A 57,671-nucleotide genomic window follows, 5' to 3' on the forward strand; every position below is an offset into this window, starting at 1 on the left:
GCGAACAACTCGGTTATAACTTATTTGTATAAAAACAGGATTGTTTCCTGTCACCTTGGTTATTGAATAACCAGGTAAATTTAGGATAATATCTTTCTTCGGCACTTTAATCCTCTTTTGACTGCAAAATCAAAGAGTTAGATTACTATAATCCGATTAAAGTGCCCCTGTATTTGGGGTAGAGCCATACTTCTTTACGTAAGCTTTCCGTGGCTCGCTGGTATTTGCCAATTCCTGGAAAACGTTGGTTGAAATAGCGTTTACAGGAATAACATTGAAATTTATGAGCCTTGATACACAAGTAGCTATAACGTAAACCTAACGACTCATGACGTATCTTCCTCTCAAAACTATCTTTCTTCCTTAACCGCTTACCATTGCAATAAATACAGCGAACAACTCGGTTATAACTTATTTGTATAAAAACAGGATTGTTTCCTGTCACCTTGGTTATTATTTGTATAAAAACAGGATTGTTTCCTGTCACCTTGGTTATTGAATAACCAGGTAAATTTAGGATAATATCTTTCTTCGGCACTTTAATCCTCTTTTGACTGCAAAATCAAAGAGTTAGATTACTATAATCCGATTAAGTGCCCCTGTATTTGGGGTAGAGCCAGAAAATATTTTAGCGCCCCATATAACCTCTACGCTTTCTCGAATGAGACACCATTCTGTTGTTCTTTTATTGCAAGATACAACCACCCTTAACTTTACAGGCCAAAAAGAACGGAAAGATATTGGCCCGATTAATCACGAAAAGCACCCAGGTTTACTTCTACATCCTATTTTAGCCGTTACACCAGAAAAACTATGCTTGGGTGTTTTAGATACTTATCATTGGGCAAGAGAAAAATACACCATCGAACCGCTCGAGAAAAAAGTCGAGATAACCATAAAATCCCTTTGGAAGAAAAAGAAAGTTATCGATGGATAAAGGCTTATCGAAAAGCAAATGAAGTTGCCTTGCAAGTTCCTGACACAATGGTAATAACCGTTGCCGATAGAGAAGCCGATATTTATGATTTATATCACGAAGCACAACATGCTTATCTTTCACAAGAAAGTAACGCAGCCTATTGGCTCATTCGTTCTTCGTCTAACCGTAAACTCTTGAATAGCGAGGGAAGACCGGATACTGAAAAGCTAATAGAAAAAACCAAAGATACTTCCCCTCTTTGTCAAATTACTTTTGAAGTATCCGCTAAAGAAAAACAAGTTAGGAGACAAGTTACACAAAATTTATATGCAGCTGAACTAACGCTTTGCCCGCCGGATAGGAAACGGAAAATCTCTACAAAATATGGAGACAAAACAGTAACTGTAACAGTTGTTCTTGCCACAGAAATTAACGCCCCAGAAGGACAGGAACCTCTTGAAGGTACATGATGCTGAAAGCGCTCACAGTATATGGAAATGGTATTTGTGTCGCTGGCAGATAAAAGTGTACTTTCGTATTTTAAAAAGCGGCTGTCGAATTGAGAAATTACAACTTACTGAGAAACAGCGCTTTGATCCATGCCTGGCGCTCTATATGATCATTGCTTGGCGGATTCTTTATTTAACCGTAAGCCGCGAATGTCCTGAGGCCAATTGTGAGCTCGTTTTTTCCACTGAAGAATGGAAAATTGCTTATATTATCCTCAAAAAAGAAGCTCCACCTAACAAACCTCCTTCATCAAGCATGATGATGAAAATGATTGCTTCCATAGGGGGATATTTAAATAGAAAAAATGACCCCGACCCAGGACCGGCGACACTCTGGATTGGGTTGCAACGACTCAAGGATTTCCTCTTGGCCCAGAAAACTATCAAGGAAATAACTTATGGGTAATGATGTGCGGATTTGGGGAAGACCCAGAAGAAGTCTATATGATGCAATATAAATCAAGGTATTACGTACTGATTTGAATATTGCGAACTGTTAAAACTCATCAATGGTACCGAGAAGAGGACTCGAACCTCCACGGGGTTGCCCCCACTAGCACCTGAAGCTAGCGTGTCTACCAATTCCACCACCTCGGCAATCGACCGCTAAGGTACTCAAGAATATAAGCAGTGTCAATCGTTATTTCCATATTGTAGCAAAAATATTGCAGCAAGTTAGTGTCGTGATTCAGGTATAAATTTTTTGCATTTTATTAGGCGACGATTAGAATGGTTTTTATTTTTGGATGGTGGCTATGGCAGTTCTTACCGGGTTGGAAAAATCTTTGGATGCGTGTTTTGCTTTATGGCCGCGGACGAAACCCTCGGTAGCACAAGCGCATGCTGCCCGCCTCATCGCGCACCGCGGTGCGTATGATGCAAGGCGGGTTGAAAATACCCATGCTGCTTTCGAACATGCCTTGCAGTTGGGCTGTTGGGGCATAGAATTGGATGTGCATGCTTGTAAGGATGAAATCCTCATTGTAAACCATGATCCAACTCTGCAGCGCCTATGGCGGCAACAGGGTGTTATTGCTGAATATACATGCACAGAGCTTCGTGCTTTGGCTCCTGATATCCCAACGTTAGAGGAAGTGGTGGTAAGATATGGCAAGCGCATGCACCTTTTTATTGAACTTAAAAACCCATTTACGGCGTTTGCAGCCTTGGCCAAAACACTGGCACCCTTAACTGCGTGCACGGATTATCACTTACTCAGCCTTGAAATGGAATTATTGCCGCAATTGACGCAATTCCCAAAAGAAAGCCTCTTGCTGGTTCCTGTGCATAACAATGTCAAACAATTTTGTGATTTAAGTTTAAGGCAAGGTTATGGCGGTGTGCTGGGGCATTATTTTTTACTTAAGGATTCCCAGATTGCCAATTTAAATAAAGCGGGGCAAATCGCCGGGGTTGGATTTGTCAATTCAAAATTTAGCTTGTACCGTGAACTTAATCGTGGTTTACGTTATTTGTTCACCAATAAGGCGGAAGAAGTCAGCCATTATCTACACGAGTTAATTTAAGCTATAAACGAAACATCACTTTTTCATTGACAAGCGGTTTAATGGTAACTGGGGGCGAAGCCATGAGCCAGTGCAAGATATTTTCCCCTTCCCATAGTAAGGCCTTATTTTTTAAAGAAAGGAAAAAGGCTATGTCGGTTTGTTCAAATTCAGTCTTTTGCCATTCCGGAATACCATACACACGCCAGTTTTTTTGTGCTCCTGCAGGTGGCGCCAGCACGATCGATTCATAATTTGGATTAAAGGGAATATAAGCAATGATTTCCTGTTGCAACAAGTTGTGCAAGTGCAGCAGCATGGGGTGGGTAAATTCATATAAATTTTTTTGTTTATTGACATCAGAGATTAAAAAAATGAGAGTGCGTGTGTTTCCGGACAAGCCATGTTTTAGTAACAATGCTGCCAATGTTTGCGGTTCGAAATAAGTTAGAAATTTATCATCAGCATCTACATCAACAAAAATCAACGGCTCGGCATCATTCAAGCTCGTTTCCGTTAACTGATCGGCCAAAATTATTTCTGTATTAATAAATTGCACAAGGCTATTCGCTGCTTGTTTATTGTCTGTACTTGGGCTTAGTAATAAAAGCATATTTACCCCTCAATTTTCTAATGAGTATAGCGCAAAACCATAATGTTTAATTGCTACTATAATAACAATATGTTCATAAATTAAACTTTGCCATGCCTAACCTACCAAGAAACATCATTTTAGCCATGGGCACGGATAAGACCTCCCTGGATGCGGCCCGCAGTCTTGCTAAACAGTTACCCAATGCAGAAATAAGGCTATTCAATGCGGACTGTTTAATCGGTTTAAGCTCAGAGGAAATTGCAAATCTGACAGCAGTCGGGCATGCGCATAGAGGAGCATATGGAGCCGAAGGTTTTTCCGCAGAAACTTTTGTCGAAGAGTTAAGCACAGCCATTGATAAGGCTAACAGGGAAAAAGATCCAGGTGATGCCTTGTTACAAAAAACGGATATCCAGCGCATGCGCTGCATTGGTTGCGAAGTCGGGTTTGTTGATGAGGATGGATTGAGTTATGCACAAAAACTGGCCAATGCTTTTGCAGCAGAAGGATATGAAAACTTAAAACTCAGTGCGCTTTCAAATAAAAATACGGCTATTCCGCTGGAGAACATGTACGTTTCTATCAACCCTGATGGAAGTGCTTGCATTAAAGCAGATAAGGAGGATTTCCACAGTTCTATCCCCAGACAACAACGAGTGGAGTTAGCCAAAGAGATTGTCGATTTACGAAAAAAACTTGATTTTGGGCAGCTAGTTCTAGGTTTCTTCGGCGCCTCCAAACTTTGTAAGGAAATTGAACAAAAAATAAAGCAATTTAAAGAGCTTGATGAGACGTTAAAAGAAAATTTTATCCAAATCGGCGAGGAAAAGTCTCCTATTACCGCTTTGGACAGCAATGAAATCTATCAATTTCCACCCAAATTTTCCCCTGAGTACATCGAGTATCTTGAAAATAAGCTTTCTCGCTTTCGAGTAGAAATCGAATATGATGAGGAACAAATAAAGCATACCACATCCGTGGGTATGAGAAGAGTTTTGGAGGAGCACTTAAGTCACTGCAGGGCGGAAGCGGCTCCTTTGGAGAACAAGTTGGCTTATGCTTACCAACATCAGAAGGTTGAAGATATAACTCACCAGGTAGGTTTTGTCGGTATTGCCGAAAAAACAAATGATTCCACCGAACAGGGTTTAGATGATTTTGAAATTAGCTTAAATAGTCGCCAAGATAAAAAAGCGGTGGGCTGGTGGCAAGCAATCAAAAATTGGTTCACTGATATGCTTACGTCGCATTCGAAAGAAGAAGAATTTGCAGTATTAAATATTCCGTCTGCTGTAGCCGCAAGAGAAAAATTTGAACGTCCCATAGAGGTTACATCCGGAGTGAATGAGGCTAATTTAACCCAAATGGAAGCTAAAAAAGAGCAGCACATCGAGCAAAAAAATTCTTCTGCAACTTTTTCCTGGAAAGACACGCCTCCTGCCAAAGGATTAAACAATATTAATGGTGAGCGCCAATCGCAAGTTGACTTGAAAGCTTCTTTAAAGGAAATGAAACAGGAAGATAGAAAAAAAGTGGCTGAACCAGAGCTTGAACAACAATCTGTGTTGCAAATGAAATAGCAGCTTGAATATCATTAATCCAAGCTGCTAGCAGTTATTATTCAGGGGCAATCATTTTTTCAGGTCGCACGTATTGCTGGAATTCTTCCGGTGTCAAGAATCCAAGTTTCACCGCCGCTTCTTGTAAAGAAGTATTTTCCTGATGCGCTGTTTTTGCGATTTTAGCCGCCTTGTCATAGCCGATGTGTTGGTTCAATGCAGTAACCAGCATCAGGGAGTTTTGCAAATAGTAATCAATTTGGTTTTGATTGACTTGCAAACCATCGATGCAAAATTCCTGAAACGAGCGGCAGGTGTCGGCCAATAGATTCAAAGAATGTAACACATTAAAAATAATAACCGGTTTAAATACGTTTAATTCGAAATTGCCCTGGCTGTCGGCGATGGCAACCGCGGCATCATTGCCAATGACTTGCGCGCATACCATAGTCATTGCTTCCGATTGGGTGGGATTCACTTTACCTGGCATGATCGAGGAACCCGGCTCATTTTCCGGCAGGATCAGCTCGCCAATGCCGCATCGTGGGCCTGAACCTAACCAGCGGATATCATTGGCAATTTTCATTAAAGCACAAGCCAGGGTTTTTAAGACGCTATGTGCCATGACCAATGGTTCGTGGGAAGCAAGCGCTGCGAATTTGTTGGGGGCTGAAACAAACGGCAAAGCGGTGAGCTTGGCAATATGGGCTGCTGCTTTTTCGGCAAACTGGGGATGAGTATTTAAGCCTGTACCCACTGCAGTACCTCCCAAAGCCAGTTCATAAAGTTCTGGCAGCACGTGTTCAATACGTGCAATGCAGGCATCCAATTGTGCTACATAACCTGAAAATTCTTGTCCTAGAGTGAGAGGCACGGCATCCTGTAAATGCGTGCGCCCGATTTTTACAATGGCATGGAATGCGTGCATTTTGGCAGCCAGCCCATCGCGCAGAAAGCGTACCGCAGGCAATAGTTTTTTCTTGAAAGCCAACGCTGCGGCGATATGCATTGCTGTTGGGAATGTGTCGTTGGATGATTGCGACATGTTGACGTGATCATTAGGATGGATTGGCGTTTTGCTTCCCATTTCGCCGCCAGCTATTTCAATGGCCCGATTGGCAATTACTTCATTGGCATTCATGTTGGATTGCGTACCGCTGCCCGTCTGCCATACATGCAAAGGAAAATGTTCGTTTAATTTACCGCTGCTCACTTCGTCTGCAGCCTGAATGATGAGTTTGGCTTTGTCAGCAGGTAATTTCCCTAATTCCAGATTGGTAAGGGCTGCTGCTTTTTTTAATATCCCGAATGCATGCATCACTTCCATGGGCATAATGTCGCTGCCGATATTAAAATGATGGAGCGAGCGTGCGGTTTGCGCGCCCCAATATTTATCGGCAGGGACTGCTATTTCACCCATGCTGTCGGTTTCAATACGCGTTTTGCTCATATTTATGCTCTCACGAAAATAAAGCTCAAATTTTAGCATAGAGTAAACAAGATTCTTGCTATAATCTTGCAAAAATGAACATCAGCACACAAGTGGCTTCTGGTACACCAGAGAGCACTATTTAAGTAATGAAGTAACTTTGGCGAAAATATAATGAGAACAGTGCGCATTTATCAGCCTGGACAATATCAGTGCGGCCAAGTTGTTGAATTATCCCCGGAAGCGGCACAACACGTAGCGGTTGTCTTGAGGATGCGTGCAGGGGAAAAGTTAACCCTTTTTTCCGGAAATAACATCGAATTCACAGCTCTTATCGCAACCATCCAAAAAAAGAAAGTTACCGTTACCATTATGGCGGCAGAGAGGCAATGTCGTGAATCACCGCGTGCTATTCATTTGGCACAGGCAATTTCCAAGGGCGAGCGCATGGAATTTGTGGTGCAAAAAGCTGTAGAGTTAGGGGTAGCGAGCATTACCCCCTTGTTGACTGCCCGTTGCGTCGTTAAATTGGATGCGGAGCGTCTGCAAAAAAAACGCCAGCAATGGCAAGCCATTGCTGTGGCCGCTTGTGAACAATGCGGGCGTAACGTTATCCCTAAAGTTTATGAAGCGGAGCCGCTGGAAAAATATGTACAGCAATGCCAAAGCGCTTTGAAGCTGGTATTGTATCCCGATTCTGCCAAATCCTGGCGGGAATATGAATTTAAGGAAGACATCGCCTTACTGATTGGTCCTGAGGGTGGTTTGGATGAACATGAAATTGCTGCAGCGCAACGCCATGGATTTTCTTCCCTGCGTCTTGGACCAAGAATCTTGCGTACTGAAACGGCCGCTATTACAGCGCTTAGCGTATTGCAAGCAGTCAGCGGTGATCTATAATGAGAACAATATTAACCACAGAGGCTTATTCATGAGTGAACATATAAAAGTAGTTACCGATGACAGTTTTGAACAGGATGTATTAAAAGCCGGCAAGCCGGTTTTGGTGGATTTTTGGGCAGAATGGTGTGGCCCCTGTCGTGCGCTCAGTCCAATTTTGGAAGAAGTGGCTGCAAATCATGGTGATAAGGTAACTTTTGCCAAGATCAATATTGATGAAAATCCGCAAGCTCCATCAAAATATGGAGTTATGAGCATTCCCACATTGATTTTATTTAAAAACGGACAAGTGGAAGCTGTAAAAATGGGACTTCTTTCCAAATCGCAATTGAGCGCGTTTGTAGACAGCAACGTTTGATGCCCAGTTAGGCCAGGTTATCCGCTGCGCTTTAACCGTGGCGGGTAATTGGCAACGGGAGCTTCAAACTTCCAAGCGCTGGATGAATTTCCAGGTATGTATAGCTTTTAGTAAAAACTTGTGATAGCCTAATAAAACTGTGGTATACTTGTACTGGTCTCGTATATGCAATACCATTAGACATCAGCTTCTTCAATAAGCTGACCTCTCGTTACAAACTATCCTGGATTATTCATTTCATTTAACCAACACACCAAGTGAGAAGTATGAATTTTAGTGAACTTAAGCAGTTACCTATCGCCGATCTTGTTAATATTGCTCAGGAGCTCGGGGTGGAAAATACCTCCCGCATGCGGACGCAAGATATTATTTTTTCCATTTTAAAGGCGCATGCCCTTAAAGGCGAGGATATTCACGGCGATGGTGTTGTCGAAGTCCTGACAGACGGTTTCGGATTTTTGCGCTCCTCAGACGGCTCATATTTGGCCGGACCCGACGACATTTATGTTTCTCCCAGTCAGATTAGACGGTTTGGGTTGCGTACAGGTGATACCGTTTCTGGGAAAATTCGTCCTCCCAAGGATAATGAGCGTTATTTCGCCTTATTGAAAGTTGATCAAATCAACTATGAAACTCCTGATAGTGCCAAGCGCAAGATTTTGTTTGAAAACCTCACACCATTATTTGCCACCGAGCGTTTGGTCATGGAGCAGGGAAATGGCAGCACCGAGGATTTGACGGCTCGTGTCATTGACTTGTGTGCACCGTTTGGTCGTGGTCAGCGTGGCTTGATTGTCTCTCCTCCAAAAGCCGGAAAAACATTGATGCTGCAAAACATTGCGCACTCAATTGAGAAAAATTACCCCGATTGTTATTTGATTGTTTTACTGATTGACGAGCGCCCGGAAGAAGTTACAGAGATGCAGCGCTCTGTAAAAGGCGAAGTCGTCGCGAGCACATTTGACGAGCCTGCCAACCGCCATGTGCAAGTGGCCGAGATGGTTATTGAAAAAGCCAAGCGTTTGGTTGAGCACAAGCGTGATGTAGTCGTATTGCTTGATTCGATTACGCGATTGGCGCGTGCTTATAACACGGTCGTACCCGCTTCCGGAAAAGTATTGACCGGCGGTGTGGATGCAAATGCGCTGCAACGTCCGAAGCGTTTGTACGGCGCTGCGCGTAATATTGAAGAAGGCGGCAGCTTGACCATTATTGCCACCGCCCTGGTGGATACCGGTTCAAAAATGGATGAAGTGATTTACGAAGAATTCAAAGGCACCGGTAACATGGAAATTCATTTAAGCCGTAATATTGCCGAACGCCGCACATTCCCGGCAATTAACATCAATCGTTCGGGCACGCGCCGTGAAGATTTGTTACTTACCCCGGAAGAGCTGCACCGTACTTGGATATTGCGTAAAATTCTGCAATCCATGGATGAATGCGACGCAATTGAATTTTTGCTGGAACGCATGAAAAACCATAAAACCAATGCTGAATTTTTTGAAGCCATGAAACGGCAGGAATAAGCAGCAATGAAATATGGCGATCTTCGCGATTTTATAGCGCAATTAGAAGCACGCGATCTTTTACGCCGAATTGATTATCCTGTATCGCCCAATTTGGAAATGACAGTCGTCAGCGATAAGGTCCTGCGAAACGCAGGACCTGCATTACTGTTTTCTAATCCCAAAGGTTATCATGTACCGGTATTGACCAATTTATTTGGTACTGTTGAGCGCGTGGCCCTGGGTATGGGCGAAGAATCCATCCAGGCATTGCGTGAAATAGGGAAATTACTTGCCGCTTTAAAAGAGCCTGAGCCTCCTAAGGGATTTAAGGATGCATTTAACAAACTTCCCTTGCTCAAACAAGCGCTTAACATGGCGCCAAAATATGTGAGCCGTGCTATTTGTCAGACGCAAGTATTTGAAAAAGACGAAGTGGATCTGACGCAACTCCCTATTCAAACGTGTTGGCCGGAAGATGCGGCACCTTTAATTACGTGGGGTCTGGTCACTACCAAAGGGCCGCAGCAAACCCGGGAAAACATGGGTATCTATCGTCAGCAATTATTGGCAAAAAACAAGCTGATTATGCGTTGGTTGTCGCATCGTGGCGGAGCCTTGGATTATCAAGCCTGGCAGCAAGCATATCCCGGCGAGCGTTTTCCCATCGCAGTGACTTTAGGTGCTGATCCGGCGACGCTATTGGCTGCGGTCACACCGGTGCCGGACTCATTATCTGAATATGCCTTCGCAGGATTATTGCGCGGGCAACGCACACAATTGGTGCGTTGTATTGGCAATGACTTACATGTCCCAGCCAATGCCGAAATTATCTTGGAAGGTTATTTAGAGCCAGGAGTGGATGCTCCTGAAGGTCCTTTTGGCGATCACACCGGTTATTACAATGAAGTGCAATCGTTTCCGGTATTTACCGTGGAACGGATGACCCAGCGGCAAGATCCAATCTACCACAGCACATATACAGGCAGGCCCCCCGATGAACCTGCCATTTTAGGCGTGGCTTTGAATGAAGTATTTATTCCTTTGCTGCAAAAACAATTCCCAGAGATTGTAGATTTTTATTTGCCGCCGGAGGGATGTTCCTATCGCTTGGCCGTTGTGACCATACAAAAACAATACCCCGGCCATGCCAAACGGATTATGATGGCAGTATGGTCATTTTTAAGACAATTCATGTACACCAAATTCGTCATTGTTTGCGATGACGATATCGATGCACGCAATTGGCAAGATGTGATTTGGGCCATCACCACGCGCATGGATCCATTGCGTGATACCGTGATGGTTGATAATACCCCTATTGATTATCTTGATTTTGCCTCTCCAATAGCAGGGCTTGGCTCCAAGATGGGTATGGATGCCACCAGCAAATGGCCAGGAGAAACGCAACGGGAATGGGGAAAATCGATTGTTATGGATGCGCACACCACTAAGCGTGTTGGTGATTACTGGCCGCAATTGGGACTTGAACATGAGTGAACAAGCCGTTCTGGCGCGAGTAGACAGTATTTCCCCCCTAACGGACAGCATCGTCCAACTCATTTTGATTCCCGAACAATACGTGGATTATCAGGCCGGTCAATATTTACAAATCCTTGTAGGCGATGAAGCTTATAGTTATTCCATTGCAAATGCCCCACTGGGTTCGCGCAAATATGAATTACACATGCGGCATAGCCGCGAAAATCCAGTAGTCGATAATTTGCTGGCACAAATCAAACGCGATGCCCGGGTTACCATCCGCTTACCTTTGGGAAAATGCCATGTGCATCGGCTGCATGCGGACAAACCTGTTATTTTCATTGCCGGCGGCACAGGTTTTGCTCCTGTAAAGGCCATGATTGAGCAATTATTAATTACCAGAGAGCAGCGGGCTTTTGAATTGTATTGGGGGGCGCGCTCCAAGAGTGATTTGTATATGGATGAACAAGTTTTGCAATGGCAAAAACACGTGCAGCATTTTCAATATTTTTCTTTATTATCCGATGTCAGCAAGGATACATTGGCTTCACGGGTTATCACGCGTCATAGGCAAGATCTTGCTCATTGGGACATTGTAATGAGCGGGCCTTTTGATATGGTTTACAGCACGCGTGATGCTCTCCTCACCCATGGAGCTCAGGCTGAAAACTTGTTCGCGGACGCTTTTGAATTTGAGGCGAACAAGTAAGTAATATTGATGGCCATTGTTCATTAGCGTGTTGCGTTGATTAGGCATGATTGTGAAAATTAAGGATAAGCTATGCAAACATTTTATCAAATATTAGCCATTGCCGCGGCCGGATTCATCATGTGGATATTATACCGCACCGTAAAAGGCCGTCCTGAGTTATTCAGCAGGGATAACTTATCCAAAAGTTTTTCCAGCATGGGATTATTAGCCTTGATCTTGATAGGGTTTATTGCTTTATTAGTGTTTATATTGCGCAATACCTAATGTGCTAACCAGGGAGCCATTTGCTTAACAGGATGATCGATGCAAGCTTTGAAAGCTTACTTAACCCATTGGCAAAATACATTAAAACCTTTCTTCCCTTTTCTGGAGTGGCTCCCGGAATTGAAATATTGGGCCACGGTTCGTGCTGATTTAATCGCAGGGCTGACTGTCGCCATGCTCCTTATCCCACAAGCAATGGCTTATGCTCATTTGGCAGGTCTTCCGGTTCATATGGGATTGTATGCAGCATTTATTCCTCCGATGGTCGCCGCATTATTTGGTTCCTCACGCAGTTTATCCACAGGGCCTGTTCCGGTAGCTTCCTTGCTAACGGCAGTGGCCTTGCAGCCTTTGGCAGCAGCTGATACGCCAGAGTATTTACAATATGTATTATTACTGGCTTTTCTAGCGGGCGCCATTCAACTGGCATTAAGTTTATTGCGTTTTGGAATCGTCGTTAATTTTATTTCCTACCCGGTGATTTTAGGGTTTATAAACGCAGTGGCCATCATTATTGCCAGCATGCAGCTTGGAAATTTATTTGGTGTTTATGCAGTTACTGCCCCACGTTACTATCAAACCGTATGGCAAGTGCTGGAAGATGCCGCAGTCAATACTCATTGGCCGACCGTAGGCATAGCGGTTTTGGCATTCATTATCATTTTGGGCGGTCGGCGTTTGTGGCCTAACTGGCCGCACACCATCATGGCCGTGGTCATAACCACCATAGTGGCTTGGTTAATTGGTTACGAAAAAGTAGAAACCGTGCGCACAAATCAAATCTTAAATTTACCCGTACAACAGATGTTGGATAATTATCACAAGTTTCCACGAGAAATAAAATTGCAACTGGAAAAAGTGGATAAAACTCAAGACGTGGTGGATACAACCATCAAGACAGCCGGAAAGGATGCAGAAGAAACAGATCGCGCTATTAATGAAGCCAGCCAGGCGCAATGGCAGTTGGAACGTTTGATAGCACGCCATAATTATGAAGTAGGAGAATTAAACCGCTTGCGCTTTCGCCGTTTGTTGACCCGGGATAAGCAAGTCGTTTTTTATGTGGAGGAGCAAATGACCCCCATTGGCGACGTTGATCCGCATGAGTGGCGCATTGCGCATTTATCTTTGGATAACAAAATCAAGCTGCAATCAGGGGGAGCTGTAATCGGTACTATTCCGCAAGGTTTGCCTTCCTTCAAACCCATCGATTTTGATTGGGATATTGTCTCGCGCTTGTTCATGTCAGCTCTGGTGATTGCGCTGGTTGGGTTTACCGAAGCCATTACTATCGCCAAACGCATCGCTACCGAGAGCCGTCAACGCATCGATATTAACCAAGAGTTATTCGGACAAGGATTGGCTAAATGCATAGGCAGTTTTTTTCAATCCATGCCTGTTTCCGGAGGGTTTACGCGCACCGCGGTTAATTTTTATTCGGGGGCACGCACCGGATTTGCTTCAATAGTGACTGGCTTGGTGGTGATGATCGTGTTGTTATGGCTCACCCCGCTTTTTTATTATCTGCCGTATGCAACGTTGGCTGCTGTGATCATGGTGGGTGCCTTGGGCTTGCTCGATATTAAAGAAATGTTGCGTATTTGGAGAGTTAGCCGTTACGAAGGTATGGTAGCAGTCGCAACGTTTCTGCTTACCCTGGTTTTAGCGCCCAGATTGGCTCATGCCGTACTGCTGGGAACTTTATTAGCTTTGGGCGCTTATTTATACGAAACCATGCGGCCTAGATTTACTGAATTGACCCGTAATGCAGAGGGTGAGTTGGTTGAAGTAGGGGAAGAGCATAGTGAAAAAACTTGTTATCTCATTAGCTTGCTGCGTTTTAACGGTTCTCTTTATTTTGCTAATGCTGCCTATTTTGAAGATAAAATTTTAAAGCTAATTTCTGAAAAACAAAAACTACGCTACATCATTTTGGATTGCGTTAGCATGAACAAACTGGATGCCAGCGGGCTGCAGACATTGCAAAGTGTGAGTGAACGGCTGGAAGAAGGTGGCATCGAACTCTGGTTTACCCGTGTCCGTCAGCCTGTATTGGCTGTTTTGAGGCGAGGTGGCTTATATCATGTTTTAGGCGCTCATCATTTTTATAAAAATAATGAACAAGCTTTGCAAAAATTAGCAGAACATTTAGGCGACAAGCATATGAAAACTTGTCCTCTAGCCTTAAACACACATAAAAGATAACGTATTAAGCAATATCCTCGCAATTTGTGCCGCTTTGGGTTATACTAAACATACTTGTTGTATTTGTTGCCCGGTTAAAACCTTGCCTTTCGTGATTTCCCTCCCTTTGAAGTTTAAAGCAGCGAAATATACCGCGTTTCCCGCATGCGTTGATGCTGTGGCTTTTGCATTTCACAAGTGTGTTTTTAATTTAATTTGGAAAAATAGACATGTCTGTTAAAGAAACTGGCCACGTTAAGTGGTTTAATGATGATAAAGGCTACGGTTTTATTAGCCGTGATAATGGTCAAGATGATGTATTCGTGCATTTCCGCTCAATTGTTGACGATAATAATGGCCGCAAAACGCTGAGAGAAGGTCAACGCGTTCAATTTCTGGTAACCAAAGGGCCAAAAGGGTTACAAGCGGAAGAAGTTACCGCGGTTTAATCGCCGTGCCGCTGTATTTTACGTGGGGTCAAGCACCCTGGTGAAATGCGGCGGATTTTAGTTAGTCATTTTTAACGAATCGTTATCATTATGCTGCGGCTCGAAGTATTGCTCACATTGGCATCTTGTTTCAGGGTGGGTGAAAAAAACTCTTAAGATATTGGCAACCGCTGTGAAAAATTTTATTCCAACATGGCTGTCATCCTTTTTCAAGTTATCTCAATGTTTCTGAAAAGTCTCGGCAAATTTATCGGGTCCTTTTTGCATATCGTTTGCATAACTTTCTAGAACACGCTCTCATTCATTGGCAATTTCTTTAACTGTCCTTGCGCACTTTCAATATAAGTTGCAACAGCTGTTTCCAGATCAGTAAATTTTTTGGCCGTATCTGCACTGAGGTTAAACTAACTTCCATGCTGCCCATATGCTCCGCTGCTTCATCAAGTTTCTGGTGGAAAGCCATAACCCTTGTATTGCTAATATTAGAGCTCAATTGTAAATGGCTAGCCCACACATGGCTTCAATAGAGCTGCTTCTTTTCATCAAATTGTAAATTACTCCGGCCCGCAATAATTGCATATTTTCCGCATACAAAAATACCATGACTAAAGTAACTTTGGTCATAGATGCCTTAAATGGAAAAATGCATTTGGATAAGATTGCACCTTTACCCCATATTTGTTCTTATAAACATGGTTGCACGTTGCATGAACTTCTAATAAGGTAGAAGCAATGTATTTTTATGCGAATAGTTAACAAAGGCTCTTCCTAGTCTTCATGACATTTGCCACAGGAACAGATATGGTCAGACAATTTTTATGTTTCAGCGTTATTTTTCTCATCGGTTGCACACGCACTGTTCCACCTGCCTCAGTAGTTAAAGTCGAAGACCGTCCCTTGCCTGCAGTTACACAGCATCGTCCTGCCGGGAAATTTACCAGTATTCGAATTAAGGGCATCATGAATGTGAGCCTGCATACGGGGTATGCCCGTCCTACGGTGATTTTGCGTGGTGATCCACGTGATTTGGCGGAAGTACATACGTTTGTTAAAAACAATACCTTATTCATAAAAGTAGGGGAAGGTTACCCACATCATGGTGGCATCAACGCTGAAATTCGTGGTCATTTCTTAAATTCATTTCGTTATCAAGGCATTGGTACTATCACCGGTACGCGATTGCACTCAAGTTTACTCGATGTGTCTATTGATAATAAGGGAAAAACCACGTTAGGCGGTGATATTTCCTTACGAACCCTGGATGTTAAAGGTTCAGGACTGGTGCAAGTTACCGGGATTCATAGTCCCGGTTTACGCCTCCATATAGCAGGCAAGCCAAAAGTGCAATTGGTAGGTGTGGCTAACCTTGCCTCCCTTAACATAGATGATGATGCCTGGATGAGTTTGTATTGGATTAAAACAAAATTATTGGTTGTCCGCGCAAGAGGTAATTCTTTCATACAGCTGGCGGGAGTTGCAGATAGACTGGATGTGGAGTTATGTGGTAAGGCACATTTTAATGGCCGCTATCTGCGTGCTAACCGTGCTTTTGTTAAAACCCATGACCAATCCATTGCTGAGATTTCCGCTGTGAAAAGGCAACACACCTTGGCTAGCGATGCCAGCGATATTCATTTTTATAATATTCCGCAAATGAAAGCTGACTTCATGGCGTTTAATGGCTCGGTCTTGGATATGCGCGACTGGAATATGCCCTTTATTCAGGAATACAATCGTTATAACAAATGAATTGGCTATTTCGTTATGATAGCTCCAGGGCTTAAAGGCGCAGTCTGTCTGTGCAGATAGAATGTGAGTGCAAGATATTTGGTAAAATAAACATGATAATGTTCTGTTCGTAGTATCCAACATATTAGCTTCCTTGAATAAGCGATCATTCTTTCCATGCCGGTCTTTTGGCTAGGAGGTGTGGCTTAGACGGTCCCAAGGCCTATTACCTGTAATTATTCTGCAAATTTCTTGCGCGTTGGAGGCGGCAGATCGAAGCAAGATGATATTTTGGGTACGTAAATTAAAGCTAAGGAGTCTAAAAACTTTAGGAACGGTAACTATTAGCTTATAGCTTTGTTTTAGAAGAGTTTAAAATCTGAGTTCATTAAATACACATTTTCAGTGTCTGCAAGGCATTGAAAAAAAGAATCAATGTAATACGGATCGAATAAATCCCCCCTATGTTTTTTTAGATAGTTAACCACATCAGCTTGTGGCAGAGCCTCTCGATAAGGCCTATGGGTTGACATGGCTTCATATACGTCTGCAATGGCAACGATGCGGGCAGGTATGCTTATTTGACTGCCCTTGAGATGATTTGGATATCCGGAACCATCCATACGCTCATGATGTTGGTAAACCACAGGTTTAATTTCCCACGGAAAATTGATATTAATAAGTATTTTATAGCCAATTTCAACATGGGCCTTAATTATTGCATATTCGTACGTAGTTAATTTTCTTGGAGTAACCAAATACTCCATAGGAATTCCAATTTTGCCAATATCGTGTATGAGGGCCCCATAATATATTGCGTATAAATACTCAGGTGCAGTTATTTTTGCCTTAATTGCGATATTTAATGAGAGCGTCGCCACACGTTTTTGGTGGCCTGATGTATATGGATCTCTTGATTCGATGAAGTTGGAAAAAGCTAGGATTGTATTTAAAAAAGATTGTTGTAACAGCTTTTTATCATTCGTTAATTGTTTGGTTAACTCAGCTTGTAAAGTAATATCTTCTAAATAGATGATGTAAATAGATCCGTTAGCCCAGACATTATTTATTGGGATAACACGAATAATAAATGTTTTATCATGGAACTTTAATTCTGCACGGGTTTCGGTGTTTTGCTCCCTGGCTTGATTAAAATAATCCGGGCTCTTCTTGTATATAGGGCACAAACGCCAAAAAATTTTATTTTCTGGCTCACTATTTGTTAATTTTTGATAGGCTTTGTTTGCAAACAAGATGGTACCGTTTTTATCACAGACAAGGTTGGGGTTTGAGAGTTCCCCAAGGATTTGAAACATAACGGTAATAATTTTTTCCTCTTCCCTATCAGAAAATTTCATATTTTTTCATAAGACAATGTGCATATTGATAATTATAGAACTGAATGAGCTTGGGTAAGCAACATGTTATCTTTAAAGTCTCAACCTATAAGTACCTTGCCCGCTTAATTCTTCCAGTTTTGCTGTACACAGGCAACAATTGTCTCTGCATCCCTATCTAAGGGGAGCACATGCGCTGAATTATTGAGCCAGTGTACACGTGCATGTGGCAAGTTGGCAAAATAGTCGGCAACCCTGGCTGAGTGGATGACTTCATCATAAAATCCAAGAAAAATATCCGTTGGGCAAGTGGGTGGTGTAAATTTAAATGTATTGATCAAGCCTAATATTTCACTGATGCTGATGATGGGCAGCTGGCGGTAGGCTAATTCATAGGATGATTCACTGCATATATTTCCCGCCCGATTGCGTAATTTTTTGAAACCCAATTTTTGTAAAACATAGGCCAGATTAAGTGCCGGGCTGATTTTAAGCCGTAATGCCAATGCCGGGGCTAGCAGATAAAGGTGGTGCAGGGAAAATTTGCTGCTTAAATGGCAGGCCAACAACCCACCTAAAGACAAGCCCATGACATCCACCATGCTGTATTCTTGTACCAGGTGGGCGCATGCATGTTCAGCTGCTGTGAGCCAATCTTTGCTCTTTACAGAAGCGAAAGCGGCAATGCTTTCCCCATGGCCAGGTAAAACAGGTGCGAGTATTGTGTCATACATGCCAAGTGCAGGGACAAGTTCACGAAAAACCGCCGGTGATGAAGAAAATCCGTGTAGGAGCAACAATGCTTTTTCTTTTTTGCCGTTGCGCTTATCAATGGGTGATAATAAAGTTGCTTGTTGTAACGGCAATGCTTTTATATGTTTGCCGCGGCGCATGTAGCGGAAATCGTCTATATTCATTTTCAATTTGCAAAATTAGTGTAAAAAATAATAAATGAAACTTATATTTTTTGAAAAATATATATGATTCATTATCGCACTTACTTGTTTATTTGAAGCCTAAATGTTTATCTACGTGACAAATTAAGCATTCACTATACTTATTAAACTATACTTATAGTGTAATATCAGAATTACTCCAGCGGGAGATGTATTTATGCCAGAACCAGAAAATTTAAACACTCAAACAGTCAACCAAGATAAAACCAAACAAAATTCTCCTATTCCCGGGCCTGAGAAAAAGCTTGATGCCGCGCCTGCGGAGGAAGATAAGGCTGCAACCCCTTCAAAAAGTAAGGAAGAAGGCAAAAATCAGGAAGCAAAAGCCAGTGTGTCTTCTCCTATACATCAAATGGCTGAAGGGATGAAAGATGAGTGGATGAAAAATATGCTTAAAGTTCTGGCTGAGATGATGGAGATGCTGGAGGCGCAAAAAAATTCCCAATTTCAAAAAGACTTTGATGAAAAAATGCAAGGGGTTTTCACTGCTTTGAAAGACAATATAAAAAATAGATTTACTAAACAAGAGAAAAAAGAAGAAGAAAAGGAGGAAAAATTAAAGGAAAATACCAGCGAGCAGGATAAAAAGCTCCAAGAAAAAGAAAAGGAAAATCAGGAAAAGATAAATAAAGTTGAAGATAAATCAGTTGATAACCAGATTAAACAAACACAAGAACAGCAGCAAATGCAGCAGAAGGTTGAAGAAATAGCCAATAACCCTGAGCTGGTAAATCAGGACACGGTTGAAGAAGAAGTCTCTGAGCAAATACAAGATTTGTCAGGAGAGCAAGACAACAAATTAAGCAATGAAGCAAAACAAGAAAGTCTGCAAAGTGATGCTAACATGCAGCAACAAATCAACGAAAATGCGGGAGTAAAAAATGCCCCGCAAATGTCAAAGGTCCCAGATTCAGAAAATGGTACAAAGCAGTTTTCAAAAGAATCGGAAGAGGAATACAACAGCCAAGTCGAGCAAAAAAATCAAGCCAATGTACAGCAACAATCCCAGCAAACGCAAACCATGGAGTCTAACGTGCAAGCTACTCCGCCAACTTGATGCCGCGTCGCCATATCTGCTTAAGGATGATGGCAGACGCTGGAGGGTTTGCTCAACGCTCCATTAGTTTATGCGGCAGACTTTCTATACGGCCTGCTTGCGTCACCAGTACATAATTTAATTTCCGCTGCAATTCGCTAATGGAATCCGCTCCTGCATAGGTTAGTCCGGAGCGTAAGCCTCCAATGATATCTGCTATGATGGCATCTTGCTGATCACGGTAAGGCACTTCCGTAGCTACGCCTTCCGCTGTTTTCCATTCATGCATTTGCCCAAGAAAATCTTCTTGTGCCTCGCGAGAAGCCATGCCGCGATAACGTTTCACTTGGATACCGTCTTCTTTGCTGATGATATCGCCAGGCGTCGGTGTGGTTCCGGCAAGCATGCCGCCAATCATGACAAAATCGGCGCCGAAAGCAAGCGCTTTCACGATATCGCCTGAAGTGCGGATACCGCCGTCTGCTACAATAGAGCGATCTGTACGAGCGCAATCCTGAATGCAAGTCAGCATGGGGACACCAAAACCAGTTTTGATGCGTGTGCTGCAAACAGAGCCCCCGCCAATTCCAGCTTTAATAATGTCAGCTCCGCATGAAGCCAGGTAATCAGCGCCTGCGTAGGTTGCGACATTGCCGGCCATGATGCAGCGTGTCCCCAGTAATTGACGTAAATTTTTTAAGGTTTTTCCAACGTATTTTGCGTGCGCATGCGCCACGTCGACACAAAAATATTCAGCACCTGCATCGCGCAAAGCCTCAGCCCGTTCCAGCTCTGCCGCGGTGCAGCCAATGGAAACAAATACAGGGCCGTTGCACGCTTTAAATTCACGGATATTGTCTTCAATACTTAAGAAACGGTGCAACGCGCCAATTGCTCCCTTGCTGTGCATGAAGTTGGCCATTTTACTTTCAGTAATGGTATCCATATTGGAGCTGATGACAGGCAACTCCAGGGTCAGCTTGCCTAATCGATCGGTCATGCTGATGTCTACGACCCGACGTGATTCGTGGTGGTTGTAAGAAGGGACGAGCAAAACGTCATCAAAAGTTATAGCTTGAATAGACATGGTTTATCCTGTGTTGCGAGTATTCGTGCTTGCCTGTGTCCGAGCAAAAACGTAAGGCGCTTATTGCTCGGACACATTGCATAATGCAAACACGATCTCTAAAAGGTGTACTATAAATGTTCTGCAGCATAATATGCAAGTCTTGAGCGTTCGCCGCGGGTCAGCGTCATATGGGCACTATGCTCCCAGTTTTTGAAGCGATCGACTGCAAAGGTCAAGCCTGAAGTGGTTTCAGACAAATACGGTGTGTCGATTTGCTTGATATCACCAAGACAGATGATTTTACTACCCGGACCGGCACGGGTGACTAACGTTTTTATTTGTTTGGATGTTAAATTTTGCGCTTCATCGATAATGATAAAACGGTTTAAAAAAGTACGCCCCCGCATATAGTTCAACGAGCGTATTTTAATTTTATTTTGCAGTAAGTCGGCTGTGGCATTGCGTCCAAAACTGCCGCCTTCTTGTGCGCTGTGCAATACCTCAAGATTATCCATTAACGCCCCCATCCAGGGTGTCATCTTTTCTTCTTCTGTGCCCGGCAGAAAACCGATGTCTTCGCCCACGGGGATGGTGACACGGGTCATAATGATTTCCGTATAGCGTTTTAAATCCAAGACTTGCGTAAGTCCTGCTGCAATTGTCAGTAAAGTTTTCCCCGTACCGGCAGGGCCTTGCAACGTGACGAAATCTATTTCCGGATCAAGCAACATGTTAAGGGCAAAATTCTGCTCGCGGTTGCGCGCTGTTATTCCCCACACGGCGTGTTTATTTTGCGTGTAATCATGTGCTACTTGCACGATAACATGCTCAGGTTGAATTTTTTTAACTAGCGCTTGGAATTGATCATCTTCCGTACTTAAACAATCATTTGAATTCCATTGGCTGACTAAAGGCCCGCTGATGCGGTAAAACGTTTCCCCACCTTCTTTCCAGGCGTTGATGTCTTTGGCATGCGTATCCCAAAAATCATTCGGCAAAACATGCAAGCCACTGTGCAATAAATTAACGTCATCCAGCACTTGATCGCTGTGATAATCTTCTGCAACTATGCCAAGGATTCCGGCTTTAATGCGCAGGTTAATGTCTTTCGACACAATGATAATTTGCTTATTGGGGTGTTTTTTTTGCAATCCCAAGGCTGTAGCCAGCAAGGTATTATCGACTTTATGCCCAGGCAGCGAAATGGGATGCAGATGTTCAAAATCATCGGTCTGAAAGAAGATCCGCCCACTGCTGCGTGTTTTATCAGAGAAAAAATTGGGGATGGGAAGTCCCTCCACGATTTGTGCATGGGACGCATTGGCCATTAATTCGACCAGGATGCGGTTGGTTTGCCGTACGTTGCGCGCAACCTCGGAAATACCCATTTTATGGTTATCCAATTCTTCTAAAACCACCATGGGCAGATAGATATCGTGTTCTTCGAAATTGAATATGGCGGCCGGGTCATGCATGAGGATATTCGTATCCAGCACGAAAAGTTTATAATTTTTGCACTTATTATCCATAATCCTAATCCTTATTACCAAATTGCTTCATTGTGAGCAGGGGCATGGTTGCCGTCAAGCGTTTAAGCTGCACCATACCAGTCATGCACCTGCGTTTGCCTCGCTTTGCAATTCTTTCAATGTATTTAAAACGTTTTCGACATGTCCTTGCACGCTGATTTTACGCCACACATGACGTAATTTGCCCTCAGGATCAATGAGGAAAGTACTGCGTTCAATGCCGCGCACTTGCTTGCCATACATCGATTTCATTTTGATAACATCAAAAGCTTGGCACAGTGTCTCATCTGCATCGCTTATCAATTCGAAAGGAAACTGCTGTTTGGCTTTAAAGTTTTCATGCGATTTTAGGCTATCGCGAGAAATTCCAAACACGATTGCGTTTAATTGCAAAAATTCTTGCTGGTGATCGCGAAATTCCTGCCCTTCCCGCGTGCAGCCTGGTGTGGAATCTTTAGGGTAAAAATAAAGGACCAGCCATTTGCCGCGGTAATTATCGAAATGAGCTGAAAGCCCATTGGTCGCCTGAAAAGAAAGGGAAGGGATTGAATCATTGATGTTCATTGAACATTCTCCTTAGGTCTGTGCATTGTATCATGATATCCTAACTGTATTTTTTTGGGTAATTGGTTGGGGGTAATTCCCATGGCGAAACAAGAAAGCAGCATTGCGATTAATAAAAAAGCGCGCTTTGATTATTTTGTAGAAGAAGAATATGAAGCTGGCATCGCGTTGGAAGGTTGGGAAGTAAAAAGTTTGCGCGCTGGAAAAATTAATCTTGCCGATGCGCATGTAATCATCAAGCATGGCGAAGCCTGGCTGCTAGGTTCGCAAATTCAGCCGTTGCCCACGGCTTCGACGCATATACATCCGGATGCCACGCGTACGCGCAAGCTGCTGCTAAACAGACGCGAATTGAATACACTGATTGGCAGTGTCGAGCGGCAGGGATATACGGTTGTCCCGTTGTCGATGTATTGGAAGAAAAACCGTGTCAAAGTGAAAATTGCCTTGGCAAAAGGTAAAAAAACTCACGATAAACGCGATACAATTAAAGAAAGGGACTGGCAACGTGATCGTGCCCGCTTGCTGAAAAAAGCAAATTGATGGAATTGGTATGAAATATTTGGTCGCAGCTTGGATTGTGGCATAATCCGTTGCTTTGTATTAAAAAGTAGCTCATATCATCGATGATGGTTACGAATGAGGAGTGGTTATGTGCGGGATAATGGGAGCAGTATCACATAGGGAAATCGGTAAAATTTTATTGGAAGGCTTGCGCCGGCTTGAATACCGCGGTTATGACTCTGCAGGAATTGCAATCATAGATAATGACCAACAGCTCAATCGTTTGCGCATCCAGGGCAAGGTACAAGCCTTGGCGGATGCCATGGCAAAGACCACCATGACGGGCAATATCGGCATCGCGCATACACGCTGGGCTACGCATGGCAGGCCGTGCGAGGAAAATGCGCATCCGCATGTGTCGCATAACGAAATAGCTGTAGTGCATAATGGCATCATCGAAAATCATGAAGAGTTGCGCCAATATTTACAAGACTTAGGTTATGCATTTACTTCGGAAACGGATACGGAAGTAGCAGCCCATTTGATTCACCATCATTACCAACAGTTTCATTCCGTGTTAAAGGCCGTACAGGCAACGGCTGTGAAGATGAAAGGGGCTTTTTCCCTAGGGGTCATCCATCAAAAACATCCAAATGAATTGGTTGCTACACGCAAAGGCAGCCCACTTGTTCTAGGCCAAGGCATTGACGAACAATTCATTGCCTCAGATGCATTGGCACTGCGTTCGTTTGCTCAATCGGTTATTTATCTGGAAGAAGGCGATTCAGCCAGGCTCGCGGCGTCTGGTATCGAGCTGTTCGACGTCGAGGGAAAAGCAGTAGAGCGGGAATCGTATCCATTAAACGATGATGCCTATGCAATTAGCAAAGGCCGATATCGCCATTTCATGCTGAAAGAAATTTTTGAGCAAGGTAAAGTATTGGCCGATACTTTGGAAGGGCGAATTGCCAGTATTGAGGTGCTGCGTGGCAGCTTCGGTGATCGTGCCGCCAAAATTTTTAGCCAGATAAAACAAATACACATTGTAGCTTGTGGGACCAGCCATCATGCAGGGATGGTGGCCAAATATTGGCTGGAATCTTTAGCCGGCCTGCCCACACAGGTGGAGATTGCCAGCGAGTATCGTTACCGGGACGTGGTTGTAAACGACGGTACTTTATTTATTGCTGTGTCGCAATCCGGAGAAACCGCAGATACCCTGGCGGCGCTTATTAAAGCTAAAAAAATGAATTACCTGGCTACATTTGCAATTTGTAATGTTGCAACCAGTACGTTAGTCCGTGAATCTGACTTCGTATTTTTAACGCGTGCCGGAGTTGAAATCGGGGTGGCTTCCACGAAAGCTTTTACCACGCAGTTGGCTGCTTTCCTGATGCTTGCTGCGGCCCTTTGTCATGATGCGCGCGGTTTGGAAGTATTGGCACAATTGCAGCAGTTGCCTCGCGATTGTGAGCGTACATTAAAGATGAATAAAGAAGTTGAATCGCTCGCTGCCATGTTTGTGAACAAGGCGCATGCTTTGTTTTTGGGACGGGGAGTGCAGTATCCTGTGGCATTGGAAGGCGCGTTAAAATTAAAAGAAATTTCTTATATTCATGCCGAAGCTTATCCGGCCGGGGAATTGAAACATGGCCCATTAGCGCTGGTTGATAAAGACATGCCAGTTGTAGCAGTGGCACCCAATGATGAATTATTGGATAAATTAAAATCCAATTTACACGAAGTGAGCGCCCGCGGCGGTCAGCTTTTTGTTTTCGTGGATGATTCACAATTATGGGCGGCAAATGGCGCCCGTTTAATCAAAGTACCGGCGTGTGGGCAATGGATCGCGCCGATTATTTATACCTTGCCATTACAACTTTTGGCATATCATGTGGCTGTTGCCAAGGGGACGGATGTGGATCAGCCGCGTAATTTGGCAAAATCCGTAACTGTGGAATAGCGTGCGAAATTTACAAGCTATCGCAAAATCCAGGCTATGAGTATAATGTCAGCCTTCATGTATTGGAAAAAAATTTTCCAATACATGAAGTGTCTGCTACCAGTTTGTTGCAGCCACTTCATGTGGCGAATTTTTTGTACGTTTTACGGGGAGAGGAATGACTCAACAGATTTTGGCGACTGCGGCGATCATCGCACAGGAACTTAAAGCCAAGGTTTCGCAAGTAGACGCAGCCATACGTTTATTGGACGAAGGCGCAACCGTGCCATTTATTGCGCGGTACCGCAAAGAAGCTACTGGCGGGCTTGATGATAAACAATTGCGCACTTTAGCTGAACGTGTTGACTATCTGCGCGAGTTGGAAGAACGCCGCAATGTGATCTTAACCTCGATTCGCGAACAAGAGAAATTGACACCGGAATTGGAACAAGCCATCAGTGCTGCGGACACCAAAACCCGTCTTGAGGATTTGTATCTGCCGTATCGGCCCAAGCGCCGCACCAAAGCAATGGCTGCGAAAGAAGCAGGTTTGGAACCCTTGGCTTTGGATTTATTAGAAAATCCTGAACTGGTTCCGGAAGTGCACGCTAGCCAATTTATTAATGTCGACGCGGCTATCCCCGATGCAGAAACTGCTTTGGAAGGTGCCCGCCAGATTTTGATGGAAAAATTTGCTGAAGATGCAAACTTATTGGCAGAGTTACGCCAATACTTATGGGAGCATGGTATTTTAAAATCCGTGGGAGCCAAAGACAAAAAAGCTGCCGGTAATAAATTTGCCGATTATTTTGACTACGTCGAACCCATTAAAAAAATTCCTTCACACCGTGCATTGGCGATATTCCGCGGGCGGCGTGAAAGTGTTTTACAAATCAGCCTGATGTTGCCCGAGGAAGTAAATTATGGTGAAAACCGCGTAGCAAGTTATTTTAAAATTGCCAACCAAGGTCGCCCAGCGGACGCATGGTTAATTGAAACTGTGCGCATGACTTGGAAGATTAAATTGTTTACCAAGCTGGAGCTGGAATTACTCACGCATCTGCGTGAGCTGGCTGACGAAGAAGCAATTAAAGTGTTTGCCAGCAACTTGCGCGATCTGCTTTTGGCAGCTCCAGCAGGTCCGCGGGTTACTATGGGGCTCGATCCTGGCATCCGTACTGGCGTTAAAGTCGTTGTGGTCGACATCACTGGCAAAATGCTTGACTATACAACTGTCTTTCCTTTCGCACCACAAAATGAATGGCATGAAGCCATTGCCGCTTTGGCAAAATTGGCAGCCAAATTCAATGTGGATTTAATCAGTATCGGCAATGGCACTGCATCACGTGAAACAGAGCGCTTGGTGAGTGATTTAATTAAAATGTATCCTGATCTCAAATTGACGAAAATCATAGTGAGTGAGGCAGGAGCTTCTGTTTATTCCGCTTCTGAATTAGCTACGCAAGAATTTCCTGATTTGGATGTTTCTATCCGCGGCGCTGTTTCCATTGCCCGCCGCCTGCAAGACCCGCTTGCCGAGTTAGTAAAAATTGAGCCTAAGTCTATCGGTGTGGGGCAATATCAACACGATGTGAACCAATCTCGATTGGCGCGCAGTTTGGAAGGGGTTGTTGAAGATTGCGTGAATGCGGTGGGTGTTGATGTCAATACCGCATCTGTTTCTCTGCTGACGCGCGTTTCCGGGTTTAATGAAACTTTGGCTAAAAATTTGGTTCAGTACCGTAATGAGCATGGTGTCTTCCGTAATCGCGAGCAACTTAGAGAAATTGCACGCATGGGGGAGAAAACCTATCAGCAAGCCGCAGGCTTTTTGCGCATCATGCATGGTGATAATCCCCTGGATGCTTCTGCTGTGCATCCTGAAGCGTATCCTTTGGTGGAAAAAATTCTTCGCGGGAAACAAATCAGTATTCAGCAAGTTATCGGAAATCGGGAATTGTTGCGCAGTATGCATGCCGAAGCTTATGTCGATGAACAATTTGGTTTACCCACGGTGCGCGATGTATTGCAAGAGCTGGAAAAACCTGGCCGCGATCCGCGCCCTGAATTTAAAACGGCTACTTTTAAAGAAGGGGTTGAGGATATCAGCCATTTGCAAGAAGGCATGATCCTTGAAGGTGTAGTAAGCAATGTCACCAATTTTGGCGCATTTGTGGATATTGGCGTGCATCAGGATGGTTTGGTGCATATTTCCGCTTTGACCAAACGGTTCATCAGTGATCCCAGGGCAGTAGTGAAAGCCGGGGACATTGTCACGGTTAAAGTGATCGAGGTGGATAAGGAGCGCCGCCGCATTGGTTTAAGCATGCGCCTTGATGAGGAAAAAGCCTCCGTCGTGCAAAAGAAGGAAAAGACGGCCAAACCCCAGCCTGATAAAAAAGTACACGTGGTCAAAAAAGCCGAGGCGCACAAGAAACCTGATCCTAAGAAAGCATCGGCATCTAAAAAAACCGTGTTTAACACGGCCATGGCCGATGCTTTAGCGAAGCTTAAGCGCGGTAGCGAATAATGAAGATGCCGCGTGGTGAACTAACCATTCAAACACTGGCAATGCCTGCGGATACCAATGCCAATGGAGATATTTTCGGAGGATGGTTGGTTTCGCAAATGGATTTGGCGGCCGGGGTTTTGGCAAAAAAAATCGCGCAGGGAAGGGTGGCCACCGTGGCCATCAACTCCATGACATTTCTCAAACCCGTGCATGTGGGAGATGTGATAAGTTGTCATGCCGAATTAATCAAAGTTGGCAAAACTTCCATGACCATTGCGGTAGAAGTATGGTCAGAAGCTTTGGCCGATGCACAAAAATATCGTGTAACGGAAGGCACGTTTGTTTTTGTTGCTCTTGATGAGCATGGCCGTCCACGCGAGGTTCATCCACCAGTATGAGCGATTTGGAAAGCTTAAAAAAATGGGTAGAAGAGATGGCGTCTTTAATTGCACAAAGCGACACTCCTCATCCAAAAACGTATGCCCATTTTCTACAACAACCTGAACTGGCTTTACGCCTGGTGGAATTGATCGATGGGTTGGATGAACAGCAAGTAGAAGAAGAGCGTGCTTATTATTCAGCATGCGTTCTTGCTTTGGAAATCTGCGTTTCCCAATTGCAGGCAGCGTTTGAAGGCGATAATAAACTGGCAGGCCGGACACTCAATCAATTAATGGCCAACATTGCCGCAGCGATTATGAAAGGTAAACATACCTTAAGTTTCTGGCTTCCCGTGCTGAATGCATTCTATGAAGTGCATGTTGATTTATCCGATACTTTAAAAAATGCTTACCTCGAATTGGCCAGCCAGGAAGATTTTCCAGATTCGCAACATGAAGAAATTTCGCATTTAAATTCCATACGCGACTTGATTGAAGAATTATCCGACTTGTCTACTTTTGATATTGCAGAAAATTTCTTTGCACAAAGCTATGCGATGCCGCCGGATTTTTTTGCTGACTTGTTGCTTGATCTCTACCATATTGAGGAAGGGCAGGATATTGCGCTTTTGCTTTTGCTGCATCCGAAACAAGAGGTAAGGCAGGTTGTCGTGGAAACATTGGGACAGCTTGTGGATTCGATTGAATTGAGTTCCATATCCTTATCACGCTTGCAAGCTATAAAGAATTGGTATCCTGCTTACTACCATGATCAATTCAGCGCCTGGATTAAGAAACAACGCAAAAAAGGTGTGGTATTTCATGGCGGACAGAAAACTCCGCGTGTGCAATTGAAAGCCAGTGAAATTGATGGCATGGGGGCGCAGGGCATTTTTATCCATTTAAAAGATGGACGCAACAACCGCTTATGCGGTTTATTATTAAAACAAGAGTTTGGCGTCAAAGATGCATGGATTACGCCGTCTATCCCGCCTGAAGACGTCGCGCGTTATTATGAAGAGGCATTCGATGACAGCGTCATGTTGCGTGCGGTGGATTCTTCTTATTTATTGATGATGACCAACCATTTTCTAGCATTAACGATTGAACGCGGCGAAATGCCGGATCTGCATTTACTTGAGATGCAGGAAGAATTAGGTTTGCGATTTGTTCCACAAAAACTTGATATTCCTACCCTTATCGAGCAGTTGGCGGTTTCCATAAGTCCTTTCACGCCACAGACGCTTGCTGAGTCTTTGAAACGTTCGAAATTATGGACTAAAAACAAACGTTTTACTGAATCCTGGTATGTGGAAAATGCGCAAATCGATAAAATTGTAAACCGTTTTTGCAGTTATGTCGAAGGCGTGAAAGTATGCCAGTTTGAAGAAGCAATTGCCGCTGTATTTACTCAGGAGATGGAACAGCATCGCATGCAATGGTTATTTCATTTTTTATGGGTGGCTTTCTGGCTTAAATCCAAAGCCAAAAAATCAGAAAAGCTGTGGCAGGACAGTTTTTTCATTGCTTATGCAATTTATTCCGGCATGCCGTTAAAGTCTATTCCAATCATGCAAGAAATTTGTTACCAATCCGTGGTGAATAGTATTGAAACCATGCAAGAGCGCCGTACTTATTTAACACAAGAATAAATCCAGAGAATTTAGCCCATATTTGCTTAAATATTGGTCAATTATAAGAATAGAGGCTAAACTTAACTTACATTTCCCCACAGGGATCATCATGAAAAAATTTCTTGCCATGATGTTAACCAGTGTTGTAAGCCATGCTGCTTTGGCCTTGGAGCGCGGCATTAATTATGATCCTGCGCACAGTCCTGCTTTTACCACTGCCCAGCAAAGAAATGATATCAATGGCATGAAAAATGTCATCCAGCAAGATTTAAATGCAATTAGAAATGCCGGGTTTGAAACCGTTAAAACATTTTATTCGAGCTTTTCCACCGTGGACGGCAAACAAAGTGTGGCATTAGCGGATTTGGCTTGTCCGCTGGGGTTAAAAGTGGCATTGGGTGTATTTGAATTTGATCCAAACAAAGACAACTGTTCAACCTGGTGTGAAAAAGCAACGGGCGAGCAAGTGGATAAAGCCATACTCTCTGCAAACCAATACCCGAATTGCGTGGTCATGATCGTAGCAGGTAATGAAGATATATATAATTGGAACTTCACAGTAGCAAATACCGGCATACAGAAACGCATTGCAACCGATATAAGCAAACTGCAGAAAAGCATCACCAATAAAGATATTATTATTACCAGTGCGCAGCAAGATGGGGCGTGGCTTGCATTGGCAAAAAATGATCCCTATGGGATTTTAGCCAAAATAACGCATGTAGGTGTAAATATTTATCCGTTCTGGAGCCCTGAAAAAAAGGATGTGCAAGCTGCCAAAGGTGAATTCACACAGCGTTTAAAAGCAATCCGCAATCATGCCATTTTGAAAGATAAAACGGCGATTGTTACGGAGGAGGGGTGGCCAAGCAGCCATTCAGCGGATCAAAATCCAAATGCCAGCATGCGAGCTGAAAAAAATTATTATCAATGGTGGCAATCACGCGCCTCTACTGATGATTTTGATTCGTATTATTTTGCCATGTTTGATAAGCAACCCATCAATACAGATGCAGACAATTATTTTGGCTTATGCAGTTATACCAATAAAGATAAAATTATTGATGCGTGCCAATAAACATCAACTAAACAGCAATTCACGTGCATGTGAACGGGTTTGTTCAGTAATGGTCAAGCCGCCGAGCATGCGTGCAATCTCATCCACTTTTTCATCATCATTTAATGGGATGATGCGAGAATAGGTTTGCGTGTCATCGCTATGTTTTTCCACCACGAAATGTTGATGGGCACAAGCAGCTACTTGCGGTTGATGGGTTACACAAAAAATTTGTAGCCGCTCGCCAAGCTTTCTTAGCAATTGGCCGACTAAGGCAGCAGTAGCACCGCCTATACCGACATCGACTTCATCAAAGAGAAGCGTTGGTGTACTTGCCCGCTGTGCGGTAATCATCTGAATGGCAAGGCTGATGCGCGAGAGCTCGCCACCAGATGCAATTTTACCTAAGGTATCAGGAAGCATGCCCGGATTGGTGCATACCTTGTATTCGACCTTATCCATGCCATGTGCGGTCATTTTGTCCAGAGGGCTTATTTCAATGGTAATATAGCCTTTTGGCATGCCTAACTGGCGGATGGTTGCGCTGATTTCCTGTGCTAATTTCTCTGCATGCTGCTGGCGGGAAGCACGCAAAAGCAAGGCAGCTTGCTCATACGCCATGAGTTGCTGTTGATGTTGTTGCTCTAAATCTTTGAGTTCTTGTTCAGTTGCTTGTAAATTATCCAGCTCTTGTTGTAACTGCTGGGCATGCTCAGATAATTGTTCCGGATCAACATGAAATTTTCGTGCTATTTGATGCAAGAGACTCATCCGTTCTTCCACGGCATGCAAACGTTCCGGATCAAGTTGTATGCAGTCAGCAAAGCGCGCAATTTCATCTGCCGCTTCTTCGCATTGAATCAACGCGCTGTTGATGAGTTCGCCGGCATTTTTGATTAGCGCATGTTCCTGTGGCAGAGCGCTTAAATAGTGTAATATTTGGCTTAAGTTTTGACAAATAGTTGGCGATTCATCGCCTTGCAGGCGCAGGGTGACTTGTTGGGCATAATCCAGATAATCACGCGCATGATGTAACAATTGGTGTTCTTCATGCAGATTTTTAAGTTCGCCTTCCTGCAGGTTTAGGCTTGCCAATTCTTCCAATTGATAAGTTAACAAGTCGCGACGTTCAAGGCTTGCATTCTGATTTTGCAAGCGTTGTATTTTTTGTTTTACATTTAAGCATCCTTGATACAAAAACTGTACTTTTTGTAACAATTCATCGTGCCCGGCAAATTGATCCAACTGCAGACGATGGGTGGGGTGCTGCAATAAGGTTTGATGTTGATGTTGGCCGTGAATATCCACCAGCATGGAACTTAATTCTTTTATCTTTTGTAATGGGAAAGGGTGGCCATTGATGTAAGATTTGGAGCGCCCTTCGCTATAAATGACGCGGCGTAAAAAAATAAGGTTATCTTCACAAGCCACATCGTGTTCTTGCAGCCATGTTTCAGGCAATGAAAAACGATCGATATGAAAACAGGCACTAATATCGCATTTTTCCGCACCTGGACGAAGCACCGATGCGTCAGCCCGCTCGCCAAGGGCAAGCATTAGGGCATCGATCATAATGGATTTGCCTGCACCTGTTTCGCCGGTGAACGCAGTCATGCCGTGATGAAAATCCAATTCCAAATTAGAGACGATGGTGAAATTTTCAATGCGTAAGGACGTAAGCATAGCAGCACCAGAAGTGGGTTGGAAACATTATCCTTGCCGGGATTTTGTTCCCCAGCCTAATTTTATTCTTAACGTATCATAATAATGATAATCGCGAGGATGCAGCAAGCGTAATTGTTGTGCATTTTTTTCCATTGCTACTTGCTGTCCCGGCTTAACCAGGCGTGACTCATGGCCGTCGCAGCTTAGCTGCAAATCGCTTTCATTATTCTTGCCGATTCTTATTTCCACCACATCATGACCGTCGATGACTAAAGGTCGTGAACTCAGGCTATGGGAAAACATAGGGACCATCACCATGGCATTTAATTGCGGATGCATGATGGGCCCACCTGCTGAAAGCGCATAAGCTGTTGAACCCGTAGGGGTAGAAAGGATTAAGCCATCTGCACGATAGTGGCTTACAAATTGTTGATTGATGTAAACATCAAACTCAATCAAATGGGTTTCCGTACCGCGCGAAAGCACGACGTCATTTAACGCATCACCTTGGAAATAAGTGGTATCGCCATCGTGAATTCGGGTTTGCAATAAGAAACGTCGCTCCTCAAGGTATTCACCATTTAATACCGCACTGATCTGGGGTTCGATGTCTTTGGGGGAAATATCGGTTAGGAAACCCAAACGCCCACGGTTGATGCCGATCACCGGAACATTGATTTTAATTGCCATGCGGGCTGCGGATAACAAGCTGCCATCGCCGCCGACTACCACGATAAGATCTTGCTGTTCACCCATGCTGTCGCGTTCAAGTGTAGGGACATCCAAATCGAAACTGGCAGCCGTATCGATATCCTGGAATGTTTCAATACGCTTTTCCTGCAAAAATGCGGTAAGGCGCTGCAGGGTTTCATTCACACCCTGGTTGGCTCGATACTGGCGAGCATATAAAATAACGCGTTTAAATTTTTGTTTAATCATGCGTTGTCCTATGAAGCGGCTCCTCCTGTTGACCTGCATGCAAATAAACAGGAGAGTTATTTAGTCATCGCTGTTGGCAGACCTGGCCGTGCGTTTACGCTCATGTTCCTTGAGTTCTTTCTTGCGTAAACGAATCGATTGCGGTGTAACTTCCACCAACTCATCATCATCAATAAATTCCAACGCTTGCTCGAGTGAAAGCTTGACCGGTGGTGTGAGGATAATATTCTCATCACTGCCGGAGGCGCGAATATTAGTCAGCTGCTTTTCTTTCGTCACATTGACGACCAAATCATTGTCCCGCGCATGAATGCCTACAATCATTCCTTCATAACAAACCGTTTGCGGCTCTATGAATAAACGCCCCCTTTCCTGCAGGTTAAAGAGTGCGAAAGCGCGTGCAGTACCCTGGCAGTTGGCAATCAGTACGCCATTATTGCGTTTGCCAATGCGGCCGCGGATGGCAGGGCCATAATGATCATACACATGATACATCAAACCGGTTCCAGATGTGCTGGATAGGAATTCAGTGTGAAAGCCAATTAATCCGCGCGTAGGAATAACATAATCCAGGCGGACACGGCCTTTGCCGTCAGGCAGCATATTTTGCAACTCGCCACGGCGCTCTCCCAGCTTTTCCATGATGCTGCCTTGATGATTTTCTTCAATATCTACGGTGAGACGCTCGTAAGGTTCCAGCATTTCCCCTTGTTCTTCACGCAGAATCACTTCGGGTTTGGAAATGGCTAACTCATATCCTTCACGGCGCATGTTTTCAATGAGGATGGATAAATGCAATTCGCCGCGGCCTGATACGCGGAATTTATCCGGATCTTCCGTATCTTCGACGCGTAATGCTACGTTATGTAATAATTCAGTTTCCAAACGCTCGCGAAGTTTGCGGCTGGTGACGAATTTGCCTTCCTGGCCGGCAAAAGGTGAGTCATTCACCTGGAATGTCATGCTGATGGTAGGTTCATCCACCGTTAAGGGGGGTAATGCTTCCACGTGGTTAGGATCACAAATGGTATCGGAAATATTTAATTGGTCGATACCAGTTACCGCGATGATATCGCCAGCACTCGCCTCTTCCATTTCAATGCGTTCCAATCCTTTAAAACCAAGCAGTTGCAATAAGCGACCGCTGCGTATATTGCCGTCTTTGTCGATGATCTTAACTGGGGATTTTGCCTTAATTTGTCCGCGCGTGACGCGGCCAATGCCGATGGTCCCTACATAGGAAGAATAATCCAGTGAGCTGATTTGCATCTGGAATGGCCCATTTTTATCTACGCTGGGAGGATTGACGCGATCGACAATAGTTTGCAACAAGGCATGCATGTCACTGGCTTCGTCTTCGAGGTTTAGTTTGGCATAACCATTTAAAGCAGAAGTGTACACTACTGGGAAATCCAATTGCTCATCAGTAGCGCCTAAGTTATCAAATAAGTCAAATACTTGGTCCATTACCCAGTCAGGACGAGCCCCCGGTCTATCAATTTTGTTAATGACAACGATAGGATTCAATCCGCGTGCGAATGCTTTTTGGGTCACGAAGCGCGTTTGTGGCATAGGGCCATCCACAGCGTCAACAAGCAACAATACGCTATCAACCATCGATAGAATTCGTTCAACCTCGCCGCCAAAGTCAGCGTGCCCGGGTGTATCGACGATATTGATTTGATACCCTTGCCAATGCACGCAAGTATTTTTCGCAAGAATGGTAATCCCCCGTTCTTTTTCAAGGGCATTGGAATCCATCATGCGTTCAACTTTTGGAGCCCTGTCGTTCAGTGTCCCAGTCTGTTGCAATAACTTATCAACTAGTGTGGTTTTGCCATGGTCGACGTGAGCAATAATGGCAACGTTGCGGATTTTTTCGATCATAAATACCTTCATAAATTAAACTGCCGCTAGAATTTCTAATGAATTTTGCAAGACATGTGGATCTGCTTGCTGCTTTACCTGGTAAAACTTAACCAGAAATGCAGCGAGCGTGTTGACCATCTTTGCTTGAAAGTCATTAATGAATTCTAAGAGGCAAAACAAGAATTGTTCATTATTTACCATTATACAATGAAGATTGTATTTTTGATAATTGATTCATCCTGCAGGCACGGCAAATCTCTGACTTAGTAAATTTTTATGTTGTGGCAAGGACTTTGCTAAACTAGTAGTAAGCCTATGTAAAACAAGGTGGATATTATGAAAAAATTAATACTGCATCCCACCGACATCAGCCAATGGCATGCGCTGGTCAATGAAGCACAAGCTGCGACTCATGTAATTTTAACTGAAAATACAGAGAGTTATCTGGTGTTTCTGCTCATGCGGTTTTCCCAAACCACCCATCTTCTTGAATCGGTAATCGCATTGGATTTCCTGGAATCCATGCGCATGGGCGGCAAACGGCAACTTGAATTGTTGCGCGATGTGGGCGATAAAAGCCTGCTGTTTTGCGGATTGTTTCCTGGTATGGCTAAAAAGCGCCATGTCAGCCTGGATTATTTCACCGATATGGGGCAAGCTGCTTATCTAACCGTAGGTGAATTGCAGGAAAGTCAATCAGCGGCTTTATATTTTCAGCTTAGCGAACAATTCAGCAATATGAAGTTGATTTTACAAGCAATGCGTAGCGATTACACCGAACTTGACGCGCAGCAGCAATCATTCATGATCAATCTCCAATTCCCAATTCAATAGCTTGCACTGGAGGCACCACATGCCTCCGTTTCACTTGTTTTTGTGAAAAAGCAGGGTGATGTCTATGGGATCAAAGACGTATTTTTGATTGCAAAAATCACATGTTACGGCTATTTCCCCTTGTTCTTTTACCAATTCTTGTATTTCTTGCTCGCCTAAAACAGTAAGCACTTGTTTCATTTTTTCAGGGGTACAGCGACAACGAAAATGGACTGTACGCGCTTCATAAAGCCGTAATTGGGTTTCATGATACAGGCGGTGTAAAATGGTTTGATTGCTAAGGGTTAATAATTCTTTTTCCGTAATGGTTTGTCCCAGTTGCACGGCATATTCCCAAAATTGTTCCCGTTGTACAGTGTCTTGGCCTGGCATAAGTTGCAGCAACATCCCTGCCGCTTGCTCATCATCCACGGCCAGCCACACCCGGGTTGAGAGCTGTTCTGACAGGACAAAATAATGCATGATGTTTTCAGCCATGGAAATCGAGCGTATCGGCACCACGCTTTGATAAGCTTGGGTATGTTTATATTGATTGATGATAAGCACCATTTTGCCGTTCAGGAAGGCATGTTGATAATCGACCGGCTCTTCACCCGCAGGCTTATATTTGGCAAAGCCACGTATTTGTAACTGGTGATCGCATTGCACCAGCAGCAAAGGCAAGCGTTCATCGCCATGAAATTGTAAGCTGATTTCGCCTTCAAATTTAATGCTGCCAGCTAAAAGCAAACAAGATACCAAAGCTTCTCCGAGCAAGCGTTTTACTGCTGCGGGGTAGGGGTGTTGGCGCATAATGGTTTGATATGAGGTTTGCAAATGAGCGATTTCACCGCGAATACTTGCATGCTCAAACATAAATCGTTGTAACGTATCGGTTTCGGTCATGGCATCAAATTTATGGACAAAAGGAAATTTTAGCACAAGTAAGAGGTGAGTCGATCAGTATCTGGGTTTTCTTGCAAGATGGTGCTAAGCTCAATTTACTGGTTAAAAAAGGAATTTTATTCATGCCCAAACAATTTTATTTACAATCAGGTTTAATTATCTCCTTGGCCTGTCATTTGTTTTCTCCACAAGCCATAAGCTGCACCAGGGTTTTTTGGAATAACAATGAAGTGGCGAAAGTCGCTGCCCGCTCCACGGATTTATTCACACAAGATTCGCCGCTGATTAAGGCTTATCCGCGCGGCACGGAACATCAAGGTGAGGCTGGCAGCAATTCCTTAAAATGGAAATCCCGATACGGTAATGTGGTCGTCACCGAATTTCATACAAATGCTGCCTCAGACGGCATCAATGAAAAAGGCCTTAGTGTCCACCTCTTATATCTTGCTGATACCAAATATCCTGAGACTGATCCCTCCAAACCGCAAATTTCCAATGTTTTATGGTCGCAATATCTGTTGGATAACTATGCCACCGTTAATGAGGCACTAAACGGCATGAAAGATTTGCAGATCGTTGCCACTGAAGTGCACAATAAAATTTGGCCCTTGCATTTAACAATGGAAGATGCGTCCGGTGATTCAGCTGTTGTTGAATACGTTAACGGGAAAATGCAAGTGTACCATGGCCCGCAATATCAAATTATGACAAATGAGCCTGCTTATGACATTCAACTCGCTAACCTCAAGCGTTATCGGGGATTCGGCGGACACTTGCCATTGCCAGGCGATCCCGATCCATTGAGCCGGTTTGTGCGCGTGGCCACTTTTTTGAAAACATTGCCCAAGCCCTCGACTGATTTGGATGTTTTGGCCGGTGTTTTATCGGTGATGCGCACGGCAATGGTTCCTTTTGGTGCAGTGGATACTTCCGGGAATAAAACGGAAGATGCCTGGGCAACGCGCTGGATAACACTAAGCGATCTTACCCATAAAATTTATTATTTCAGCTCTACTACAGCCCCCAATATCCTATGGATTGATTTGAATAAAATAAATTTTGCTGAGGGCGAGCCTGTGCTCTCTATTGACCCAAGCAAAATTGAACTGGAAGGCGATATCAGCAAAAAACTGATGCCATGAGGCAATCCCTTACAGGCAGAACATTAATCTCATTCCGTGTCTTGGCGAAATAAGCCATGACACGGTTTTTTCAGCACGCAATTAAGGAATAATCCAGTTGTATTGCTTTTCTTAAGGTGGCTGCCATGGAGAGTGAGCCGTCTCAAGGCATGTGTAATTTTACAGCTCTCGCATTCATGTCATAATGTTCGTTTTTTGTGCGTGAATAAGATGATGCTTAATCCACAACAAATGGCGGCAGTTAAACACATTGATGGACCCTTGTTGGTTTTAGCTGGTGCAGGAAGCGGAAAAACCCGCGTGATTACGCAAAAAATTGCTTACCTTATTGAAACATGCGGCTATGCTGCTTCCAGCATTTGCGCAGTTACATTCACCAACAAGGCGGCTAATGAAATGCGCGAGCGCGTGGCTTCTGTTTTGCCTGCACCGGCGCGCCGTGGGTTGAAAGTGGCTACATTCCATACCCTGGGATTGAGCATCATCAAACGCGAAGTAACTTATTGCGGGTTAAAAAGCAGCTTTTCTATTTTTGACAATGAAGATAGTTTGCAAATTTTGCGGAATTTTATGCCTGCTGCGCGTGCAAACGATCGCGAAGAATTATTGCGCATCCAGCAGCAAATTTCCCGCTGGAAGAATGAATTATTGACTCCAGAGGATGCCGTAAGGCAGGCAGAGGATGCTTCAGCAGCGGCAGCGGCGCAATTATATACAAGTTATCAACATGCCTTAAAAGCCTATAATGGCGTGGATTTTGACGATTTAATTCGCCTGCCGGTTTATTTGTTAAATACACACCCAGAAATCCGCGAGCGTTGGCAAAATAAAGTCCGCCATTTGCTGATTGACGAATATCAAGATTCCAGCACCAGTCAATACGCACTGATGCGTTTACTGGTGGGAACGCGCGCGCATTTCACGGTCGTTGGCGATGATGATCAATCCATTTACGCCTGGCGCGGTGCAAGACCGGAAAATTTGGCGCAATTGCAATGTGATTACCCACAGCTTAAGGTAATTAAGCTTGAACAAAACTATCGTTCCACGGCCCGTATCCTGCATGCGGCCAACCATTTGATTGCAAATAATCCGCATTTGTTTCCCAAACGTTTGTGGAGTGAATTTGGTTCAGGTGATCTGCTCCGTGTTTTATGTTGCCGGGATGATCAAGATGAAGCGGAACAAGTTGTAGCAGATTTAATCAGCCACAAATTGCGTCAGCGTACGCGTTATGGCGATTATGCCATTTTATATCGCGGCAACCATCAGTCACGCGTGTTCGAGAAAGTCTTGCGCCAGCATGGTATTCCATACCGGATTAGTGGTGGACAATCCTGGTTTGCCCGCTCTGAGGTAAAAGATGTATTTGCTTATTTGAAACTATTGTGCAATGAAACCGACGATGCTGCTTTTTTAAGAATTATCAATACGCCTAAACGGGGTATTGGGGAGAACACCCTATCTGCTTTAGGCAATTATGCGCAAATACGCCGGCAAAGTTTATATGCTTGTTGTGATCATTTAGCATTAAGTGAGCATGTTGCTGATAAGCCGCGGGCGGCATTACAAGTATTTAAGCAATGGCTTGAAAAAATAAAATTGCGTTCACACAATGAACCTATTGTCGATGTATTGCGCGAAATGGTCGAAGAAAGCGGTTATGAAGCTCATATTTATGAACAATGCGACACGCCCTTAAAGGCGCAAAAGCGTATGGACAATGTATGGGAATTGCTGGAATGGGTAGGAAGGATATTGGACAAAGAGCCTGGGAAAGAATTACCCGATGCGATTAATAAATTAATTTTGTTGGATATTTTAGAGCAAGCGGATGAACAAGATGCCGACACGTTGCAATTGATGACATTACATGCTTCCAAGGGCTTGGAATTTCCTTTTGTATACCTGGTCGGCATGGAAGAAGAATTGCTGCCGCACCGGGTTAGCATCGATGCCGAGCAGATTGAAGAAGAGCGTCGCCTCGCTTATGTAGGAATCACGCGTGCACAAAAAGGCTTATGTTTATCATTAGCACGGCAACGGCGTCGCGCCGGTGAATTGCAGGATTGCCTGCCAAGTCGTTTCCTCGATGAATTGCCTAAAGACAGTCTTGAATGGTTCGGAAAGGCGGGGGAGCAGGATGAGACGAAATCAAAAGCCCTGGCACGCTCGCACTTGGCAGGGCTTAAGAATTTATTGCTGGAATAGCAGAAATTAACAGGCGCGCATTGGTTTTGCCTGCTTTGCCAAATTATGCAGAAATCCTGTTGTTGCCGTTTCTGCAGTTGCATTGGTGAAAAAGCGGTGTTTGCCATACGCAGCATGGTTTGCTTCCTGCTCTATTCTTGTGGTCAACACATCGTCAGCATCCAGCTCAAGCTCGCGCAAGTCGTGTTGCAGACGGGTTAATTGCTGGGCTTTTCCCTGCGCCAATTCTTGGCTGACCCAAACGTTTTGCAAATGTTTTTCCTTGAAGCGCTCAATTTTGTAAATGGCGCGCTCTTTTTTCCACTGCAGGGATGGTTCTTTGGTTTCTTTAACAGATACTTTCTTGATTTCATCCAATCCCCATTGCTTTTCAAAAGCGCGCCGAAATTCCAGGACGGGGCGCTGACCGCTGTTTAATTTACTGGTTAGGTAATCCCAGCATGCTGCTGCAAAATAAATCGGGATGAATAGCCGCTTCAGGATGCGGGTGGGAATATCATTGTTATGACTATGATCGTGTCCTTTGCCTAAACGCTCCTGAAGCAATTCTTTAAGATGCGCGGCGTGTTTTTTTTCCAGATCCTCATGCTGATGTTTATGGCGGGCCTGGCTATGGGAGTCATCAGCGTGGTGATGACTATCTTCATCTGCAGCAAAATCAAAGAAGTAATGAAAATCTTCCAGGGTTTCGCTGCAGGTACTCATGGTTGCGGTGGCCCATTCCGGAATGCCCGGTACCCGATCATCACTTACCCCCATGCTGATCAAATGGCCGATGAACATAACGATGCGCAAGGGAGCCGTCACAATGGTCAGAAAAAGACGGAAGGGATTAAGAATTTGCAAAATATTTTCCTGTGCGTAGAGGCGGGTAAAACGTTCTTTAACGGTTGTAATCCAGCGGGAAAAAAAACCTTCCTGAGGTTTATCTTTCTCGGCAGGCCGAATGGCTTTTTCAACCATGCTTAAGGTTTCACTGGTATTTTGTAAATTAAAAATGATGGAGGCAAAACCGATGATAACAGGGTTAACAACCCCTACAATGAATTGCGGGATGGAAGTAGCCATCCAGCTGAACAGAGGGCGGGATGCACGCGCGATACTCCACCATGTTCCGGCAGTACAAATAGTCAAAGCCAATGCCAGCACGGAAAGGAAAACAGCAGAAAGTCCTATAAATACGCTGTGCAGCGTCAAACCATTATTCCAGTCGTCGCGGACTTTCCTGAACCATTTGCGAATGGTGTCATTAGCAATCATGTCAGTTATTGCATTATAAGTGAGCATGCCATAGGCTGCTCCAGCCACAACTGCCATAGGGATAATCAGAGTCGGCAATACACCGAATGGGATGGCGGCCAGAAAAGGGATAATAGTGAATGCTTCCACCAGGAGGTAGGTCGAACCTATCCCCATAAAAATGCCAGCCAGTGTGCTGAAAATTTTTGCGGCATTAAAAGCCAGTTTCTGCGTATGGTATTTTTTAACGAAAGCTTGAGCATCGTGTTCTTTTAACCAGGCATTGAGTTCTTCTTCATAGGGGCTTAATTCTTGGGTATCGTCTACAGGGCGAAAGAGCTGGACGGCAAACCATTTTTCCATGTCGCGTAATGTTTTTTCAATCTCTTGTTTACGGTCTTCGTCTTCTGCATCCAGACGTTTATGCGCAAATTTATGCAGCAATTCCAATTGTTTCTGGTAATCTTTGCAAAACTCCGGGCAATGTTCCGTGTCTTTCGGGAAATGGGTGAGCAGGAATTCCTTGCCTAATTCATTTTTTAAATAATTATGCTTTAAAAGCTTCAGCAAAGAACCTTTGATGTTTTGAAAATAAATTTCGCTTTCATAAGCAACGGACAAAACAAATGCCCCTGCCGCAAGCGGCAGCACAGGCCAAAGGGCAAACATACCCCCAAAACTTAAAAAGCCAAGAATCAAACTGGCGCCGCAGGTGAGCAACAGCAGGAATAAGTAATAAGGTATTTTTTTGCTTTTCATTTTATTTAAAAGATAATTTTGCAGAATTGGTACTTTATTACAAATGCAAATGATTATCAATAACGATAGCAAGGAAAGTGGCTGGCGAAAGCCTCTTTAAAAAGCAGCAAGAAACCCAGCTTGCCAGAAGGCAAGCTGAGTCAGCTAATCAATTGGTTTGCAGCATCAAAGACGTGTTTTCTTCTTCATGGTTAGCAACAGTAGAGCCATTCAGTTTGCTTGCCGCAACATCAGCCAAGGCATGGCCTAATTCTGGATGCTTCCCTTTGGTGAAAAAGCTGTACGCGGTTAATCCAGAGCCGGCAGACATAAAAACTCCGCCAGCTATTACGGCGCCAACTGCAGCCACCCCTGTAGGAGCCAAGGCTACCCCTAGGGCAAGGACTAGTAAGCCAATAGCCGCCATGACCCCTCCTAACAGACGCAGGGTAAAGGTAGGGGAGCTTTTAAGCTTGGCTGCTTCCTGTTGGTATTCTTCTATCGAATAGTTATTCATTAATAACTGATGCGTATGGTTGAGTGTTGCCGATAAAAACTCATCCGAGGCTTGGCGTTGCTCGCGCAAGTCCGCTACGATGCTGATCAGTGTTTTTATTTTGCCATGCAGCTCGGATGGTTTATTTTGACTTAGCCAGGTTTGCAAAGCTTGCAAAACTTTGTCAATTTCGGTGATTGGCACAACTTCATCGTCTAAGGATTCAGGCGGTGAGTACATGGCGTTTTCATCATGTCCTACTTCCTGAGGAGGTGTCTCTTGTGCCGGTAGCTGCGGTGTTTTTTCCTGTACAATTTCAACTGGCAATGTTGAAGGTGTTTTTTCTGACGGTTGGCTAACAATTTCGACGGGTTTTTCCTCCGACAGTGTTTCCCGCGGTGTTTCTTTAGCTTCATTTGGGGTTTCTAATGAAGCTAAAATGTTTTGCAGTGTAATTTGAGTTTGCTGCATTAATGTAATTTTTCTAAGGATTTTCGCATTAAGCTCGGTTATATTATTCAAGCGTTTTTGTTGCGTTTCATTAAGTGTGCTACCCTCAAGCGTTTGTTTGAATTCCAAGACTATAGCAATGGTTTTCTTTTGGGTTTCTTCATAGTATTGCAAAGCAGTGTTAAGTTGATTATTAGCATCCGCATATTGGCGCACCCGATATTTTGCCGTAGCTTTGTTGTGTTTTTCTTCTAAATTTCGCAAAATATTGGCAAGTTGCTCTTCATAAAGTTTTATTTTTTTGGTGAGAGCAGTAGTGGCCGACTTCATTGCTTGTAACTCCTATGTAAAAATTAACCATTTCGTGAAAAAATACACGTTGATCAACAGGTTCTTTAGAATGAAAGCCACATAGTAGCCGAAGCTTGGTAACAAAAAAAGAAGCGAAAAAATAAAAATTTAAGCAAATTTGTTTTATTTAATTGATTCTTAAGGAGAAGAACATGCCGGGAAGGTTTATTTTTTTAATGTGTTGCATGCTGTTGTCGTATTCGTTAACAGCAAAAACTCCTCTTGTTAAAGAGCAAGTGCAATTGCCAGCTTGTTTGGCCAATAATATAAAATTTGCACATAAGATCCTGGCAGAAAACGCTCAGTATAAAATTATTGAACTTAATTTGCATGATTTAGACACGTTAAGCCAGTTGGCAGAGCAAATTCATTGTGGCCATTTCGTAAACGTCAGCCATTTAATCTCCAGTGAATCGTTAACAAAGCGGCAAGAAACCGCTGCAGCCTTATTGGATAAGCCTGCGCACGCAAAGACTTTTGCGGGGGATAATCGCCTCCGTCACCAAAAGCTGGTGCGCAAAGCATTGCAGCAGATCGATTTGCAAGCCATGTGGCAGACCATCACCCATTTGTCTGCTTTCGTGAATCGTTCCGCCTTTAACGAAAACGGCGTAAGGACTGCCGAATGGATAAAAGAGCAGGTTGACAGGCTTATTTTAGAACATGGCAATAAAGATGCCGAGACTTTTTATGTACAAACGCGAGCTCCTTACGTGCAGCCTTCTGTCGTTACTGTGATTGGCAAAAGTAAAAAAGCTCCTGCTATTGTCATTGGTGCACACATGGACACTCTCGGCCGTGATGGGATGGACAGGATGCCAGGGGCGGATGATGATGCCACCGGCTCGGCGACTGCAATGGAAATTGCCCGTATTTTATTGGCTGCAGACATCCAGTTTAAACGCCCTATTTATATCATCTGGTATGCCGCTGAGGAACGAGGCTTAGTTGGCTCCCAGCAAGTTGTACAGGATTTTATGCAGAAATCCATCCCGGTGCATGCTGTGTTGCAGCTGGATATGACAGGTTATCGTCATCATGCCAAAGATAATACCATGTGGATTTTTACGGATTATACAAACCAAAAATTAAACCGGTTTTTAGCGCAATTGATTAAAGCTTACATTAAAGTACCGGTAGCTTATTCCCAGTGTGGCTATGGGTGCAGCGATCATGCTTCCTGGACGCAAGAAGGCATACCTGCTTCATTCCCTTGTGAGACCAGCTTTGAAGATCATAATCCTTTTATCCACACTGCAGCCGATGGCATGAACTTGCTCAATCAGCAACATATGAGGAATTACACCAAGCTTGGCTTAGCATTCGCCATTGAGCTTGCAGCAAAATAAGCGCATCGCACAAACAATTGCAATTCCGCGGGGTTAAGACCGCGGGATGCAAGTGATAACCAGATGAAACTTGATGTTATTGCCATGCTTTTTACACCGGATGCAACATTAGTGAAACGATGGGAGCATCAGCAGGGTGAAGCGTCATCACCCTTGCTGGGTTTGGCTAGGATGATTTGTCGGGTGTGCTGGGATTGCTTGCAGGCGGCGGGCAATGGAATTCTCCCATCACTTGCCCTTTGTTATCGATGGTTTTCAACGCTACGGGAAATTTCCATAAGCTGTGCAGATGCTTTAATACTTCATGCGTTGTATTCCCTAATGGCGCGCGCTCATGTTGCATATAGTGCAGGGTAAGGGTGCGATCGCCTTCCATGTCGACGGAAAAAACCTGGATATCAGGTTCGAGATAACCTAAGTTGTATTGTCTTGATAATGCTTCCCGGATTTGCTGGTAGCCGCCCTCATCATGGATAGCACCTACGACTAATTCTGGATAACGATCATCGTCAAGAATATGAAATAATTTCAATTCACGAATGACTCGTGGCGAAAGGAATTGTGCTATGAAACTTTCATCCTTGAAATTGCGCATGGCATTGTCAAGGCTCGTTAACCAATCGCTGTTGGCAAGTTCTGGAAACCAGAATTTATCTTCCGGGGTGGGATTTTCACAGATGCGTTTGATGTCTTGCATCATGTGATAACCCAAGGTGTAGGGGTTGATGCCGCTATAATACGGACTGTTGTAAGCAGGCTGCATGATGACGTTGGTGTGATTTTGCAGTACTTCCAGCATGAATTCATCGGTAACCAAGCCTTCGTCGTAAAGCGCATGCAGCAAAGTGTAATGCCAGAAGCATGCCCAGCCTTCATTCATGACCTTGGTTTGTCCTTGCGGATAAAAATATTGCGCAATTTTACGCACAATGCGCACGATCTCGCGTTGCCAAGGATGCAGCAACGGAGCATTTTTTTCGATGAAATAAAGGATATTTTCTTGCGGCTCTTCGGGGAAACGTTTCTTCTCGCGTTGGTGGAAAGTTTCTTTATTAAAAGGGATCGTCCGCCATAACTCATTAATTTGCGATTGCAGATAAATCTCCCGGTTTTGCTGACGGATCTTTTCTTCCTGAATCGTTAGGGCTGTTGGGTGTTTATAGCGGTCCACACCATAATTCATCAATGCATGGCACGCATCCAGTGTCGATTCAACGTCTTCTATTCCGTAGCGCTCTTCGCATTCACTGATGTAATTTTTGGCAAATAAGAGGTAATCAATAATGGCATCGGCTGATGTCCACATTTTAAACAAATAATTGTTTTTGAAAAATGAGTTGTGGCCGTAACAGGCATGGGCTATCACCAGCGCTTGCATAGCCATAGTGTTTTCTTCCATTAAATAGGAAATGCAAGGGTTGGAATTGATGACCAATTCATAAGCCAATCCCATCTGGCCGCGTTGATAACTTTTTTCTACATTGACAAAATGTTTGCCAAAAGACCAGTGGTGGTAGCCTATGGGCATGCCGACGGAAGCGTAGCAATCCATCATTTGCTCTGCGCTAATGACTTCAATTTGGTTTGGATAAGTATCCAGCCTGAAGTCTTTCGCAATGCGGGCAATTTCCCGATCATAAGTCTGTAGAAGTTCAAATGTCCACTCAGCACCGGTAGATAAAGGTTTTTTTCGCGGTTTCATGCTGTTTTCCTTTTAAACAACTCACGAAATACGGGATAAATATCCACGACATTATCGATATTTTCCATCGCAAAGTTTGGATGATGTTTGCGCACCTGCTGATACACTTCCCATAAACTTTGATGGTGTCGCGGCATGATTTCAATATAGGCGAAATACTGCAGCATGGGCATAATTTTTTCTTGCAGCAATTCCAGACAATAAGGCGAGTCGGCATTCCAGTTATCGCCATCTGATGCTTGTGCCACGTAAATATTCCAGGCAGCTGGATTGTAGCGGGTTTCGATAATTTGGCTCAGCAGTTCCAGTGCGCTGGAGACGACCGTGCCGCCCGTTTCTCTTGAATAGAAAAAATCTTCTTCTGTGACTTCTTTCGCGGATGTGTGGTGGCGGATAAATACCAATTCAATTTTTTCATAATTTCGCGTCAAAAAAAGGTACAGTAAAATGAAAAAGCGTTTGGCAATATCTTTTTTGGGTTCATCCATAGAACCTGAGACATCCATGATGCAAAACATCACTGCTTGCGTGGATGGAGCCGGCATGCGCACGCGGTTGTTGTAGCGTAAGTCAATCGTATCGATGAAAGGCACTGCATTGAGCTTCTTTTTCAAAAACTGAATGTCTCGTTCCAAACGCGTGATGTCCAAATGATCTGCGTTTAAAGCTTGCAGACGGGCAAGTTCAGCTTCTGCTTCACGCAATTGGCGCCGGTAAGGAGATCCCAAAGCAATGCGTCGGCTGGTAGCTTGGCGCATGGAACGCAGCACGTTGATGTTTGTCGGGGTGCCGCTACTCGTTATGCCGGCGCGCACTGTTTTGAAAGTATTGATGCGTGCCAATTCTTTCCTTACCAAATCGGGAAGTTCTAAGTCTTCAAAATAAAGTTCCAGAAATTCTTCCCGCGATAATTGGAAGATAAAATCATCTTCTCCTTCGCCGCTGTTGCTGGCTTGACTGCCGCTGCCACTGCTATTGGCGCTACCTGGGCGTTTGATGCGATCGCCGGTTGTAAATTCATCATTACCGGGCAAAACACGTTCCAGTACGCCGCCATAACCGCGCGCGAAGCGTGGTTCACTGATGTCTTTCGCCGGGATGCTGATTTGCTCTCCCTGATCGATTTCAGTGATGCTGCGTCGGCTGACGGCATCGGTTACAGCGCGCTTAATTTGATTTTTGTAGCGACGTAAAAAACGCTGGCGGTTAACCGTGCTTTTTTTCCCTGAAGTTTGTCGCCTATCAATCAATTGGGTCATAAATACACTTCCCGTTTATCCTCCGCTTTGAGTTGGCATCGAAGCTGAGGATTTATCAACTCATTATTGCGATTTACGCACCCTTAAATACCATTCACACAACAATCGTACTTGTTTGGGGGTGTATCCTTTTTCCACCATCCGTGCGATAAATTCTTCATGTTTCTTCTTATCTTCCTCAGATGCTTTTGCGTTAAAAGAAATCACAGGAAGTAAATCTTCGGTATTGGTGAACATTTTTTTCTCAATAACCGTACGCAATTTTTCATAACTATTCCAGCGTGGATTGTTGCCATGGTTATTGGCGCGCGCTCTTAACACAAAGTTGACGACTTCGTTGCGGAAATCTTTGGGGTTTGAAATCCCGGCGGGTTTTTCTATCTTCTCAAGTTCTGAGTTCAGGGCTGCACGGTCAAAAATTTCTCCGGTATCCGGGTCGCGGTAATCTTGATCCTGGATCCAGAAATCAGCATAAGTGATGTAGCGGTCAAAAATATTCTGACCATATTCTGAATAGGATTCAAGATAAGCGGTTTGGATTTCCTTACCTATAAATTCAACGTATTTAGGTGATAAAAATTCTTTAATGAAGGTCAGATATTTTTCGTGCACTTCTTGCGGAAATTGCTCTTGTTCAATTTGGCGTTCCAGCACATAAAGCAGGTGCACGGGATTGGCTGCGACTTCGGCATGATCAAAGTTAAAGACTTTTGATAGGATTTTAAATGAAAAACGCGTGGAAATTCCGGTCATGCCTTCATCAACGCCGGCAAAATCACGGTATTCTTGATAGGATTTTGCTTTAGGGTCCGTATCTTTCAAGCTTTCGCCATTATAAACGCGCAACTTGGAGTATATGCTTGAATTTTGCGGTTCTTTCAAACGCGTTAACACAGAAAATTGTGCAAGCATGTCCAGAGTTCCCGGTGCACATGGAGCATGGCTTAAGGAACTGTTATCAAGCAATTTTTTATAAATTTTAATTTCTTCGGAAACGCGCAAGCAATAAGGAACTTTAACGATGTTAATACGGTCAATGAATGCTTCATTGTTTTTGTTGTTGCGGAAAGTTTGCCATTCTGCTTCGTTTGAGTGGGCAAGTATGATGCCTTCAAAAGGAATGGCAGACAGACCCTCGGTAGGATTGTAATTCCCTTCCTGGGTTGCGGTTAATAAAGGATGCAATACTTTGATCGGTGCCTTAAACATTTCCACGAATTCCAGCAAACCGCGATTGGCGCGGCAAAGTCCGCCGGAATAACTGTATGCATCCGGATCATCCTGCGAAAATTCTTCCAGCTTGCGGATATCCACTTTTCCCACCAGCGAAGAAATATCCTGATTATTCTCATCACCAGGTTCTGTTTTGGCGATGGCAATCTGCTTCATACGCGATGGTTTAACTTTGATAACCTTGAATTTATTAATGTCACCGTTGTATTCGTGAAGGCGTTTAATAGCCCAAGGGGACATCACGTAGCGCAAATAACGCTTGGGAATACCGAAGCGTTCAAAAAGTAATTCCCCATCTTCATCCGGGTTGAATAAGGAAAGTGGTGAATCGAAAACAGGTGAACCTTTAATTGCATAAAAAGGTGTTTTTTCCATCAAATCCTTGAGTTTCTCTGCCAAAGAAGATTTACCGCCGCCTACAGGCCCCAGTAAATAAAGGACTTGTTTGGTTTCTTCCAAGCCCTGGGCTGCATGTTTTAAAAAACCAACGATTTGTTCAATGGGTTCTTCCATGCCATAAAAATCATTAAATACAGCATAACGGTGAATGATTTTATTGGAGAAAATTCTGGACAAAACAGGATCGTGGCGGGTGTCTACCAATTCTGGCTCGCCAATCGCCATGAGCAGACGCTCGGCGGGGTTGGCATAAGCAGAAGGATCGGTACGGCATAACTCAAGGTATTCATCCAGTGACAATTCTTCCTCTTTGTTATCCACGAAGCGGCGCGTGTATCCTGCCAAAAAATCTTGCGTATTCATAAGTTATTCCCCTATTACTCATCCCTAACGGATGACAATACCATAAAAAATATGCTTTGGGTGATGGTTGAATATGCTAATTTTCAATACTTTTATTTTTATAGCGGAAGAATAAAGAATTCTTTTCACTGCAAATCCTTTTCTTTTTTCTATTTCACTGATAAAAGCATGATACTTATCACTTATTTTGAGTATAGCTAGTAATTTTAATTATTTTTCATAATCGCTTAAAAAGTTGTTATATACAGGAACGACACCATGCCCAAGACTATTTATCGCAAAGATTATCAACCGCCTGTTTTTTCCGTGGAATCCATCGCGCTGGATTTTGATTTATACGACGACCACGCGCTGGTGACGAACCAAATGCAGTTGAAACGGCAGCGGGAAGGGGGATTGCATTTATGTGGCGATGAACTTGAATTATTGAGTATCGCCATGAACGGCCAGGGGCTTGCGGCGGATGCATACGAATTGCGTGAGGGAAATCTTATCATCCCGATATGCCCTGATGAATTCAGCTTATCTATCGTCACGCGCATCCGTCCACAAGATAATACGAGCCTGTCAGGCCTTTACCGCTCCAGGCAAATGTTTTGTACGCAATGCGAAGCGGAAGGGTTCCGGCGCATGACCTTTTATCCAGACCGGCCGGATGTCTTAAGTATTTTTACTACGAAAATTCATGCTGACAAACGTCAATATCCTGTACTGCTTTCCAATGGTAATTTGGTTGCATCTGGCGATGAGGCGAATGGCAGGCATTGGGTGCTATGGGAAGATCCATTTAAGAAACCGTCTTACTTGTTCGCATTGGTTGCCGGAAATTTAGTCCAAATTTCTGATGAATTCATCACAGCTTCCAAAAGACGGGTTGATTTGCATATTTTTGTTGAACCGGGGAACGAAAATAAATGCCAGCATGCCATGAATTCTTTGCAGAAAGCCATGCGTTGGGATGAAGTAGAATACGGTCGCGAGTACGATCTGGATATTTTTATGATCGTTGCAGTAAGTGATTTCAACATGGGTGCCATGGAAAATAAAGGATTGAATATTTTCAATTCCAAATACATCCTGGCTCGGCCTGATACGGCAACCGATGTGGATTATGCCAATATAGAAGGTGTGGTTGGCCATGAATATTTCCATAACTGGACTGGAAACCGGATCACTTGCCGCGACTGGTTCCAATTAAGTTTAAAGGAAGGATTAACCGTGTTTCGTGATCAAGAATTTTCCCGGGACATGAATTCACGTGATGTAAATCGTATTTTAGATGTTAAGGTATTGCGCAACACGCAATTTCCAGAAGACGCTGGTGCCATGGCCCATCCGGTGCGCCCTGAATCTTACCAGGAAATAAATAATTTCTACACCGCGACGGTTTACAATAAAGGTGCCGAAGTCATTCGCATGCAACAGACGTTGCTGGGCAAAGAAGGGTTTCGCCGCGGCATGGATTTATATTTCGCCCGGCACGATGGGCAGGCAGTTACTATTGATGATTTTGTTGCAGCTATGGAAGATGCAAATGCAGTCGATCTTACGCAATTTAAGTTATGGTACAGCCAGGCCGGTACGCCGGAAATCGCCGTAAAAAGTGATTATCGTAGCGGGGAATTGACCCTAACATTGGCACAAACATGCCGTCCCACGCCGGAATGCAAGGATAAAAAACCATTCCATATCCCCATACGCATTGCGCTATTTGACGAGCAAGGCAAGCAAATGCCGCTTGCTACGCAAGTATTGGAGTTGCGGGAAAGGGAGCAAACATTTACGTTTACCGGGTTGCAAAGCCGCCCCATTGTTTCCCTGTTGCGGGAATTTTCAGCCCCCGTTATTTTAAAGCAAATTCAGTCACAAGAAGATTTACTGGCACTGTTGCAGTTTGAAACGGATGGATTTGCAAAATGGAATGCCGCCCAATGTTTGGCTCTAAATTGCGTGCAGAGTTTTTATCGCTCGGCCAAAGAGCAATGGTGCATACCGGAAAATTTGATTAAAGCGTATCGGTTCGTATTACAAGATAGCGACCAAGATGCTGCATTGCGCGCTGAATTGTTAAACCCGCCTGGTTTTGAGGAAGCTGCAGCTGAATTGGCGGCGGTAGACGTTGGTTTGTTGGAAGAGGCTCGCGATTCCTACCGTGCCCAATTAGGGGCGGCCCTTTTTGATGACGCTTGGCAGTGTTACGAAGTTTTATGGCAAGAAGAAGATCATGCGATGCACGGGGTGGCGTATAACCGGCGTAAATTGCGCAATATTTCCTTGTGGCTGCTGATGAAGGGAGATGAAGCTCGTGCCCTGCACCTTTGCCATGATCAATTTGTTAAAGCGCAGACGATGACGGATCAAATTGCCAGTTTAAGTTTATTGGTTAATGCAGAGCATGCGGAGATGCGCGAAAAAGCGCTCTCTGCTTTTTATGCACAATGGTCGCATGATGATTTGGTTCTTGATAAATGGTTTGTCTTGCAGGCTACAAGCGAATTACCAGGGACTTTAGAGCGGGTGAAAAAATTGTTGGCCCATCCTGCATTCAACATGAAAAATCCGAATAAAGTACGCTCTTTAATTGGCGCTTTTAGTCAAGGCAATCCTCGTCATTTTCATGCCGCAGATGGAAGTGGGTATGTATTTTTAACCGATATGTTGTTGCAAATAGATAAATACAATCCGCAAGTTTCCGCGCGGTTGGCTACGCCGTTTACGCGCTGGCGCAAGTTTGCTGTAGACAGACAACATTTGATGAAAGAACAATTGCAGCGCTTGTCTTCGCTGGATTTATCAAAAGATTTGCAAGAATTGGTAGAGAAGAGCTTGCAAGATTAATTTTAAGGCAACAACATGCAGAAAAAATGTTACGCTGTGATGGGCAACCCGGTGGAGCATAGCTTGTCGCCGTTTATTCACCAGGCATTTGCCAGGCAAGTTAAAATTGAATTGATTTATGAAAAAATCAACATCAATTTGCCGGATTTTGCCGCGCAAGTGCGTGATTTTTTTAGAGCAGGCGGTAACGGTCTTAACATCACGTTGCCGTGCAAGCAACAAGCATTCACCCTTGCCCACATCGCTACCCAGAGATGCCAGACAGCAAAAGCCGCCAATACGCTTTGGATGCAAAATGGAGCGCTGCATGCGGATAATACCGACGGCATCGGATTAATACGCGATTTGCAGCGCCACATGGACGTGGAAAATAAAAAAATCCTGCTGCTGGGAGCGGGTGGCGCAGCACGCGGCATCATTGGTAATTTATTAGCTGCAAATCCTGCAAGGTTTGTGATTGCCAATCGAACTTTTGCGAAAGCAGAAATGCTTAGCCTTGAATTTCCTTTATTAAAGCCTTTGCATTTTAATGAACTTGATGAAGGGTTTGACTTGATCATCAACTCCACGGCAGCAAGCCTTGAGGGAAGCAACATCGCCTTGCCTCCTGTGGTTTTCAGCACTAAACCGCTTTGTTACGATTTGGCTTATCAGGCGCATGGCCAAACCCCATTTGTAATGTGGGCGGTTGCACAGCAATGCGAAGGCCGGGATGGGTTAGGCATGCTGGTCGAGCAAGCCGCCGAAGCTTTTTACATTTGGCATGGAGTAAAGCCTGCAACCAAGGCTGTTCTCGAAGAATTAAGAAGTCGACAGGTGCAGCGACTGCAATAAATGATTAGGAAAAAAATTTCGTCACCGTAGTGGCAGAAGCCATGGTATCGTGATAACCCAAGTCAATCAGTTCGCCTGTGAATTCTTTTTCAAATAATAGAAAACTCAGTAAGTCGCCTGAATGGCGTTGTGCCCCCAACGCATTTAACAAGAAACGCAATAATCCCGGCATGGCATGGTATTGGGTTTGCGCTAAAGCAGAGACATCAATGCTGGGACGTAAATGCAGCGTCTCAATGGGCCGCCAGGGTGAATGGCGTTTTTTCCACATGGATAGCAGGCGTGCGATGTCATTCATACGATTGACCATTTCAATATCGCGATCCAGGTTATCCAAAAATAATCCGTTTAACATGTTTCCTAAAATATGGGCAAAGCCGATGTCGCCGTTGCTTAATTTTTCCGGTTCGGCAAAGACAGGGAATTGCCGGGTACCCAAAATTAAAATTTTTTCGACATTAAAACGTACGGCACCACGTAAGGGTGCCACCAGGCCAATGCTGCCATCGCCATAGTGGCAGCCGCCGATGCGAATGGTGGGAAAGAACAAAGGTAGTGCGCTAGAAGCTAGAATGTGTGGCATGTCCATGTCAACCCGCTGACTGATATGGCGGGGATAATGCCAATCTGCAAACTCAGGTTGATGGTGCTGGTAGAACGATATGGTTTGTTGTGTTTCATAACAAATACTCATCACTTCCATGGTTTCTAGATAATGGTTGGCGATGTTGCTTTTTATCCGTGCGAAATCAATGTTGGCTCGAATTAGTTCATGCAGAGGGGCTGTATCAAGCAAATGTCCGGTCTGACGTTGGCGGATGATGATACGGCTTAAATTTTTTACAACGGATTTGCCTAGTTCATAATTACTGGTATTAAAAATATCCTGACAACGGATTTCCCGCCATAAAGTTTCAAGCTTGTCGATGGCAGCCGGAAAATCATCCGCATGCTGAGCAATGATGGCAGCATTAATGCTGCCGATGCTAACGCCGCTGACCATGCTAAAAGGCAGGGTTTTTGCTTGCAATATATGGGAAATTGCCTTTAAGACCCCGGCTTGATAGGCGCCGCGTGCCCCACCTCCGGCTAAATAGAGCGCATTTTTTGCCATGGTGCTCAGAATAAATGTCCAATATGAAAAAATATAGATGAGAAGAGGGGGGGCTGGCAAGAAATGGCTGAGAAAATTTATTAAATTATCAGCTTGTTACATTTCAATTCCGTTTTTTTCGCCAACAAAAAACGACTTCAGCTTTTCTTAATGTTTACTTGCTAAACTATAAAACAACATGCGAGTAATTTATCATGGTTATGCAGGAAAAAATTGAAGATACCCTGAATTTAAATGAAGGCTTACAAGATAAGCTCCTGTCCTCATTGCGAGAAATGAAAAAGGGCGTTGCTTTTACCGGGGTCGTTCGTAAAAAGAAGTCCTCATTACTGGTGACCTTGTTAAAAAAAGTTACACCTGTTGCCGGCGATCTGGCAGGCAGTGCAAATGATACAGGGACAGCAGTGACCCAGCTCCTGCAAATCGGTGGGGTTTTTGCACATTCCGCAAAAGAAGCAAAAATCCTATCCAATGGTTTTCATTATGGCTCATTAGTATTATCTGCTTTGGATTTTATCCGCGTACCTGCGCTGTATTTGGCATCGTGGATTGCGGGTGAGAAATCGCAAGTTACTTTATCCAAAAATGCACGTTGGCTCTATTCAGGGGTTTTACTCGGTTTGGCGATTGCGGCTGCTGTGTTTCCAACGGCAGCAGTTCCCATCGCCATTGCCAGTGCTTCCTTAGGTCTGGGCGTCAGTATTTTTTTAGCTGCCCGGTTTGTTTACAAGAAAATTGAACTGCACTTTAATATCAAGGCTGCTAAAAGCAGGCTCCAGGTAGAAGAAGAAAAATTTATCGACATTCAAAATCAAGCCGCGCAGAAAGAACAGGAATTGTTAGGCAAGTTACCCGAGGAGCGCATCCAGACATTGTCTTTGGAAATTGAATCCTTGCAAAAGGATTATACAAAACAAAAGAAAATCGTTCAGGGTTTACATAATAAGGTTGCCACTCTTGAGCAACAACAGCAAGCCAAAGGTATCGGCGCTTTTACTGATAAGCTGGTAGGCGTGGGGGTGGGTTCTTTGGCACTACTTGGCATTACCTTAAGCTTATTTTTTCCAACCGTGGGAGTTAGTATTCTTGCAGCCAGCGCAGGATTGGGCGGTTTGTATTTACTGGGCCGCATCACTTATACCGTTGGCCGTGCGCTCATACCTTGGGTCATCACACAAGCTAAATCCTTGCAGCAACGCTTACAAGGCTTAATTGCAGCGGATGCAGAACCTAAAGCCTCGTTAAAGAATAGTGAGCCGCTGCAGGCAACCGTCACAAAAGATTCAACCTTGGTTATGCTAGGCAAGTTGTCTCCCACTGCTGCGGTTGCCCAAACGGAAGATAGCTTTCAGTTATTCAGGGAGCATGAGGAGTGGTATGAAGATGATGCAGACGAAGAAGATAAAGAGGGCAATAATATCGATGCAATCGACAAAGAAACAGTTGAAGAAGATGATGTGGTTGAATCAGTAGAGGACAGAAACGATGACGAAGAAGGCATAATCCAAAAAACCACGCTGTGACTATGCTATCATACTGTATGCCTATGCATAATTACCCATTTACAGTGCGTCAATAATTTCATCTCGCCGCAGCAATAGCGAATCCTACCGCTTTCCCCATGCTGCAGTATGTTCTTAACGGAAATAATTATGTATAAATTTTTTTAAAATTTTAATAAATTACTGTACAATAAGATTCTTTTTTATTCTTTAGCTCATTATATGGGCAAGTGGTTGCATCCACTCAACCAAGTCAGGCGATAACGATGAAACTGGTGGCATTAAGTGAAAAATCGCAGGAGTTAATTGGCAGCATTAGGCAACAGACAATTAGTGATAGCGAAACTCAGCAAGATTTCTTCCAACCATTTGGGAACAAAGAGAAAATCTTCAGGCATGAATTAGTAGCCTGGCTAAAAACCAGCCCGCAATATCCTGTAACCCTTCGCTATAAAATGGAATCTTTGCGTGCTGCTCTGCTGGAAGACTTGCATGGTTCCTTCTTTGAAAATGAGGAAATTGATAATACAAATGAACTGCCTGCCCCTTGGTATAATAAGGTGCAATTCGTCGCTTTGCTTATTGCCGGCACAGTTTTGGCAATATGCGAAGGTTTTGATGGCATCGCTGCTATTTTAGGGATGTTCGAAGCTGTACCTTCTTCCGTTATTTTTATTGCCGGTTTAGCATTTTCTTTCTTGTCGGTGGTGGTATTTTATGGGTTCGATTTATTAGCCATTTCCTCGAATCTAGGGGTGAAATTACAAGAATCGTCTCAATTAATCGATGTCTTTTTAAGGCAAATAGAGCAAATAAAATTACTAAGAAAAAAAATTGATGAGTATTATCCCAAGGTGGAGCAATTATCAGGGGAAGATGCATTAAATGAGTTAAATAGCTTAAAAGAAATGATTGCCATGCTCAAACATCGCTATAAAAGCATGGATGAGGCGCGCGAAATATACAAAACCAGATTGCACGCACCGCATATTCGAATCATGAAGCTTGTGATTGCGGCAGTTACCGGCGTCCTCTTTTTTGGCGGTGGATTTTTTGCAGGGCAATCTTTGGCTATGGCCATTGCTGGTTTTTTTGTGGCTTCGGTGGCGCCTACTTTCTGGCCTATCCTTTTAGTCAGCGTGGCGGTGGGACTTGCTGCTTTGTATACTTATTGGTTTATCGAACGCCCGGGGCTTGAAAATTTGGTGGGGCGCTGGTTTGGTCTGGATCAAGAAAAAATTGATGCCTTGGCAGATGAAGCAATAACAGCCCATCAGCTGGCAAAACTTGAGAAATTGGAAAGAAAACTTGACCAGCAAATAAACCATTGCCAAGAAGTCAGCACCTTAAAGCAAACTATTCAAACATTAACCCCTACAGAAACACCATTGCTGCAATCCGGTAATGAACAAAGGGGCAGCAATGTTATTCCTCTTTCGCCGCGGTTAAAGGGCGCTGGTTTTTTTAATCCACTCCCAAATCAAGAAAAAACCGCTCAGGAAGACTTAAGCGCTATAAAAACATTGCAATAGTAAGATTTAACCTAAACACCAAGTATATTTTTTACGAAAGGAATGGTTATTTTGCGTTGCGCGATCAGAGATGCTTCATCGAGGCGGTCAAGCAATGTTAATAAGT

The 57,671-nt window shown here is 44.0% G+C and carries 48 protein-coding genes, 1 tRNA gene and 1 pseudogene (1 of these 50 running past the window's edge); 29 read left to right on the forward strand and 21 right to left on the reverse strand.

The window, feature by feature from the left end:
• Window positions 1-178: 178 nt before the first annotated feature.
• Window positions 179-538, reverse strand: a pseudogene (locus tag NKV53_RS00005) (hypothetical protein); the annotation flags it as partial.
• Window positions 539-661: 123 nt separating this feature from the next.
• Here NKV53_RS00005 and NKV53_RS00010 point away from each other — a divergent pair.
• Genes NKV53_RS00010 through NKV53_RS00020 form a run of 3 tightly spaced genes read left to right on the forward strand, consistent with a single transcriptional unit; the run spans window position 662 to window position 1,834 of the window.
• Entirely contained in the window at window positions 662-937 is a 276-nt protein-coding gene (locus NKV53_RS00010) for a hypothetical protein (RefSeq protein WP_253350482.1), read from the forward strand.
• A complete protein-coding gene (locus NKV53_RS00015; RefSeq protein WP_127057162.1) occupies window positions 907-1,389 on the forward strand; it encodes a hypothetical protein in 483 nt (160 codons plus the stop codon). Before NKV53_RS00010 ends, NKV53_RS00015 begins: the two co-directional genes overlap by 31 nt.
• Entirely contained in the window at window positions 1,376-1,834 is a 459-nt protein-coding gene (locus tag NKV53_RS00020; RefSeq protein WP_253350484.1) for an IS4 family transposase, read from the forward strand. The genes NKV53_RS00015 and NKV53_RS00020 overlap by 14 nt, the downstream gene beginning before the upstream one ends.
• Before the next feature lie 104 nt (window positions 1,835-1,938).
• On the opposite strand, the gene NKV53_RS00025 is transcribed toward NKV53_RS00020, so the two are convergent.
• Window positions 1,939-2,025, reverse strand: a tRNA-Leu gene (locus tag NKV53_RS00025).
• Between the two features lie 158 nt (window positions 2,026-2,183).
• Between NKV53_RS00025 and NKV53_RS00030 the strand changes: the two genes are divergently transcribed.
• Window positions 2,184-2,954: a glycerophosphodiester phosphodiesterase gene (locus NKV53_RS00030; protein WP_253350486.1), complete on the forward strand. Its 771-nt coding sequence runs from the start codon at window positions 2,184-2,186 to the stop codon at window positions 2,952-2,954.
• A 1-nt stretch (window position 2,955) separates the two neighbouring features.
• On the opposite strand, the gene NKV53_RS00035 is transcribed toward NKV53_RS00030, so the two are convergent.
• A complete protein-coding gene (locus NKV53_RS00035) occupies window positions 2,956-3,546 on the reverse strand; it encodes a hypothetical protein (RefSeq protein ID WP_127032762.1) in 591 nt (196 codons plus the stop codon).
• 92 nt (window positions 3,547-3,638) lie between these two features.
• Between NKV53_RS00035 and NKV53_RS00040 the strand changes: the two genes are divergently transcribed.
• Window positions 3,639-5,108: a hypothetical protein gene (locus NKV53_RS00040; protein ID WP_127032763.1), complete on the forward strand. Its 1,470-nt coding sequence runs from the start codon at window positions 3,639-3,641 to the stop codon at window positions 5,106-5,108.
• Window positions 5,109-5,145: 37 nt separating this feature from the next.
• Here the strand turns inward: NKV53_RS00040 and fumC are convergent, their stop codons facing one another.
• Window positions 5,146-6,537: a class II fumarate hydratase gene (gene fumC / locus NKV53_RS00045; protein ID WP_127032764.1), complete on the reverse strand. Its 1,392-nt coding sequence runs from the start codon at window positions 6,535-6,537 to the stop codon at window positions 5,146-5,148.
• Window positions 6,538-6,690: 153 nt separating this feature from the next.
• On the opposite strand from fumC, the gene NKV53_RS00050 reads away from it, so the two are divergent.
• The 8 genes from NKV53_RS00050 to NKV53_RS00085 all read left to right on the forward strand — a co-directional run bounded on the left by NKV53_RS00050 (window position 6,691) and on the right by NKV53_RS00085 (window position 14,373).
• A complete protein-coding gene (locus tag NKV53_RS00050; protein ID WP_126953442.1) occupies window positions 6,691-7,416 on the forward strand; it encodes a 16S rRNA (uracil(1498)-N(3))-methyltransferase in 726 nt (241 codons plus the stop codon).
• 31 nt (window positions 7,417-7,447) lie between these two features.
• Complete coding sequence (gene trxA / locus NKV53_RS00055; RefSeq protein ID WP_126953441.1) at window positions 7,448-7,774, forward strand: thioredoxin TrxA; 327 nt, start codon at window positions 7,448-7,450, stop codon at window positions 7,772-7,774.
• 266 nt (window positions 7,775-8,040) lie between these two features.
• Entirely contained in the window at window positions 8,041-9,303 is a 1,263-nt protein-coding gene (rho, locus tag NKV53_RS00060; RefSeq protein WP_126953440.1) for a transcription termination factor Rho, read from the forward strand.
• 6 nt (window positions 9,304-9,309) lie between these two features.
• On the forward strand, window positions 9,310-10,782 hold the full coding sequence (gene ubiD / locus NKV53_RS00065) for a 4-hydroxy-3-polyprenylbenzoate decarboxylase (protein WP_127111200.1): 1,473 nt from the start codon (window positions 9,310-9,312) through the stop codon (window positions 10,780-10,782).
• Complete coding sequence (locus NKV53_RS00070) at window positions 10,775-11,473, forward strand: NAD(P)H-flavin reductase (RefSeq protein WP_127032766.1); 699 nt, start codon at window positions 10,775-10,777, stop codon at window positions 11,471-11,473. Before ubiD ends, NKV53_RS00070 begins: the two co-directional genes overlap by 8 nt.
• Window positions 11,474-11,545: 72 nt before the next feature.
• The gene (locus tag NKV53_RS00075) at window positions 11,546-11,740 is read left to right on the forward strand and encodes a hypothetical protein (protein WP_126953437.1); all 195 of its coding nucleotides are present in this window, start codon (window positions 11,546-11,548) and stop codon (window positions 11,738-11,740) included.
• Between the two features lie 39 nt (window positions 11,741-11,779).
• The gene (locus tag NKV53_RS00080; RefSeq protein ID WP_253350488.1) at window positions 11,780-13,945 is read left to right on the forward strand and encodes a SulP family inorganic anion transporter; all 2,166 of its coding nucleotides are present in this window, start codon (window positions 11,780-11,782) and stop codon (window positions 13,943-13,945) included.
• A gap of 209 nt (window positions 13,946-14,154) precedes the next feature.
• Window positions 14,155-14,373, forward strand: coding sequence for a cold-shock protein (locus NKV53_RS00085; protein ID WP_126953435.1), 219 nt, complete (start codon window positions 14,155-14,157; stop codon window positions 14,371-14,373).
• Window positions 14,374-14,862: 489 nt separating this feature from the next.
• Here the strand turns inward: NKV53_RS00085 and NKV53_RS11850 are convergent, their stop codons facing one another.
• Entirely contained in the window at window positions 14,863-14,997 is a 135-nt protein-coding gene (locus tag NKV53_RS11850; RefSeq protein WP_256478696.1) for a hypothetical protein, read from the reverse strand.
• Window positions 14,998-15,174: 177 nt separating this feature from the next.
• Between NKV53_RS11850 and NKV53_RS00090 the strand changes: the two genes are divergently transcribed.
• Window positions 15,175-16,122, forward strand: coding sequence for a GIN domain-containing protein (locus NKV53_RS00090; RefSeq protein WP_127111203.1), 948 nt, complete (start codon window positions 15,175-15,177; stop codon window positions 16,120-16,122).
• 341 nt (window positions 16,123-16,463) lie between these two features.
• Here the strand turns inward: NKV53_RS00090 and NKV53_RS00095 are convergent, their stop codons facing one another.
• Both NKV53_RS00095 and NKV53_RS00100 read right to left on the reverse strand, forming a co-directional pair.
• Window positions 16,464-17,459 (reverse strand): HD-GYP domain-containing protein, encoded by a 996-nt coding sequence (locus NKV53_RS00095; RefSeq protein WP_127057156.1) that lies wholly within the window; start codon window positions 17,457-17,459, stop codon window positions 16,464-16,466.
• Between the two features lie 104 nt (window positions 17,460-17,563).
• Window positions 17,564-18,355 carry a carboxylesterase gene (locus NKV53_RS00100; protein WP_127057155.1) on the reverse strand — a complete coding sequence of 264 codons (792 nt, stop codon included), beginning with the start codon at window positions 18,353-18,355 and terminating at the stop codon, window positions 17,564-17,566.
• A gap of 196 nt (window positions 18,356-18,551) precedes the next feature.
• Here NKV53_RS00100 and NKV53_RS00105 point away from each other — a divergent pair, with 196 nt between their 5' ends.
• Window positions 18,552-19,451 carry a hypothetical protein gene (locus tag NKV53_RS00105; RefSeq protein WP_253350490.1) on the forward strand — a complete coding sequence of 300 codons (900 nt, stop codon included), beginning with the start codon at window positions 18,552-18,554 and terminating at the stop codon, window positions 19,449-19,451.
• Between the two features lie 52 nt (window positions 19,452-19,503).
• Here NKV53_RS00105 and NKV53_RS00110 read toward each other — a convergent pair whose 3' ends face one another.
• The 3 genes from NKV53_RS00110 to NKV53_RS00120 all read right to left on the reverse strand — a co-directional run bounded on the left by NKV53_RS00110 (window position 19,504) and on the right by NKV53_RS00120 (window position 22,592).
• Complete coding sequence (locus NKV53_RS00110) at window positions 19,504-20,517, reverse strand: guanosine monophosphate reductase (protein WP_126953430.1); 1,014 nt, start codon at window positions 20,515-20,517, stop codon at window positions 19,504-19,506.
• 110 nt (window positions 20,518-20,627) lie between these two features.
• Window positions 20,628-22,028, reverse strand: coding sequence for a PhoH family protein (locus tag NKV53_RS00115; RefSeq protein ID WP_126953429.1), 1,401 nt, complete (start codon window positions 22,026-22,028; stop codon window positions 20,628-20,630).
• 81 nt (window positions 22,029-22,109) lie between these two features.
• Window positions 22,110-22,592 (reverse strand): peroxiredoxin, encoded by a 483-nt coding sequence (locus NKV53_RS00120; RefSeq protein WP_126953428.1) that lies wholly within the window; start codon window positions 22,590-22,592, stop codon window positions 22,110-22,112.
• 81 nt (window positions 22,593-22,673) lie between these two features.
• Between NKV53_RS00120 and smpB the strand changes: the two genes are divergently transcribed.
• From smpB to NKV53_RS00150, 6 genes are all read left to right on the forward strand, one after another.
• Window positions 22,674-23,135, forward strand: coding sequence for an SsrA-binding protein SmpB (gene smpB, locus NKV53_RS00125; protein WP_253350492.1), 462 nt, complete (start codon window positions 22,674-22,676; stop codon window positions 23,133-23,135).
• Between the two features lie 109 nt (window positions 23,136-23,244).
• Entirely contained in the window at window positions 23,245-25,059 is a 1,815-nt protein-coding gene (gene glmS / locus NKV53_RS00130) for a glutamine--fructose-6-phosphate transaminase (isomerizing) (protein ID WP_253350494.1), read from the forward strand.
• Between the two features lie 157 nt (window positions 25,060-25,216).
• Window positions 25,217-27,568, forward strand: coding sequence for a Tex family protein (locus tag NKV53_RS00135; protein WP_253350496.1), 2,352 nt, complete (start codon window positions 25,217-25,219; stop codon window positions 27,566-27,568).
• The gene (yciA, locus tag NKV53_RS00140) at window positions 27,568-27,948 is read left to right on the forward strand and encodes an acyl-CoA thioester hydrolase YciA (protein ID WP_127032778.1); all 381 of its coding nucleotides are present in this window, start codon (window positions 27,568-27,570) and stop codon (window positions 27,946-27,948) included. The genes NKV53_RS00135 and yciA overlap by 1 nt, the downstream gene beginning before the upstream one ends.
• Entirely contained in the window at window positions 27,945-29,582 is a 1,638-nt protein-coding gene (locus NKV53_RS00145; RefSeq protein ID WP_126953423.1) for a hypothetical protein, read from the forward strand. Before yciA ends, NKV53_RS00145 begins: the two co-directional genes overlap by 4 nt.
• Before the next feature lie 91 nt (window positions 29,583-29,673).
• Window positions 29,674-30,642 (forward strand): hypothetical protein, encoded by a 969-nt coding sequence (locus tag NKV53_RS00150; RefSeq protein WP_126953422.1) that lies wholly within the window; start codon window positions 29,674-29,676, stop codon window positions 30,640-30,642.
• Window positions 30,643-30,645: 3 nt separating this feature from the next.
• Here NKV53_RS00150 and recN read toward each other — a convergent pair whose 3' ends face one another.
• Genes recN through typA form a run of 3 tightly spaced genes read right to left on the reverse strand, consistent with a single transcriptional unit; the run spans window position 30,646 to window position 35,112 of the window.
• Window positions 30,646-32,304, reverse strand: coding sequence for a DNA repair protein RecN (gene recN, locus NKV53_RS00155; protein WP_126953421.1), 1,659 nt, complete (start codon window positions 32,302-32,304; stop codon window positions 30,646-30,648).
• Window positions 32,305-32,331: 27 nt separating this feature from the next.
• The gene (locus NKV53_RS00160; RefSeq protein ID WP_199737628.1) at window positions 32,332-33,225 is read right to left on the reverse strand and encodes an NAD(+) kinase; all 894 of its coding nucleotides are present in this window, start codon (window positions 33,223-33,225) and stop codon (window positions 32,332-32,334) included.
• Between the two features lie 60 nt (window positions 33,226-33,285).
• Complete coding sequence (typA, locus tag NKV53_RS00165) at window positions 33,286-35,112, reverse strand: translational GTPase TypA (protein ID WP_127032786.1); 1,827 nt, start codon at window positions 35,110-35,112, stop codon at window positions 33,286-33,288.
• Between the two features lie 318 nt (window positions 35,113-35,430).
• Between typA and NKV53_RS00170 the strand changes: the two genes are divergently transcribed.
• Window positions 35,431-35,928, forward strand: a complete 498-nt coding sequence (locus NKV53_RS00170; protein ID WP_126953420.1) for a hypothetical protein — start codon at window positions 35,431-35,433, stop codon at window positions 35,926-35,928.
• Window positions 35,929-35,958: 30 nt separating this feature from the next.
• On the opposite strand, the gene hslO is transcribed toward NKV53_RS00170, so the two are convergent.
• Window positions 35,959-36,813 (reverse strand): Hsp33 family molecular chaperone HslO, encoded by an 855-nt coding sequence (hslO, locus tag NKV53_RS00175; RefSeq protein WP_253350498.1) that lies wholly within the window; start codon window positions 36,811-36,813, stop codon window positions 35,959-35,961.
• A 122-nt stretch (window positions 36,814-36,935) separates the two neighbouring features.
• On the opposite strand from hslO, the gene NKV53_RS00180 reads away from it, so the two are divergent.
• Window positions 36,936-37,955 (forward strand): linear amide C-N hydrolase, encoded by a 1,020-nt coding sequence (locus tag NKV53_RS00180; protein WP_158615178.1) that lies wholly within the window; start codon window positions 36,936-36,938, stop codon window positions 37,953-37,955.
• A gap of 213 nt (window positions 37,956-38,168) precedes the next feature.
• Window positions 38,169-40,166: a UvrD-helicase domain-containing protein gene (locus NKV53_RS00185; RefSeq protein WP_126953462.1), complete on the forward strand. Its 1,998-nt coding sequence runs from the start codon at window positions 38,169-38,171 to the stop codon at window positions 40,164-40,166.
• Between the two features lie 6 nt (window positions 40,167-40,172).
• Here NKV53_RS00185 and NKV53_RS00190 read toward each other — a convergent pair whose 3' ends face one another.
• The gene (locus NKV53_RS00190) at window positions 40,173-42,164 is read right to left on the reverse strand and encodes a hypothetical protein (protein ID WP_253350500.1); all 1,992 of its coding nucleotides are present in this window, start codon (window positions 42,162-42,164) and stop codon (window positions 40,173-40,175) included.
• Window positions 42,165-42,312: 148 nt separating this feature from the next.
• Window positions 42,313-43,419 (reverse strand): hypothetical protein, encoded by a 1,107-nt coding sequence (locus NKV53_RS00195; RefSeq protein ID WP_126953416.1) that lies wholly within the window; start codon window positions 43,417-43,419, stop codon window positions 42,313-42,315.
• A 173-nt stretch (window positions 43,420-43,592) separates the two neighbouring features.
• Here NKV53_RS00195 and lapA point away from each other — a divergent pair, with 173 nt between their 5' ends.
• Window positions 43,593-44,789 (forward strand): aminopeptidase LapA, encoded by a 1,197-nt coding sequence (lapA, locus tag NKV53_RS00200; RefSeq protein WP_126953415.1) that lies wholly within the window; start codon window positions 43,593-43,595, stop codon window positions 44,787-44,789.
• Between the two features lie 166 nt (window positions 44,790-44,955).
• On the opposite strand, the gene NKV53_RS00205 is transcribed toward lapA, so the two are convergent.
• The 3 genes from NKV53_RS00205 to NKV53_RS00215 form a co-directional block, all read right to left on the reverse strand.
• The gene (locus NKV53_RS00205) at window positions 44,956-46,491 is read right to left on the reverse strand and encodes a SpoVR family protein (RefSeq protein WP_126953414.1); all 1,536 of its coding nucleotides are present in this window, start codon (window positions 46,489-46,491) and stop codon (window positions 44,956-44,958) included.
• Window positions 46,488-47,750: a YeaH/YhbH family protein gene (locus NKV53_RS00210; RefSeq protein WP_126953413.1), complete on the reverse strand. Its 1,263-nt coding sequence runs from the start codon at window positions 47,748-47,750 to the stop codon at window positions 46,488-46,490. The genes NKV53_RS00205 and NKV53_RS00210 overlap by 4 nt, the downstream gene beginning before the upstream one ends.
• 63 nt (window positions 47,751-47,813) lie before the next feature.
• Window positions 47,814-49,745: a PrkA family serine protein kinase gene (locus NKV53_RS00215; protein ID WP_126953412.1), complete on the reverse strand. Its 1,932-nt coding sequence runs from the start codon at window positions 49,743-49,745 to the stop codon at window positions 47,814-47,816.
• 258 nt (window positions 49,746-50,003) lie between these two features.
• Here NKV53_RS00215 and pepN point away from each other — a divergent pair, with 258 nt between their 5' ends.
• Window positions 50,004-52,583 (forward strand): aminopeptidase N, encoded by a 2,580-nt coding sequence (gene pepN / locus NKV53_RS00220; protein WP_127057150.1) that lies wholly within the window; start codon window positions 50,004-50,006, stop codon window positions 52,581-52,583.
• A 15-nt stretch (window positions 52,584-52,598) separates the two neighbouring features.
• Window positions 52,599-53,417, forward strand: a complete 819-nt coding sequence (aroE, locus tag NKV53_RS00225) for a shikimate dehydrogenase (RefSeq protein WP_127057149.1) — start codon at window positions 52,599-52,601, stop codon at window positions 53,415-53,417.
• 4 nt (window positions 53,418-53,421) lie between these two features.
• Here the strand turns inward: aroE and NKV53_RS00230 are convergent, their stop codons facing one another.
• Window positions 53,422-54,531 (reverse strand): patatin-like phospholipase family protein, encoded by a 1,110-nt coding sequence (locus NKV53_RS00230; RefSeq protein WP_126953409.1) that lies wholly within the window; start codon window positions 54,529-54,531, stop codon window positions 53,422-53,424.
• 200 nt (window positions 54,532-54,731) lie between these two features.
• Between NKV53_RS00230 and NKV53_RS00235 the strand changes: the two genes are divergently transcribed.
• Both NKV53_RS00235 and NKV53_RS00240 read left to right on the forward strand, forming a co-directional pair.
• Window positions 54,732-56,054: a hypothetical protein gene (locus NKV53_RS00235; protein WP_158616400.1), complete on the forward strand. Its 1,323-nt coding sequence runs from the start codon at window positions 54,732-54,734 to the stop codon at window positions 56,052-56,054.
• Between the two features lie 245 nt (window positions 56,055-56,299).
• A complete protein-coding gene (locus tag NKV53_RS00240) occupies window positions 56,300-57,565 on the forward strand; it encodes a hypothetical protein (protein ID WP_127057147.1) in 1,266 nt (421 codons plus the stop codon).
• 11 nt (window positions 57,566-57,576) lie between these two features.
• On the opposite strand, the gene hda is transcribed toward NKV53_RS00240, so the two are convergent.
• A protein-coding gene (hda, locus tag NKV53_RS00245) for a DnaA regulatory inactivator Hda (RefSeq protein ID WP_126953406.1) crosses the window boundary here: on the reverse strand, window positions 57,577-57,671 show its 3' end. It continues 595 nt past the right edge of the window; only the last 95 of its 690 coding nucleotides appear in the window; its start codon lies beyond the right edge, outside the window — the gene reads right to left on this strand; its stop codon occupies window positions 57,577-57,579.

Source organism: Legionella sp. 27cVA30 (genome assembly GCF_024160945.1).
In the GTDB taxonomy this organism is placed as follows: domain Bacteria; phylum Pseudomonadota; class Gammaproteobacteria; order Legionellales; family Legionellaceae; genus Legionella_A; species Legionella_A septentrionalis.

Bases quoted from the DNA above. Each gene is read 5' to 3' on its own strand.
- NKV53_RS00010 (WP_253350482.1), top strand. From the start codon at position 662: ATGAGACACCATTCTGTTGTTCTTTTATTGCAAGATACAACCACCCTT.
- NKV53_RS00030 (WP_253350486.1), top strand. From the start codon at position 2,184: ATGGCAGTTCTTACCGGGTTGGAAAAATCTTTGGATGCGTGTTTTGCT.
- NKV53_RS00035 (WP_127032762.1), bottom strand. From the start codon at position 3,546: ATGCTTTTATTACTAAGCCCAAGTACAGACAATAAACAAGCAGCGAAT.
- NKV53_RS00040 (WP_127032763.1), top strand. From the start codon at position 3,639: ATGCCTAACCTACCAAGAAACATCATTTTAGCCATGGGCACGGATAAG.
- fumC (WP_127032764.1), bottom strand. From the start codon at position 6,537: ATGAGCAAAACGCGTATTGAAACCGACAGCATGGGTGAAATAGCAGTC.
- NKV53_RS00050 (WP_126953442.1), top strand. From the start codon at position 6,691: ATGAGAACAGTGCGCATTTATCAGCCTGGACAATATCAGTGCGGCCAA.
- trxA (WP_126953441.1), top strand. From the start codon at position 7,448: ATGAGTGAACATATAAAAGTAGTTACCGATGACAGTTTTGAACAGGAT.
- rho (WP_126953440.1), top strand. From the start codon at position 8,041: ATGAATTTTAGTGAACTTAAGCAGTTACCTATCGCCGATCTTGTTAAT.
- ubiD (WP_127111200.1), top strand. From the start codon at position 9,310: ATGAAATATGGCGATCTTCGCGATTTTATAGCGCAATTAGAAGCACGC.
- NKV53_RS00070 (WP_127032766.1), top strand. From the start codon at position 10,775: ATGAGTGAACAAGCCGTTCTGGCGCGAGTAGACAGTATTTCCCCCCTA.
- NKV53_RS00075 (WP_126953437.1), top strand. From the start codon at position 11,546: ATGCAAACATTTTATCAAATATTAGCCATTGCCGCGGCCGGATTCATC.
- NKV53_RS00080 (WP_253350488.1), top strand. From the start codon at position 11,780: ATGCAAGCTTTGAAAGCTTACTTAACCCATTGGCAAAATACATTAAAA.
- NKV53_RS00085 (WP_126953435.1), top strand. From the start codon at position 14,155: ATGTCTGTTAAAGAAACTGGCCACGTTAAGTGGTTTAATGATGATAAA.
- NKV53_RS11850 (WP_256478696.1), bottom strand. From the start codon at position 14,997: ATGACCAAAGTTACTTTAGTCATGGTATTTTTGTATGCGGAAAATATG.
- NKV53_RS00090 (WP_127111203.1), top strand. From the start codon at position 15,175: ATGGTCAGACAATTTTTATGTTTCAGCGTTATTTTTCTCATCGGTTGC.
- NKV53_RS00095 (WP_127057156.1), bottom strand. From the start codon at position 17,459: ATGAAATTTTCTGATAGGGAAGAGGAAAAAATTATTACCGTTATGTTT.
- NKV53_RS00100 (WP_127057155.1), bottom strand. From the start codon at position 18,355: ATGAATATAGACGATTTCCGCTACATGCGCCGCGGCAAACATATAAAA.
- NKV53_RS00105 (WP_253350490.1), top strand. From the start codon at position 18,552: ATGCCAGAACCAGAAAATTTAAACACTCAAACAGTCAACCAAGATAAA.
- NKV53_RS00110 (WP_126953430.1), bottom strand. From the start codon at position 20,517: ATGTCTATTCAAGCTATAACTTTTGATGACGTTTTGCTCGTCCCTTCT.
- NKV53_RS00115 (WP_126953429.1), bottom strand. From the start codon at position 22,028: ATGGATAATAAGTGCAAAAATTATAAACTTTTCGTGCTGGATACGAAT.
- NKV53_RS00120 (WP_126953428.1), bottom strand. From the start codon at position 22,592: ATGAACATCAATGATTCAATCCCTTCCCTTTCTTTTCAGGCGACCAAT.
- smpB (WP_253350492.1), top strand. From the start codon at position 22,674: ATGGCGAAACAAGAAAGCAGCATTGCGATTAATAAAAAAGCGCGCTTT.
- glmS (WP_253350494.1), top strand. From the start codon at position 23,245: ATGTGCGGGATAATGGGAGCAGTATCACATAGGGAAATCGGTAAAATT.
- NKV53_RS00135 (WP_253350496.1), top strand. From the start codon at position 25,217: ATGACTCAACAGATTTTGGCGACTGCGGCGATCATCGCACAGGAACTT.
- yciA (WP_127032778.1), top strand. From the start codon at position 27,568: ATGAAGATGCCGCGTGGTGAACTAACCATTCAAACACTGGCAATGCCT.
- NKV53_RS00145 (WP_126953423.1), top strand. From the start codon at position 27,945: ATGAGCGATTTGGAAAGCTTAAAAAAATGGGTAGAAGAGATGGCGTCT.
- NKV53_RS00150 (WP_126953422.1), top strand. From the start codon at position 29,674: ATGAAAAAATTTCTTGCCATGATGTTAACCAGTGTTGTAAGCCATGCT.
- recN (WP_126953421.1), bottom strand. From the start codon at position 32,304: ATGCTTACGTCCTTACGCATTGAAAATTTCACCATCGTCTCTAATTTG.
- NKV53_RS00160 (WP_199737628.1), bottom strand. From the start codon at position 33,225: ATGATTAAACAAAAATTTAAACGCGTTATTTTATATGCTCGCCAGTAT.
- typA (WP_127032786.1), bottom strand. From the start codon at position 35,112: ATGATCGAAAAAATCCGCAACGTTGCCATTATTGCTCACGTCGACCAT.
- NKV53_RS00170 (WP_126953420.1), top strand. From the start codon at position 35,431: ATGAAAAAATTAATACTGCATCCCACCGACATCAGCCAATGGCATGCG.
- hslO (WP_253350498.1), bottom strand. From the start codon at position 36,813: ATGACCGAAACCGATACGTTACAACGATTTATGTTTGAGCATGCAAGT.
- NKV53_RS00180 (WP_158615178.1), top strand. From the start codon at position 36,936: ATGCCCAAACAATTTTATTTACAATCAGGTTTAATTATCTCCTTGGCC.
- NKV53_RS00185 (WP_126953462.1), top strand. From the start codon at position 38,169: ATGCTTAATCCACAACAAATGGCGGCAGTTAAACACATTGATGGACCC.
- NKV53_RS00190 (WP_253350500.1), bottom strand. From the start codon at position 42,164: ATGAAAAGCAAAAAAATACCTTATTACTTATTCCTGCTGTTGCTCACC.
- NKV53_RS00195 (WP_126953416.1), bottom strand. From the start codon at position 43,419: ATGAAGTCGGCCACTACTGCTCTCACCAAAAAAATAAAACTTTATGAA.
- lapA (WP_126953415.1), top strand. From the start codon at position 43,593: ATGCCGGGAAGGTTTATTTTTTTAATGTGTTGCATGCTGTTGTCGTAT.
- NKV53_RS00205 (WP_126953414.1), bottom strand. From the start codon at position 46,491: ATGAAACCGCGAAAAAAACCTTTATCTACCGGTGCTGAGTGGACATTT.
- NKV53_RS00210 (WP_126953413.1), bottom strand. From the start codon at position 47,750: ATGACCCAATTGATTGATAGGCGACAAACTTCAGGGAAAAAAAGCACG.
- NKV53_RS00215 (WP_126953412.1), bottom strand. From the start codon at position 49,745: ATGAATACGCAAGATTTTTTGGCAGGATACACGCGCCGCTTCGTGGAT.
- pepN (WP_127057150.1), top strand. From the start codon at position 50,004: ATGCCCAAGACTATTTATCGCAAAGATTATCAACCGCCTGTTTTTTCC.
- aroE (WP_127057149.1), top strand. From the start codon at position 52,599: ATGCAGAAAAAATGTTACGCTGTGATGGGCAACCCGGTGGAGCATAGC.
- NKV53_RS00230 (WP_126953409.1), bottom strand. From the start codon at position 54,531: ATGGCAAAAAATGCGCTCTATTTAGCCGGAGGTGGGGCACGCGGCGCC.
- NKV53_RS00235 (WP_158616400.1), top strand. From the start codon at position 54,732: ATGCAGGAAAAAATTGAAGATACCCTGAATTTAAATGAAGGCTTACAA.
- NKV53_RS00240 (WP_127057147.1), top strand. From the start codon at position 56,300: ATGAAACTGGTGGCATTAAGTGAAAAATCGCAGGAGTTAATTGGCAGC.